The sequence below is a fragment of the Burkholderia sp. AU44665 genome, assembly GCF_030504405.1.
GTDB lineage: Bacteria > Pseudomonadota > Gammaproteobacteria > Burkholderiales > Burkholderiaceae > Burkholderia > Burkholderia semiarida.
The window spans coordinates 1-56,413 of sequence record NZ_JAUJRI010000021.1; the positions used below are offsets into that span (position 1 = coordinate 1).

The window sequence follows — 56,413 nt, forward strand, 5'->3', positions numbered from 1 at the left end:
ATCAACTCCGGGTCCAGATTCAAGCCCTTGCCCGGTTCAATCGTCACTTCTTCCTTGCGTTTGCGTGGCATAAAGTGGCTCCTTGGTCGCCAGTTTATGCCTCACACACAAAGATTCGGATAGGCTCGGCACATGCACGCGGCCCGTACGCGGCGACACGGGATGCGCCGCGGGCTCGACCGGCGACACCGGCGCGGACGTCGCCGCCTTCGCCGCGTCGATCAACGTCTCCTTCTTGCCGTCCCACCCGCGATGCGGATTGAAGGCAGTCAGCGACATATTCCGAGGGAGAACATCGTTCCTCGAACAGGCTGTACACGCGAAGAACAGGAAAACAGAAACCAATTGCATGAAGCCAATACGGTTGGCAGCAGTCGGACGTAATTGATTTCGCACGATTTCGAATACCCACGCAAGAAAAGCGAACCCATTATCGCCCCGCTCATTATGGTGCCCACGCGCGCGACCAGCGGGTCCATCCGGTTTTTTCCGGGTGATATCATTGGCCCCCGGCAGTCGCACCCGACCGAGAAATACCGCGGCCTCGGCTTGGCTCGCCGACCGAACGCGACGCGATCCATTCGGGCCATTGCCCTACAATTCCTGACTGTGCGTACCGCCCCGAACTGGTAGCATGCGCACCGCTTCGCACGAAACGATGCGTTCGCGGAACACATGATCGTTCCCCTTTAAATGCCCGCGCGTGCCCCGCCGCACGGGAAGCCAGATTGAGCCCCATTTCCCCGCAACACCCCGGCCTCGCCCCGCGCGACCCGTTGCAGTAACGTTGGAGTGGCGCACCTCGCGCCTGCAAGCATGAAGAAATCGAAGCAGCCCATCCATTCCCCACGCGACAAGGACCGCACGGCGCTCGTACGCGCCGGCGCGTGGCTGCTGATGGCCGGCCTGCTGTATCTGCTGTGGCCGTCCGCCGAAACCGCCTACCTCGCGATGGAGTCGGTGATCCGCTGACGCGCACGTCCCCGGACGCACTACGCTATACTGCCGCGATGGAAACCCGACCCGCCTCGCCGATCGTGCATTGCTGGTGGCGCGCCTGACCCAGGCGGCCCGTTTCCTTTTGCATGTCCCAAACGTGATGCCGCCAGCGATGGCGGCATTCGCGTTTCTGCGCCGACATCATGGCTGGCGGCCTCGACAACCCGGAGCCAACGACGACCATGACTCACCCCGCCCGCCCGACCATTCTCACCGGCGACCGCACGACCGGCCCGCTGCATCTCGGCCACTACATCGGCTCGCTACGCGCACGCGTGCAGATGCAGCACGAAGCGCGGCAATTCCTGCTGCTCGCCGACACGCAGGCGCTGACCGACAACATGGGCCGCCGCCAGCGCGTCACCGAGAACGTGATCGAGGTCGCGCTCGACTACCTCGCCGTCGGCATCGATCCGGCGATCTCGACGATCGTCGTGCAATCGCAGGTGCCCGAACTCGCCGAGCTGTCGCAATACCTGCTCAATCTCGTCACGGTCGCGCGCCTCGAACGCAATCCGACCATCAAGGAAGAAATCCGCCTGCGCGGGTTCGAGCGCGACATCCCGGCCGGCTTCCTCACCTATCCGGTGAGCCAGGCGGCCGACATCACCGCGTTCAAGGCGACCCACGTGCCGGTCGGCGACGATCAACTGCCGATGATCGAGCAAACCAACGAACTCGTGCGCCGCTTCAACGCGACCGTCGAGCAGCCGGTGCTGGTCGAATGCGAGGCCGTGCTGTCGTCGGTCACGCGGCTGCCGGGCATCGACGGCAAGGCGAAGATGAGCAAGTCGCTCGGCAACGCGATCACGCTCGGCTCGACGCCGGACGAGATCGCGCAAGCCGTGAAGGACATGTACACGGACCCCAACCACCTGCGCGTGAGCGACCCGGGCCAGGTCGAGGGTAACGTCGTGTTCACGTTCCTCGATGCGTTCGAGCCCGACGTCGCGAAGGTCGACGAACTGAAGGCCCACTATCGCCGCGGCGGCCTCGGCGATAGCGTGGTCAAGCGCGTGCTCAACGAGCGGCTGCAGGCGCTGATCGAGCCGATCCGCGCGCGCCGCCGCGAATTCGAGGCCGACAAGGCCGAAGTGATGGCGATCCTGAAACGCGGCACGCTGCATGCACGGGAAGTGGCAGGCGCGACGCTCGCGGAGGTGAAGGGTGCGATGGGGTTGACGTATTTCGACTGATACGTTCCGGCGGCATGCGTTGACCGTCGGCATGCCGAGTAAAGCGATATCGCTCGGGACGTGGGACTCCGACGCAGTCGAAAACTAGCGGCCGCGGGGCCTCACCACCGTCACGGCCGCTCGCGCCCCACCCCCGCCGCATGACACACGGCCTCGATCCGGTTGCCGGCCGGATCGACCAGGAAAGCCGCGTAGTAGTCGCCGTGGTACTGCGGCCGCAAGCCCGGGGCGCCGTCGGACTGGCCGCCCGTCGCGAGCCCTGCGTCGAAGAACGCATGCACCTGCTCGCGGGAAGCAGCCTTGAAACACCAGTGCCGCTTGCTCGCCCCGATTTCGGCGGGGTCCAGATACACCGCCAGAAAAGTCGACTCCGGGTCATTCGCGCTGCAACGTTCGCCATAGCCGAGCGCGTTGGGCCGGTCATAGACCTTGGTCGCGCCCAGCGCAGCCATGACGGCATCGTAGAAGGGGCGTGCCAGGTCGATGTCCGGAACACTGATCGACACGTGATCGAGAAGTTGCATGGTATGGGCTCCATTGAACGAGCCCGAGTCTACACAACCGTTCCCGGCCCGGCCGATCAACCTTACCGACGACTGCACTACCGACCGCGCCGCCTACGTGATCTGATACGTCGACGCCGGCACGAACTCCTCCGGCATCGGCCGATCGCCGAGTTCGAGCACCGACCGCTCGATCGTGCGCGTGATCGCATCGAGCGCGAGCGCATTCGGCGCGAGCCCGAACGGTTCGGCCACTTCGTTCGCGATCGCTTCGAGCGCGATCAGCGTGTACGAGATGAACACGCAGATCAGCGGCGTGAAGAACTCCGTCGAATCGACGAGCCCGAACGGCAGCAGCACGCAATACGCATACACGGTGCGATGGAGCAGCACGCTGTACGAAAACGGAATCGGCGTCGACAGGATGCGCTCGCAACCACCGATCGACTTGCCGAGCTCGTCGAGTTGCGTCTCGAACATCCAGCAGGCCGTGTCGCTGGCGGGCGCGCGGCCCAGCGCACGGACGATGCCGCCGCGCAGTTCGTCGAGGATCGCGACCGGCTTGTAGCATTTGCCGCCAAGCGCCGCCGCGCGTTCCGCCCCGAGAATGCGCTGCAGATCCGCGGTCGGATCGGTATGACGCAACTGATGCTTCAACGCATACGCGAGCGCGATCAGCAGATCGGCGAGCCGGTTGCGCTCGGCGTCGCTCACGCCGTCGGGCAGGTAGCGATGCAGTTGCGACGTTACCGCGCGTGCGGCGATCAGCAGGTTGCCCCACAGATGCCGCGCTTCCTTGAAGCGCTCGAAGCTCGCGTTGTTGCGAAACCCGAGGAAAATCGCGAGCGCGAGCCCGAACAGCGTGAACGGCGCGGTGTTGAGCGGAATCTTCTCGCCGAAGATGCGCCCGTTCGTGAAGACCGCCAGCGTGCTGACGATCGCCATGAACACGAGCTGCGGAATGATCGATTGCAGCACGGAGCCGTTCCATACGAACAGCATCCTGAGCCAGTTCTGTCGTGGTCTGACGATCATGATGTTTTCTCGACTGCCAAAGGAATGCGCAACGCAACCCGTTGCGCCCGCACCCGATGCGCAACGGCCCGCGCGTGGCGGGCCGCTTTCCGTCGGGCACCGTGCCGGGCGCCGCGCCGCGCGTGATGATACGCGAGCGCCGCGCCCCGTCACCTCGCGTGCCGCTCAGTGATAGCCGATGTCGCCCTCGCGCACCTTGCCGCGAAACACGCGATACTGCATCGCGTTGTACACGAGGATGATCGGCAGCACGATCACGGTGCCGACCAGCGCGAACAACTGGCTCGAATGGCTCGACGACGCGTCCCAGATCGTCAGCGACGGCGGCACGATGTTCGGCCAGATGCTGATCACGAGCCCCGTGTAGCCGAGGAACACGAGCGCGAGCGTCAGCAGGAACGGCGTGGCCTCGTGCGCACGCTTCACCGCATGGAAGATGCCCCACACGCACGCGACGACGAGGACCGGCACCGGCAGGAACCAGCCGAGGTTGCCGCTGCCGAACCAGCGGTGCGCGACGGCCGGCAGCCCGATCACGGTCCACAGGCTCACGACGCCCATCACCGCGAGCAGCACGCCCGTGAGCGGCTTCATCAGCAACCGCATCTTGCGCTGGAGTTCGCCGTCGACCTTCAGGATCAGCCAGCCGCAGCCGAGCGTCGCATAGGTGACGAGCACGCCGATCCCGCACAGCATGCTGAACGGCGACAGCCAGTCGAACGGCCCGCCCACGAAATGGTTGTTCTCGATCTTGATGCCCTGCAGCAGCGAACCGAGCACGATCCCCTGGCAGAACGCGGCGAGCGCCGAGCCGCCGATGAACGCGAGATCCCACATGTGCTGCGTGCGGGTGGCTTTCGCGCGCAGCTCGAACGCCGCGCCGCGGAAGATCAGCCCGACCAGCATCAGCACCAGCGGCAGGTAGTTGGCCGGCAGCAGCGTCGAATAAACGACCGGAAACGCGCCATAGAGGCCCGCGCCGCCGAGCACGAGGAACGTCTCGTTGCCGTCCCACACCGGCGCGACGGTGTCGAGCATCACCTGGCGCTCGGCCTTCGCATCGAAGAACGGAAACAGCAGCCCGATGCCGAGGTCGAAGCCGTCCAGCATCACGTAGATGAACACGCCGAGGCCGATGATCGCGGCCCAGACGACAGGAAGATCGATGTGCATGGTTACTCCGCCTCGGTGACGTTCAGCGGCGTGGACAGCGCGCTCTTGCGCAGCCCCGGATGCCGGTGCAGCTCGATGTACCCCGCCTGGGCGGCCGGCCCGCGCTTCATCAGTTTCATCATGTAGTAGATACCCGTTCCGAATACCAGGAAGTACACGACCACGAAAATCAGCAGCGATACGCCGACCTGCTGCGCGGTGAGCGGCGCGACCGAATCGATGGTGCGCAGCACGCCGTACACGGTCCACGGCTGGCGCCCGACCTCGGTCGTGATCCAGCCGGCCAGCAGCGCGACGATGCCCGACGGCCCCATGCACACGACGAGCCACTGGAACCAGCGCGTCTCGTACAGGCGCCCGCCCTTTCTCAGCAGCAGCCCGAGCAGCGCGGTCAGCAGCATCAGCATCCCCAGGCCGGCCATGATCCGGAACGTCCAGAAGATGATCGGAGAATACGGGCGATCCTGCGGCGCGAATTCCTTCAGCCCGCGGATCTCGCCGTCCCAGCTGTGCGTGAGGATCAGGCTGCCGAGGTGCGGCACCTGGATTGCATAGCGCGTGGTTTCGGCCTGCATGTCGGGCAGCCCGACGAGGTTCAGCGCGGTGCCGCCCTTCTCGGTTTCCCACAGCCCCTCGATCGCCGCGATCTTCGCCGGCTGGTATTCGCGCGTGTTCAGCCCGTGCGCGTCGCCGACGAAGATCTGGATCGGCGCGAGCACCAGCAGCATCCACAGCGCCATCGAGAAGCTGCGCTTCACCGGCTCGTCGCGGCGGCCCTTCAGCAGGTGCCACGCGCCGCACGCGGCGACGATGAAGCCCGCGACGATGAACGCCGCGATCGTCATGTGCGCGAGACGGTACGGAAACGACGGGTTGAAGATCACCTTGAACCAGTCGACCGGCACGACGAGGCCGTTTTCGATCTTGTAGCCTTGCGGCGTCTGCATGAAGCTGTTCGACGCGAGAATCCAGAACGTCGAGATCAGCGTGCCGACCGCGACCATCAGCGTCGCGAAGAAGTGCGCGCGCGGGCTGACGCGCTGCCAGCCGAACAGCATCACGCCGAGGAAGCCGGCTTCGAGGAAGAACGCCGTCAGCACTTCGTACGTGAGCAGCGGCCCCGTGATGTTGCCCGCGACGCGCGAGAACCCGGACCAGTTGGTGCCGAACTCGTACGCCATCACGACGCCGGAGACCACGCCCATCCCGAAGCCGATCGCGAAGATCTTCGACCAGAACTGAAACATGGATTTGTAGGCGGCGTCGCCGGTGACGAGATAGCGCCATTCCAGCACTGCCAGAAAGCTCGCCATGCCGATGCTGATCGCGGGGAACACGATGTGGAACGACACCGTGAATGCGAATTGCAATCGGGCGAGATGGAACGCATCGAAGATTTCCATGACCGTAATTTGCTCGTGGTTTGTGAGGACGTACGCTCGAAGCAGGAAATCGCGCGACGGCTTGGCGGCGACACATGCGAACGCAACCGGCCGCTCGCACGGCATCGAAGCGTGAATGACGATATCGCGTTTGCAACGATACTCGCAATCATTCGGACGTGCGCTGAAACTGTGATGCCCGCTCCGCCAAAGATGTGTGCACGGAAAACACTTTCCGTGCCGGCGGGACGCTCAGCTGTACTGCTTTCCCCGTTGCGGCGCTGTACCTGCGGTGCGCTGTTCGCTCCACTTAACATGTGATGCAACGCCAGCCCGCGGCGGTCGCGTGCCCTTCGGCGCCCCGCCCGGCGGCATCGATTCCCGTCGTTCGGCGCAAGCGCCGAGCCCGGCCGGCCCGCCGGCCGCCCCGCCTGGAGAAACCTGCATGGAGTCCTGCATCCGCCGCGACGATCCGACCGGCAGTACCGCGTGTCGGGTGACGCGCCATCGTGCCGGCGACTCGCGCGACACCGTCGATCGCGTCGTCGACGAGACGCCGGTTGCACTCGTGTTCAACGGCATCTCGCACACGGTCATGATGGCGACGCCGATCGACCTCGACGCGTTCGGCCTCGGCTTCGCGCTGAGCGAAGGCATCGTCGAGCGCGCGTCGGACGTCTTCGATATCGAAAGCGAATGCCGGCCCGGCAGCGCCGAAGTGCGGCTGACCGTGTCGCAGCAGGCGTTCATGGCGCTGAAGGCGCACCGCCGCGCGCTGGCCGGCCGCACGGGCTGCGGCGTGTGCGGCATCGAAAGCATCGCGCAACTCGACCTGCAGCCGCCGCGCATCGCCGCCGCCGGCGCGGCCGCGGGCATCGGCGCCGACGCGATCGCACGCGCGGCCCGTGCATTGCCGGCCCGGCAGACGCTGATGCGCGAGACGGGCGGCATCCACGCGGCCGCGTGGTGCGACCGCGACGGCGCCGTGCTCGACGTGTTCGAGGACGTCGGCCGCCACAGCGCGCTCGACAAGCTGATCGGGCAGCTCGCGCGCCGCCGCGCCGACTGGAGCGCGGGCTTCGTGTTCCTGTCGAGCCGCGCGAGCTACGAACTGGTGCGCAAGGCCGCGCGGGTCGGCATCCCGATGGTCGCGACGATCTCGGCGCCGACGTCGCTCGCGATCGACGTCGCCCGCGAAGCCGGCGTGCGGCTGCTCGGCTTTTGCCGCAACGACGGCTTCGTCGAATACGTGTCGCCCGCTGTCGCGCCCTTCCACTCACCGGCGCCCGCACCGGCGCACCCGGCCCATTCGTCATGAAACACCTGCTCGATTTCGATACCGCGCAGCAGCAATTCGCCGGCGCGTTCGCGCCGCTCGACAGCACCCGGTCCGTGCCGATCGCGCAGGCAGCCGGCCACGTGCTGGCCGCGCCGCTGACCGCGGTGCTCGACCAGCCGCCGGCCGACCAGAGCGCGATGGACGGCTATGCCGTGCGGCACGTCGACCTCGCGCACGGCGAGCCGCTACGCGTCGCACAGTGCTGCTATGCCGGCGACACGCCCGCGCCGCTCGCGCCACGCACGGCCGCACGCCTCTTCACCGGCAGCCTGATTCCGCCCGGCGCCGACACCGTCGTGATGCAGGAGCATGCGCGCGAACAAGCGGGCGGCGTCACGTTCGACGCGCCCCAACGCAGCGGGTCGCACATCCGCCGCCGCGGCGAGGAAGTGCGCGCCGGCGATCGGCTCGTGCCGGCCGGCGTGCGGATGGGCGCGATGCACGTTGGCGTCGCCGCCGCGCAAGGGTTCGCGCGCATCGACGTGCGTGCGGCGCTGCGCGTCGGGATCCTGACGACCGGCGACGAGTTGATCGCGTGCGGCCAGCCGCGCGCGCCGCAGCAAATCTACAACAGCAATGCGCCGATGCTCGCCGCGCTGGTCACGGGAACCGGCGCCGACGTCGCGATGAGCCTGCACGCAGCCGATACGGCGGCGGCCGTCGATCGGGCGTTGCGCGACCTGCATGCGCAGTGCGACCTCGTGATCTGCGTCGGCGGCGCGTCGGTCGGTGACAAGGATCTGCTGCGCCCCGCGCTGGCCGCGCTCGGCGCGTCGTTCCTCGTCGCCGGTGTGCGCATGAAACCCGGCAAGCCGGTCGCGCTCGCGCGGCTCGATGCGCGGCCCGTGGTGCTGCTGCCCGGCAATCCGGGCGCCGCGATGACGGCGTTCGCGCTGTTCGTCGCGCCGCTGATTCGCCGCCTGCAAGGGCGCGACATGTGCCTGCCGGCCGTGCCGTCCCTGCCGATCGACACCGGTTTCGAGCCGGATGCGCAGCGCGAGCGCTTCGTGCGCGTGTGCTGTACGGTGGGCGCCGACGGCGCGCCGGTGCTCGATACGTTGCGCCAGCAAGGCGCCGGCACGCTGCAGTCGCTGGTGCTGGCGAGCGGGCTCGCGCGGCTGCCGGCCGGGTGCACCATCGCGCGCGGCGAGGCGGTACCGTATTACGAATTCGCGCGCTGGCTCGCATGAGCACGACGGCGAATACCCGCCCGATGCGGCGCCTTCGCCCGATTCGCTGTGCGTGCAGCACCTCCCGCGCGGCGAACTGTATTCCTGCCATTCGGGCGCGATTGTGTCTCTGCCGGCGAAACGCCGCGGACTATGCTCACCATGAGGCTCGTCACGACCTGTGCGCCGACACGTCGGCACCCGCACGGCCGGGCGGCGACGCCCCTCCGCTTACTTCATGCAGGCCGACGACCCGATCGTGAATGCCATCGTTTCCGCCGCGCCGGCCGCCGCCGCTTTATCCGGCGGCGCGTCACCCGGCGCTTCTCCCCGCCCGTTCGACACGCTCGGCCGCCCGCTGCGCGACCTGCGCCTGTCCGTCATCGACCAGTGCAATTTCCGCTGCGGCTACTGTATGCCGCGCGAGAGCTTCGGCGCCGACTACGCGTTCATGCCGTCGTCCGAGCGCTTGTCGTTCGCGCAACTGGAAAAGATCGCGCGCGCCTTCACGTCGCTCGGCGTCGAGAAGATCCGCATCACGGGCGGCGAGCCGCTGCTGCGCCGCCACCTCGAAGCGCTGATCGAACGGCTCGCCGCGCTGACCACCGTCGACGGCAAGCCCGTCGAAATCGCGCTGACGACCAACGGCTCGCTGCTCGCCGCGAAGGCACGCACGTTGCGCGACGCGGGGCTGACGCGCGTGACCGTGAGCCTCGATGCGCTCGACGACACGGTGTTTCGCCGAATGAGCGACGCCGACGTGCCCGTCGCACGCGTGTTGGCCGGCATCGAGGCCGCGCAGGCGGCCGGGCTCGCGCCGGTCAAGGTCAACGCGGTGATCGAGCGCGGCGTGAACGACGACCAGATCCTGCCGCTCGTGCGGCACTTCCGGCATACGGGCGTGGCCGTGCGTTTCATCGAATACATGGACGTCGGCGGCGCCAGCTTCTGGTCCGGCGACAAGGTGGTGCCGGCCGCGCGGATGCGCGAACTGATCGACGAGCACTATCCGCTCGTGCTCGTCGGCGAACCGGGGCACGACGCCACCGCGATCCGTTGCGCGCACATCGACGGCGCCGGCGAAGTCGGCTTCATCGCGAGCGTGTCGCATCCGTTTTGCGGCACCTGCTCGCGCGCCCGCGTGTCGGCTGACGGGCAGCTCTATACGTGCCTGTTCGCGACGCAGGGCACCGACTTGCGGCCGTGGCTCGACGGCGCGGTGTCGATCGACGCCCTCGCGGCCGCCGTGCGCGCACGCTGGACGCGGCGCGACGACCGCTATTCCGAGCGCCGGGCCCTACGGCCGGCCCGCGCGCCGGGCAAGACCTATCCGACCGTGCGCATGTCGCTCGTCGGCGGCTGACGGGCCGCCGCCCGATACAGGATGCGCCGCCCACTGGAGAACCTGTCATGACCACCTTCACCGAATCCCGCGCCGGGCTGCCGGACGATCAACTGCGTGCCGGCAGCTCCGTGCCGCCCGTCGACGCGACCGACCGGCACCCCGACGCGGCGCCCGCAATTGCCGCCGGCTTCGAGGTGCGCGTGCAGCATGCGCCGATCGACGCGGGCGCGGAACTCGCGCCGATCGTTCGCAATCCGAATGTCGGTGCGGTCGTGAATTTTATCGGGGTCGTGCGCAAGGAAGGCGACGTCGACGACGTCGTCGCGCTGGAAGTCGAGCACTACCCGACGATGACCGAACAGGCGCTGTGGAGCATCGTCGAGGAGGCCACTGCACGCTGGCGGCTCGAAACGGTCAGGATCGTGCACCGCGTCGGCCGCATTCCGCTCGGCCAGCCGGTCGTGCTGGTCGTGGTGGCCGCCGCGCATCGCGCGTCCGCGTTCGATGCGTGCGAATTCCTGATGGATTTCCTGAAGACCCATGCGCCGTTCTGGAAGAAGGAAATCCGGCACGACGGCGAATCCGGCTGGGTCGAGGCGAAGGCGCACGACGACCAGGCGATGCGGCGCTGGGGCTGACTGCGTTCGCTTCGTGTTTCCGATTCCGCCGCTCCTGCTCGAGACATCCCGATGAAACTGAAGATCAAATACTTCGCAAGCATTCGCGAACAACTGGCAATCGACGAAGAAACCGTCGAGATCGATGCCTGCGAACTCACCGTCGACGCGCTGCGCGGCACGCTGGCCGCGCGCGACGCGCGCAGCGCGGACGCGCTGCGGATGGACCGCCCCGTTCGGGCGGCCGTGAACCTCGAAATGGTGACCGGGGAATTCGTCGTGCGGGAGGATAGCGAGGTTGCGTTCTTTCCGCCGGTGACGGGGGGATGACGGGACGCGCGGGGCTATGCGCTTCGATGCAGCCGCTTCGCCTCGATCGACGCCCCGACCACGACCGCGGTCGTCGGCGCCCGCCGGGAACAACAAAACCGGCACAAGGCCGGCTGTGTCATCGAAGCGCGGCGTACCACGCGCGTCCGTTCACCGCATGCATGCCGCGGCCAGCTTCCCGACCGTGATCACCGCCTGCTCGATCTCCGGCGACCACGGGCTGCTGTAGTTCAACCGGATGAAGTTCCGGTAGTTGTCCGTGATCGAGAACATGTAGCCGGGGCCGATCGTGATCCCCTGCTCCAGCGCGAGCTGATACAGCCGCATCGCATCGACCTGCGCGGGCAGTTCGACCCACAGCACGTACCCGCCCGCCGGGCTCGAAATGCGCGTGCCCTCCGGAAAGAACCGTGACACCATCGCCCGCATCAGGTTCGCCTGCTGCGCATACGCCTTCCGGATCCGCCGCAGGTGATGCTCATAGCCGTCGCGTTCGAGAAACTCCGCGATCGCGAGCTGCGGCAACGACGGCGTCGCCAGCGTATTCAGGAACTTCAGCTTCTCGACCTGATCTCGATAGCGACCCGGCAGTGCCCAGCCGATCCGGTACGCGGCCGTCAGGCTCTTCGAGAACGACGAACAGTGCAGCACGATCCCGGTCCGGTCGTAGGATTTCAGCGAACTCGGATGCGTATCGCCGAAATACAGTTCGTTGTACACGCCGTTCTCGATGATCGGCAGGTCGGCCTTCGTTGCGAACTCGACCAGTTCGCGCTTGCGCTCGTCCGGCATCTGAAAGCCGAGCGGGTTCTGGAAATTCGGCATCACCATGCACGCGGCGATCGGCTGCGACTTCGCGATCGCGGCCAGCGCCGCGATGTCGATCCCGTATTCCGGATGCGTCGCAACCTCGATCGCCTTCATCCCCATCCGCTCGATCGCGTGCAGCATCGCGTAGAACGTCGGCGACTCCACCGCGATCGTGTCGCCCGGCTTCGCCACCGCCTGCAGGCACAGGTTGATTGCCTCCGTCGCGCCGACCGTCACGATGATCTCGTTCGGGTCCACCGACATCCCGTTTTCCAGGTAGCGGCGTGCGATCTGCCGGATCAGCCGCGGATGGCCCGGCGGCAGCCCGTCGGTCACGCCCCACAGCGACTTGTCGCGGCCGGCCGCATACGCGTAGCGGTTCAGCTTCTCGAACGGGAACAGGCTCGGGTCCGGATACGGCGAACCCAGCGGCACCGCGTCGTCCGTGCCGATCGAGCGCAGCGTCGACAGCACCAGCCGGCTCACGTCGACCGACGACGAGATCGCGATCGGCTTCGACGGCCGCAGCTCGCGCACCGGCGCATGGCCGTCGTCGCGCCGCAGGTTCACGAAATAGCCGGACTGCGGCCGGCTTTCGAGCAGCCCGCGGCTTTCCAGCAACAGATATGCGTGCAGCACGGTCGTGATGCTGATCCGATGCTGCTGGCTCGCCTGCCGCACCGACGGAATCCGGTCGCCGTGCCGGTACACGCCCTGGCGGATCAGGCGCTCGATATCGTCCGCGAGTTTTTCATAGAGTTTCATCGTGCCTCTCCTGCCGGCACGCGCCATCGCACCGCTCCGCCGTGTGCGTCCCATACGCACGTGTTGCAGATGCTTCGCCCGCCGACCGGGCCGCCGTGATTCCTGATCTTTCCCTCCGGTTTTGCCTTTTCCATCGCACTGGCTCTCTCTTGAAGATGCGCCGGCAGGGTTCCGATACGGCTGGATCTGCAGCACTGTGCACTTGATGATCGAATCTTAAGAGAAGAACAGTTGGCGGCGAGTACACACATCGAGCGCGCGAACAAGAGTACAGTTCGGCGCGAATCGCGCATCGCGGGGAAACTGTACGTCTTATGAAATGGCCGGACGGCCGGTTGGCCGGCACCGTGCGGCCGGATCGGCCCGGGATGCCCGCCCGCGCATCACCGGCAGGGCGCGCGCCGGGGCGCCGTTGCCGATCGGCGGGCGCCATTCGGTGGTGTTTTCGGAAGTCGCGCGTGCGGTCGACCTGCTCGTCAGCGTGTCCGTGTCCACGTTCGCGCTCGACGACGATGCGCCCCGTACGGCGGCCGGTGCCCGCGCGACGAATCCGGTCCGCCAGCGCGATATCGGGACGCAACACTGGCGCTGCCTGAACCGGTTGTCTGATTTACCGCTGGGTGTGATGGCGCGACAGCGCAGGCAGGTGCTGTCGCTCGTATTCGTCGAATCGGTTGCGCACGGCAAGATCTCGTTCGACGAGCGCGGCGACCTGGTCAAGCCGCCGTACACGCTGTTCCGTGTCGAACAAGGGCAGTGGCGCAGCATTCGCACGGTCGGCGGCGCGTCGAACTGATCGACGCCGAGCGGCAGGCGGCAGGCGGCGTCATCGCGCCGTCTGCTGCCGCTGCACCTCCTGCGCTTTCATCTGCAGATACGCGCCGCGCTCCACTTCATGCAGTTGCTGCGGATACTGCTCGGTCGCGTCGAACCAGCGCGCGAGGCGCTGGTCGAGCGGCTTGTCGAGCGTCGCGAGGTAGGTGTCGATCGCGAGGTAGTAGCGCATCGTGTTGCGCTCCAGCAGCCCGCGCACGCCGCCGATGTACTGCGGCTGCGCGGCCGACGCGCCGCTGGCGGGCGTGAACCCGACCTTGTCGCTGCCGACCGTCGCGAGGTAGGTCTTCATCGCCATCCGGCCGACCGTGCCGAAACCATACGAATACGTGAGGTGCAGGAACGTGCGCGACGTGCCGACCGGCACGGCTTCGAGCGCAATCCGGTAATCCTTCGTGCCCATCGGGCCGCTGTCGGCGGTCAGGTCGACCTGGAAATAATCGGGCGTCGCGGCCGCCACGCGATAGCGGAACTGCACGCGATAGGTATCCGACAGCTTTTGCTCGATCTTGCGGCCGAGGTTCACGTCGAGCACCGGGCCGTTGCCGCCGCTCGACGCACGACAGTACTTCGTGTTCAGGTGCAGGATCAGGACCGCGCACCAGTTCGCGGGGCCTTGCGCGGGATCGTTGAGCTGGCCGTTCACCACCGCGAACGGATAATCGACGACCGCATAGATGTCGCCCTTCAGCGAAGACGACGCTTCCGACGATTCGAGCACCACCGGCCGGTGAAACGCGTTGTCCTTCAGTTGCGCGCCGAGGCTGCGATAGCGCTCGAGCAGCGCGGCCGCGCCGTTCGCGCCCTCCGCGCCGAACGACAGCGCGCTCCAGCCCACGCACACGGTCACGACGAGCGCGCGCCAGGCGCGGCGCGCCAGCCGCATACCGCGCGAAACTCCGGATGTCTCCATGTTGGTACTCCCTGGCGCACGACGGTCGCGCGCATGTGTCACAGAATACGCCTGCCCGCTATGCGGTGCGGCATGCGGCGCGTTCGTCATCGGCCGCGCTTCACCGGCAGCGGCAAGCGCGCGGCGGTGATCCGGATCGGCGTCGCCAGCCATGCGCGATCGTCCCGGCGATCGCCGAACATCTTGCGCGCCGACACCGTACCGGCCGCCGCGATCTGCTCGACGATGAAATCGACGTACCCTGGCTCGATGCCATCGCGATCTCCGGAATCGAAAATTCGTCTGACCTGCGTCGATGCCGTGCCGTTCCACTCATTTGTCGATGCCGAACGCGCTCGACATCTGCCGTGCCCGCTTCACGTCGTCGCCATGCAGATAGATCGACGTCGTCGAGATCGACGCGTGCCGCAGGTTGTCGCGCACCGTCGTCAGCTCCGCGCCGCGCGCCAGCGCGTGCGTCGCATGCGTATGCCGCATCCAGTGCGGGCTCGCCTGGCGCAGCTTGTGCGCGAGCGCCGGGTTGTCGGCTTCGACGGCATCCGCCGTCTGCGCGAAGAAGCGCTGCATCACCTTCCACAGCCGCACGCTCGTGATCGCGGCCGCGTCGTCTTCGGCGAGGCTCGGAATCAGCGGCGTATCGGGCCGCCAGCGCGCCGGCGTGACCGGCAACCGGCGCGCGACCAGATAGCGATCGAGCGCCGTGCGCGCGAGCGGCGGCAGCGCGACGCGGGCGGCCTTGCTGCCCTTGCCGACGACCTTCAGCCACGCGTCGCCGTGCGCGTCCGTCTCGATGTCGCCGAGCGTCGCGCCGACCAGTTCGCTCGCGCGCAGCCCGGTCGCATAGCCGAAATCGAGAATGAAGCGCAGCCGTTGCGCGGCGGCCGGCGTCCAGCCCGACCGCGGCGCACCGTCGGCCGTGCGCTTGCCGAATTCGAGCCCGTCGGCGATCGTGCGGACCAGCAGCCACTCGCCTTCGGTGAATGCGTGCGACGTATCGAGTGCGGTCACGCCGCGCGTGTCGCGCACCTTCACGCCCGCGAACGGATTCGCGAGCAGGTAGCGCTGCTCGATCAGCCAGCGGAACAGCGCGCCGAGCACCGACAGCGTGTACGCCGCCGACCGCGCGGACAACGCACCCGAGAACGGCCGCCAGTCGGGCGCGCCGCGCGGCCGCACGGGCCCGACCCAGCGTTCGTGCGGCGTCGGGCGGCGGATGAACGCGCGATAGGCGAGCGCGTCCTCGGTCGTCAGCGACGACAGCGCGCGGCCGCGCTCGACGATCGCCCACAGGATCAGCCGCTCGGCCTCCTTGCGGTATGCGCGCCGCGTCGCGGCCGATTCGTGCAGCGACAGCCACGCGTGCACGGCCGCGTAATCGTTGTCCGCGTCGAGCGTGCAGGTCGCGCGCGGCGCGCGGAACGTGCCGGCCGAGCCGTCGACTTCGTGCGGCAGCTTCAGGTGTTCCCACGGCACGATGCTGCCGCGCGGCGTCGCGGCGATCAGCGCGCGCGCCCGTTCGGTCAGGTCCGGATGCGCGGCGAAGAACGCCTCGATGCGCCGCGCGCCGGCCATGCCGAGGCCCGCGATCGTGCGCCACCACTGGCGCCGGCGCGGAATCCGCACCGTCAGGTCGGCGAGCGTCGCGATGCCGTGCGCACGCAACGCAACGACCGCGCGTGCCGGCAGCCACAGGCCGACGTCGTCGCCCATCTGCGGCACCGGCGCGCGCGCATGACGCAGCAGACCGATCGCGTCGGTGGCCGCTTTCGCCTCCCGCAAACGCTCACCGTCCGCATGGCCGAGCCGTTCCGCGAGATCGGGGCGGCCAACCTGCCGCGCGACGCGCACGAGGCGGCGGCGAATCGCGCCGATCACGCCGCGCGCGGAGCGCCCGTCGCCGAGCCGGTCGGGTAGATAGCGCTCGACGGCCTGGCGCACGGCCATGCCCGCGTACCACGCGCGCAGCGCGGCCAGTTCGTCGGCATCGGGAAAGCCTGCGGGCGCAGGCGTGGAACCGGGGGAAAGCTGTGAAATGAGGCGCGGTTTCATGGGCGCCAGTTTGACAGAAGCGCGGGCGGCCGGGTACGTCGCGCGCGAACCTCCAGAACGCAACGATGCGCGTGCGCGACCCCGAACCCTCCTCCGGGCATCACGCGAGCGCATCGGACCGTTCGAACCGACCTCAACCCGTGACGACAGGCGTGCGGCGCACTTCGGACAGGTAGATGAGAATCAGCGACACCCACACGATTCCGTACAAAAACATGAAGCAGGTCGTGCGCACGCGCAGCAGGTCGAGCAACATGCCGAACAGGATCGGCAGCAGGAAACCGCCGAGCCCGCCCGCGAGCCCGACGATGCCGGTGACGACGCCCATATTGTCCGCGAAATCGTCGGCGACGTACTTGAACGTCGAGGCCATCCCGAGCGCGAACACCGCACCGAGCACGAAGGTCAGCGCGACGAAGCCGGCCACCGGCATCGCGACGTTCAGCGTCGCGGTGCCGTCGATCGTGTGGATCACGAAATCGGTCGCCGGATACGACAGCAGGAACAGCGCGATCCACGCGACCCACAGCCCCCACCACGTGACCGCATGCGCGCCGAAGCGATCGGACAGCGCGCCGCCGAGCGCGCGCAGCACGGAGCCCGGCAGCGAAAAGCCGGCCGCAAACGCGGACGCCATCACCAGCGACATCCCGTATTCGCTCTTCAGGTACTGCGGGATCCACAGCGACAGCGCGGTGAAGCCGCCGAACGTGATCGAATAGTACTGGCAGAGCCGCCACACGCGCGGGTCGCGCAGCACCTTGAACGAATCGAGCATCGATCCGCCGCGCTTGCCCGCGCCCGGATCGGGCGCCGACGCGAACCAGAAGATCAGCGCCGTGACGAGCAGCGCGACCGCGTAGATGCGCGGCACGACGCGCCAGCCGTACGCGTCGAGCAGCACCGGCGTGACGAACAGGTTGACCGCCGCGCCGCACGTCCCCGCGCCGAACACGCCCATCGCAAGCCCGCGCCGCTGCGGCGGGAAAAAGCGCGCGACATACGGCGTGCCGACCGCGAACGACGCACCGACGCAGCCGAGGAACAGCCCGATCAGCAGGAACTGCCACAGCTGCGTCGCGTAGCTGACGACATAGACGGGCACCGCGCACACGACGAGCAGCACCGTCATCACGATGCGACCGCCGAAGCGGTCAGTCCAGGTGCCGAGCGGCAAACGCATCAGCGCGCCGGTCAGCACCGGCGTCGACGTGAGCATCCCGAACTCGGTGCTGTTCAGGCCGAGATCGGCGCGCAGTTGCACGCCGAGCACGCCGAACATCATCCACACGACGAAACACACCATGAACGCGAGCGTGCTCGCGGCCAGCACCGACCACGCGCGCAGCGGGACGGCCGGCGCGCTCACGACCGGCCCGGCGTTACCTTGTTGAGTTGCCATACGTCAACCTCGTTTTCATTGGACCAGCGGCCCGTTCGCACCGTCGAAGGTCACGCCTTCGACCCGTGCGCCGCCCGCGAGAATCGCCACGTACTGCCGCATCGCCTGCTGCCGTACGCGCGCGGCCAGGTGCGCGGCGATCTGATCGGCTGCTTCGTCGAACGGCACCGCATCGCCCGGCACGCGGCGCTCGATGCGCACGATGTGGAAGCCGAAGCGCGTGTTGACGAGTTTCGGCAGCACGCCGATGCTGTCGGTGTCGAACAGCGCGGCCTCGAATTCCGGCACCGTGTCGCCGCGCAGCAGTTGCCCGAGGCTACCGCCGACTTCGGCCGACGGACAGTTCGACGATGCGCGCGCGACCGTCTCGAACGTATCGGGCGCGGCCACGATGCCGGCGAGCGCCCGTTCCGCGCGCTGCCGCAGCGGCGCGAGCGGCACGCGGTCCGTCATCGCGAACAGCACGTGGCTCGCATAGACGATGTCGTTGCGGCGAAAGCGCGCCGGATGCCGCGCGTAATAGCGCTCGCACGCCTCGCGGTCGGGGTCGGGCACGTGTGTGAGTTCGCGTTCGAGCAATGCGTCGACCGCCGCGTCGTCGAGCGCCGCGCTTTCGTCGAGCAGCGCGAGCGACACCGCGCGCTGCCGCAGCAATTCGCGCACCGCGAGCGCGCGCCGCGCCGCATCGAGCGGATCGGGCGCATCGCCGTGATGCGCGGCTTCGGCCGCGATCGCGTCGTTGCCGATCGCTACGCCGTTGACCGTGAGCGGCGCCGTGACGACTTCGGAGAGAACGTCGTTCATGCAGCCTCCTCAGCGCTTGCGCACGAGCTGGTACGGGCGGATCAGGTACGCGACCGACGCGATCCCGCTCCAGACGTGCACCATCCGCGTGAACGGCGATACGAGGAAGATCGTGAAGCCGAGCAGGATGTGCAGCCGGTACGTGAGCGGCACGCCGACGAGCAGGCTCGCGATGTCCGGACGGAACGTGACGACGCCCTTCACGTAATCGGTGAGCTGTTCGAACATCACGCCGTCCATGTGGCGCGTCGACAGCACGACGGTGCCGAGCCCGAGCGCGAGCTGCACCCACAGCATCAACACGATCAGGATGTCCGACCGGCGGCTGTTGCAGCGGATGCGCGCATCACCGAGGCGCCGCCGGATCAGGATCGTGAGCCCGACGATCGCCGCGACGCCGGCCGCGCCGCCCGCCACCATCGCGACCAACTGGTGTGCGGATGCCGACAGAAACGGCGACACGAGCCAGTGCGGCGCAAGGAAGCCGCCGAAGTGCCCGAGCACGACGACCAGCACGCCCCAGTGGAACAGGTTGCTGCCGAGCCGCAGCATGCCGTGGCGCAGCAGTTGCGACGAATCGCTTTTCCACGTGTATTGCTCGCGGTCGAAGCGGATCAGGCTGCCGACCAGCAATACGGCGAGACAGATGTACGGGTAGATCCCGAACAGGAACTGATGCAAGTAAGCGTTCATGTCATTCCCCAATTGGGCCCGCGCTCACGCGCCGCGGGCCGGCCGCTTGTCGTGGAACCGCACGGTCTGCTCGGTCGACGCCGGCGTTGCCGCGCCGACGAAGCGCACGGCCTCGTCCGCATACGACGCGTCGAGCGTGCGGTAGTCGTCGGCACTCGGCCGCTCGGCGGCAACGTCGTCGTCGGCAGCGTCGGGCGCGTCGGCCGGCGCGAGCCCGGCCATCGGCAGCAGCGCGCCGACGACGAAGCTGTAATGGCTGCCGCGCTGCGCGAGCTGGCCGGCCAGCGCGCTCAGGATCTCGCCGGTTTCGGCGAGCAGCTTGCGGGCATCGGGCGCCGGCAGCCGCGACAGGTATTCGAGAAACACGGGCAGGTAGTCGGGCAGCTCGCCCGGGTTCAGGAACAGCCCGTGCCGCTCGTACATCTGCAGCAGGTCGACCATCGCCTGCCCGCGGTCGCGCGATTCGCCGTGCACGTGCTCGAACAGGTACAGCGACGTCGCGCGGCCACGGTCGAACAGCCCGACGTAGTTCTCCTGCAGCGTCAGCAGATCGCGCTCGCGCACGTACGCAAAAAACCGGTAGAGGCCCGCGCGCACCGCTTTCGGCAAACGCGTGCGCTCGCGCAGGTGCGCGTCGATCGAATCGAGCGCGGCGACCAGCGATTCGTCGGGATAGTCGAGCAGCGCCGCGAGCGCCGCATAGGTCGGATCGGGTGCGGTGCTCGTCATCGGGCAGCCTCGTGAATCGGAATCGTCTTGTTGCCCTTCCTCGGGCTGAACAGGCTCGTCTCGGAACGGCCGTCCGAGCAGCCGTTGCCGAACGAGAAGCCGCACGACGCGCGCAGGTCGTACGCGTTGTCCGCATATTCGCGGTGGGTGGTCGGGATCACGAAGCGATCCTCGTAGTTCGCGATCGCCAGATAGCGATACATCTCCTCGACCTGCGTGAGCGACAGCCCGACCTGGTCGAGCACGCCGCGTGCATCGATGCCGTCCACGTGGCGGGCGCGCATGAACGCGCGCATCGCCAGCAGCCGTTCGAGCGCGCGCTTCACGGGCACCTCGTCACCGGCCGTCAGCAGATTGGCCAGATAGCGCAGCGGGATGCGCAGCGATTCGACGTCCGGCAGGTAGCCGTTCATCCCCAGGTCGCCGCTATTGGCGGCCGCGTTGATCGGCGACAGCGGCGGCACGTACCACACCATCGGCAGCGTCCGGTATTCCGGATGCAGCGGGAACGCGATCTTCCAGTCGATCGCCATCTTGTAGGTCGGCGAACGCCGCGCGGCGTCGATCCACGCGGCCGGCACGCCGTCGCGCTCGGCCTGCGCGATCACGGCCGGATCGTCCGGATCGACGAACAGCGACAGTTGCGCTTCGTACAGATCCTTCTCGTTCGCGGCACTGGCCGCCTCGCCGATCCGGTCGGCGTCGTACAGCAGCACGCCGAGGTAGCGGATGCGGCCCACGCAGGTTTCCGAGCACACGGTCGGCTGGCCGGCCTCGATGCGCGGATAGCAGAAGATGCACTTCTCGGCCTTACCGCTCTGCCAGTTGTAGTAGATCTTCTTGTACGGGCAACCCGACACGCACATGCGCCAGCCGCGGCACTTGTCCTGGTCGATCAGCACGATGCCGTCTTCCTCGCGCTTGTAGATCGAGCCCGACGGGCACGACGCGACGCACGCCGGGTTCAGGCAGTGCTCGCACAGGCGCGGCAGGTACATCATGAAGGTGTTCTCGAACTGCCCGTAGATGTCCTTCTGCACGTTCTCGAAGTTGATGTCCTTCGCGCGCTTCTCGAACTCGCCGCCGAGGATTTCCTCCCAGTTCGGCCCCCACTCGATCTTCTCGAGCCGCTGGCCGCTGATCACCGAACGCGGCCGCGCGACCGGCATCGCGCGCGTGTTGCCGGCTTCCTGCAGGTGCGCGTAATCGAACGTGAACGGCTCGTAGTAATCGTCTATCTCGGGCAGGTGCGGGTTCGCGAAGATCTGCGCGAGCAGCCGCCACTTGCCGCCGAGGCGCGGCTCGATCCTGCCGTCCGCGCGCCGCTGCCAGCCGCCGCGCCAGCGATCCTGGTTCTCCCAGTCCTTCGGATAGCCGATGCCCGGCTTCGTCTCGACGTTGTTGAACCACGCGTATTCCATTCCTTCGCGGCTCGTCCACACGTTCTTGCAGGTCACCGAGCAGGTATGGCAGCCGATGCACTTGTCGAGGTTCAGCACCATCGCGATCTGTGCGCGGATTTTCATGACGTTTCTCCGATGCGAACGGCCTGCGTTGTCGGGTCGCTCGCGGCGTCTTCCCCGTCGAGCCAGTCGATCCTGTTCATCCTGCGCACGATCAGGAACTCGTCGCGATTCGAGCCGACCGTGCCGTAGTAGTTGAAGCCGTACGACAGTTGCGCATAGCCGCCGATCATGTGAGTCGGCTTCAGCGCGATGCGCGTGACCGAGTTGTGAATGCCGCCGCGCGTGCCGGTGATCTCGGATCCCGGCGTGTTCACGATCTTCTCCTGCGCGTGGTACATCATCACCATCCCGGACGGAATCCGCTGGCTCACGACGGCCCGCGCGCACAACGCGCCGTTCGAGTTGTAGCACTCGATCCAGTCGTTGTCGGCCGCGCCGATCGCCTTCGCGTCGTCCTCCGACATCCATACGATCGGGCCGCCGCGCGACAGCGTCAGCATCAGCAGGTTGTCGGTGTACGTGCTGTGGATCCCCCACTTCTGATGCGGCGTCAGGAAGTTCAGCACGCGCTCCGGGTTGCCGTTCGAACGCTTGCCGACCATGTGCGCGTAGCTGCCGGTGTCGATCGGCGGCTTGTATGCGCACAGCGATTCGCCGAACGCGCGCATCCACGGGTGATCCTGGTACAACTGCTGACGGCCCGTCAGCGTACGCCACGGCACCAGCTCGTGCACGTTCACGTAGCCCGCGTTGTACGACACGTGCTCGGATTCAATGCCGCTCCACGTCGGCGACGAGATGATCTTGCGCGGCTGCGCCTGGATGTCGCGAAAGCGGATCTTCTCGTCCGCGCGCGCGGCGGCCAGGTGCGTGTGGTCGATACCGGTGATGCCGGACAGCGCGCGCCATGCCTTCACCGCCACTTCCCCGTTGGTCTCCGGCGCGAGCGCGAGAATCACCTCGGCCGCGTCGAGCGCGGTGTCGATGCGCGGGCGGCCTTGTGCGGCGCCTTGAGCGACCGTGTAGTTGAGCTCGCCGAGCAGCTTCACTTCATCCCGCGTATCCCAGCCGATGCCCTTGCCCGCGTTGCCGAGCTTGTCCATCAGGGGCCCGAGCGACGTGAAGCGCGCATACGTGTTCGGGTAGTCGCGCTCGACCGCGATCACGTTCGGCATCGTGCGGCCCGGCACCGGTTCGCATTCGCCGCGCTTCCAGTCCTGCACGTCGAACGGCTGCGCGAGCTCGCCCGGCGTGTCGTGCGCGATCGGCGCGAGCACGACGTCGCGCTCGACGCCGAGATGCCCGTCGCACAGCTCGGAGAAGCGCTTCGCGATCCCCTTGAAGATCTCCCAGTCGCTCTTCGATTCCCATGCGGGATCGACCGCCGCCGACAGCGGATGAATGAACGGATGCATGTCGGACGTGTTCATGTCGTCCTTCTCGTACCACGTCGCGGTCGGCAGCACGATGTCCGAATACATGCAGGTCGTCGACATCCGGAAGTCGAGCGTGACGAGCAGGTCGAGCTTGCCGCGCGGCGCGTCGTCGCGCCAATTCACTTCCTCGGGGCGCGCGCCGCCCGTCGCGCCGAGGTCCTCCCCTTGCACACCGTTGGTGGTGCCGAGCAGATGCTTCAGGAAATACTCGTGGCCCTTGCCCGACGAGCCGAGCAGGTTCGAGCGCCACACGAACAGGTTGCGCGGGAAGTTGCCGGGCGCGTCCGGGTCCTCGCACGCCATCCGCAGCGTGCCGGCCTTCAACCGTTGCGCGATGTCCGCACCGGCCCGCGACGGGTCGTCCAGGCTCGCGCCGACCTTCAGCGGATTCGCCGCGAGCTGCGGCGCGGACGGCAGCCAGCCCATCCGTTCCGCACGCACGTTGTAGTCGATCGGCGAGCCGTGGAACTGCGCCCTGTCCGCGAGCGGCGACAGCAGCGCGCCCGGGTCCATCGTGTCGTAGCGCCACTGGTCGGTGTGCGCGTAGAAGAACGAGGTTGCATTCATGTGCCGCGGCGGCCGGCTCCAGTCGAGCGCGAACGCGAGCGCGGTCCAGCCGGTCTGCGGGCGCAGTTTCTCCTGGCCGACGTAATGCGACCAGCCGCCGCCCGGCTTGCCGATGCAGCCGCACATGATCAGCATGTTGATGATCGCGCGGTACGACATGTCCATGTGGAACCAGTGGTTGATCCCCGCGCCGATGATCACCATCGACTTGCCCTGCGTCTTGTGCGCGTTCTCCGCGAACTGCCGCGCGACCGAGATCACGTCCGCGCGCTTCACGCCGGTGATTGCCTCCTGCCATGCGGGCGTGTACGGCAGGTCGTCGTCGTAGCTCGCGGCCACGTCGCGCCCGCCCAGCCCCTGGTCGAGCCCGTAGTTCGCGACGAACAGGTCGTAGACGGTCGCGACCAGCATGTCGCCGTCGCGGTTCGCCACGCGCCGCACGCCGATCCGGCGCGACAGCTCGGATGCGTGCTGCGTCGAATTGAAGTGCGCATGCGGCTGGTTGCCGAAGTACGGGAACAGCACGTCGACCACGTCGTCGTGCGCGGTCGTGCACGACAGCCGCGGCGACAGCGCCGCGCCCTTCGACGTCTCGCCGCGCAGGTTCCACTTGCCCTTGTCGCTCGATCCGTCCTTGCCCTGCTGGCCCCAGCGGAAGCCGATCGAGCCGACCGGCACGACGAATTCACCGGTCGCGTCGTCGATCATCACGGTCTTCCACTCCGGATGCGCGGCTTCGTCGAGCGCGTCGTCGAAGTCGGACGCGCGCACGAGGCGCTCGGGCACGTAGCCGTCGCCGTGCGGCACGAGGCGCACGAGCGCCGGCATGTCGGTGTAGCGCTTGCAGTAGTCGATGAAGTAGTCGCTCTTGCGCGCTAAATGGAACTCCTTCAGGATCACGTGCCCCATCGCGAGCGCAAGCGCCGCGTCGGTGCCCTGCTTCGGGTGCAGCCACAGGTCGCCGAATTTCGCGCCTTCCGAGTAGTCGGGGAACACCGACACGACCTTGGTGCCGCGATAGCGCGCCTCGACGAGGAAGTGCGCGTCGGGCGTGCGCGTCTGCGGGACATTGGAGCCCCACATCATGATGAACGTCGAGTTGTACCAGTCGGCCGATTCCGGCACGTCGGTCTGCTCGCCCCAGGTCTGCGGCGACGCGGGCGGCAGGTCGCAATACCAGTCGTAGAAGCTCAGGCACACGCCGCCGATCAGCGACAGGTAGCGCGAGCCGGCGGCGTACGACACCATCGACATCGCCGGGATCGGCGAGAAGCCGACCACGCGATCGGGGCCGTGACGCTCGACCGTGTAGACGTTTGCGGCCGCAACGATCTCGTTGACCTCGTCCCAGCTCGCGCGCACGAACCCGCCGAGCCCGCGCCGGCTCTGGTACGACCGGCGTGCTTCGTCGTCCTCGACGATCGAGCGCCACGCGTCGACGGCGCCCAGCGTGCGGCGGCGTTCACGCCACAGCTTCACGAGCGCGCTGCGCACCATCGGGTGCTTGAGACGGTTCGCGCTGTACAGATACCACGAGTACGATGCGCCGCGCGAGCAGCCGCGCGGCTCGTGGTTCGGCATGTCCGGGCGCGTGCGCGGATAATCGGTCTGCTGGGTTTCCCACGTGACGATCCCACCTTTCACGTAGACCTTCCACGAGCACGAACCCGTGCAGTTCACGCCGTGGGTCGAGCGGACGATCTTGTCGTGCTGCCAGCGCATCCGGTAACCGTCTTCCCACTTGCGGTCTTCGTCTGTGACGGCGCCGTGTCCATCGGAAAAGCGTGGCCTCGTGGTGGAGAAATAACGCAATCTATCCAGGAAATGGCTCATGGGGATCTCGTTTTTCCGGTCTTTTTGCAGACCCTGATTATTTAAGGAGGTGAAATGCCGGTTGTAAAGGACAATCGGATTTCGATCATTTCGCCCTGCTCACCGTGGTCGAACCCATTGTCAGACGGATCCAAATATCACAAGTTGATACAAATCACGGAATCGTTCATCTGCCCGCAACAATGAGGGCAAAGGGAGAGCGCTCGAATCGCGCCGCCTGCTATGCTGCGCGCAACAACCGCGGCCGAACGTGCGCGACCGGCTGTTTCTGCCCGGCCAGGTCATTGCGGGGGTGCCCGTCAAGCCGGACCAGCACGACAGCGTGATCTTCGGCACGACGGACGCGGCCGGCCGCACGGCGAGGATTCGCCTGCCGAAATGGCATCCGCAAAAGAAGTGGGTGTTCAACGCGGTCGTCGGCGACGGCGACCTCGGCGAGTCGTTCCATCTGATCGACCCGGGCGGCCAAAAGGTGCACGCCGGCGTCCCGTATCTGCTAGACGTGGAGAACGGATATCTGCCGTGCGGCCATTCGGATGCGAACGGCGACACCGACTACGCGCAGTCGCGCACGCCGAGCAACGTCGATCTTCCGACAGGATTCCAGACGATCGGCTGAACGACGTCGGCTATCGGCTCGCCGATGCGGGCGTCGCGGTCGAGCGCGGGCTCGCGATGATCGACACGCATCTCGCGCAATCGCCGGACGTGGCGTATGCGCTCGACAGCAAGGGCTGGGCGCTGTATCGCCTCGGCCGCAACGACGACGCGCTCGCATGGTTCGACCGCGCGATCGCAATCCTCGCGAAGGACGACGACGCGCGCGAAGCCCTGGCGATCGGGCTCGAGCGCAAGGGCGAAGTGCTGTGGAAGCTGGGCCACCGGGATGAAGCGCGCAACGCGTTCGCGCAGGCGGAGAAAATTCAGCCGGCGAACGCCGCGCTGGCGGAAACGTTGAAGCGGTTGAACGTGCAGGCGCGCTCGGCCGGTGCGACGGCGCCCGGTACGAGCCGCACGTGACGACACGCGCGGCAAGCCGTGATCGTCGGGAAACCCCACATCACGGCTGGCGCGGATCGTCGCGGGACAGCATGTCGACGTGTGCGGATGCGTTCGCCATCGCGCGCGACGCGACGCATCACTCCTCGCCTTTCGGCCCCGGGTTCAACATCACGACGAAGCCGGCCACGCCGACGATCAACGCGATGGCGCCGCCGCGCAGCATCGTCGCGGCATCGAACAACAGGCCCGTCACGACGGCCATCATTCCGGCCAGCGACATGAACACGGCGATCGCCGCGACGACGATGCGGTACTGGCGGCGTATCATCGCGCGCACCGCGTCATGCCGCGGCCGAGGCCGCCTTCACGTCGGCGTCGTCGCCGCGAATCAGCAGCACCGGGCACTTCGAGCCGCGCACGAAGCGCTCGGCGACGCTGCCGAGCAGCACGCGCCGGATGCCGCGCCGCCCGTGCGTGCCGACCACCGCGAGATCGATGCCACGCTCCTTCACGTAGCGCTGCAGCCGCTCCGCGATGTCCTCGCCGATGCTCTCGGTCTCGACCAGTTCGGCTTCGCCCTTCGCGCCGGCCAGCGCGATGATCTGTTCGGCTTCGCGCAGCACCTTGCGCCCGTCGTCGCGGATTTCCTCGACGAGCGCGTGCGGATCGATACGGCCCGCATACGTGAACAGCACCGACTTGTCGACCACATACACGACGCTGACGTGCGCGTCGCCCGCCAGCGCCACCTTCACGGCCTCGGCAAGCGCCTGTTTCGACGAAGCGCTGCCGTCGACGGCCACCATGATCTTCTCGTACATGCGAACCTCGCTGGGGTGAGTTGCCGCGCGCGCTGTCGCGTGCGGCCATGTCGTCATCATCGGCCGACAGCGGGTTCCGGTCTTGACGACGATCAAGCCGGCAAACGTCCGGCCTGCGACCGGACGACGCGGGCGCCCGGACAAGCGGCGAAGCGGAACCGGAAGTGCGAACCACGTCGTCGATCAGGCCGCCGATCCGCATGTCGGTCCGAGCGTCCGGGCGGATTCCGCCGGCTTCCGTGCTCGCGTTGCCGCTCTCGATCCCGACACGACCGAACAGCCATCGCGCCGAAGGCGCTATCATCAACCATGCGACTTTCGTCCGGCCCTTTTTTGCCGGCCCCACTTTCAACTCGCTCAACCGACATGACAACGACTATCGAACGCGTGGACGGCGCCGCCCAGCATCTCGTCGCCGCCCGCCATGCCGGCTCGCCCGGCCCGCTGTTGCCCGATGCACTGCGTCCCGACGACATCGAGACCGCGCTCGCGATCCAGCAGCGCGTGGCCGATTTGCTCGGCGAACCCGTCGGCGGATGGAAATGCGCGCTGCCGCCGCCCGATCGCGTGATCCTCGCGCCGATCTTCGCGTCGACGATCCGCGAAGCCGATGCACCGTACCGCGTCGTCGGCGGACCGATCGTGCGGATCGAACCGGAAATCGCATTCGTGCTCGATCGCGACCTGCCCGCGCGCGAGCACCCGTACGACGAAGACGACGTGCGCGCGGCGATCCGCGAGGTGCGCATCGTGCTCGAGGTGCTCGGCTGCCGCTACGCGGAGCCCGCGCGCGCGTCGAAGTTCGAGCTGCTGGCCGACGGGCAATTCAACCAGGGGCTGTGCGTCGGCCCGGTCGTGCCCGATGGGTTGAACGTGCCGCTCGCGACGCTGGCGTTGTCGTTCGAAGGCGCGCTGAACCGCACGATCGACGGCAGCCATCCGGACGGCGATCCGCTCAAGCCGCTGGTGTGGCTCGTCAATTTCCTCGCGTCGCGCGGCGACGCGGTGCGCGCCGGCCAGATCGTGACGACCGGCTCGTACGCGGGCGCGATCGACGTGCCGCTCGGCGATGTGCTGACGGTCCGCTTCGGCGAGCTCGGCAGCCTGTCGGTGACGTTGACCGCGTGACGGTTCGGTCGCTTTCACGCCGTCCGCCATGTCGCTGACACCGCTTCCCGCCCTGCTCGACGCGACGCTGCGCACCGTCGCGCGCCGTTACCGGCTGCCGCCGCTCGACCGCGCGTCGGCGCTGACCGACGCGACGAACCCGGCCACCGCGCTGGCGATCGTGATCGAGGAAGCGCGCAGCATGCGGGCGGACGGCCACGCGCCCGGCGCGGACTTGCGGCAGCGCTTCATCGACGCGCTTGGGCGGATGATCCGCGATGCGATGGATCCGTCGTCCGGCGATCCGTCGTTTCAGGCATCGGTGCTGCGCCACGATGCGCCGAACGTGCGTGAATACGCGTCGTTGTCCGCGCACGCGGAGCAGGACCGGCGCGCGCTGCACTCGGCCGTCAATGCGATCGCGCACCCGGCCAAGCTCGAGCGCAGCGCCCACGCATGGCAGCGCGACGGCCTCGCGCGCCTGCACGCGGCCGCGGCCGCGGCGTCGTGGGCCGAACTGCACGCGGCGCTCGCGCACCTGCTCGCGCGGCCCGAGACGGCGACCGACACGGCATTCGAGCAGGACATCGTCAGGCTCAAGGACAGCCCCGCGCTCGAACGCATGCTGCGGCTCGATGCGCTCGCCGCGCACGAGGACGTTCGTCGCTACCGCGCGTTGTGGGTCCGGCAGGGGCCGCTCGTCGGCAGCACGGTGGCCGTCGCGCAAGGCGCCGCGTCCCAGCGGCGCGGCGCGGCCGTCGAAGCGCTGGCGGCACAGGCGCTCGACGCATTGGCGTGCCGGCTCGACGCGGTGGACGAGCAGCGTACCTACCGCGTGGTCACGTCGATGCGCGTGCCGTCGTCGATCCCGGGCCGGCACGACCGCGCGAAAACCGAATGGGATGCGATCCTGCTCGAACGTGCGCGCGGCGGCGACCCGGCGCCTGCGTGGAACGTGCGCTTCCTCGTCGAAGCAAAGGCCTCCGCGGATGCCGCGACGACCGATCTGCCGCGGCTGCTGCGCGGCCTGAACCTGCTCGCGCAGGCGGATCCCGACACGGTCTATGCATTCGAGACGCATCAGGGCACGGTGCGCGTGCATGGCGCATCGCTGCACGCATTGACGACCGACGAAGCGGCGCTGCCGCGCGAAGTGCTGTATTGCTGCGACGCGTCCGCGGACGCGACGCCGCGCCTGCTCGGCGCCGCGAGCCGGATGCAGTTGCTGTCCGCGCAGGCGAGCCTCGAATACGCGAGCGCGCTCGCGCGGCGGCCGGACGCCGATCCGGACGGCCTCGGCGTCATCTGGCATGCCCTGCTGACGCTGCCGCAATGGCAAGCCGTGCTGCATCAGTACCCGTCGTTGCGGCAAGTGCGCGAGCTGATGGTGGCCATCGACGATTTGCGCGCCACGCTCGACGAAATGGACGACGGAGGCATCGCCAGCAGCGTGTGCGCGTGAGGCGCGGGCACGGCCGCGACGCTCGCGCGCGCCCGGCTCGGTTGGCGCCCCGCCGGCCGTCACGCGCCGTGAGGTACGATACGCGCCGGGGCAGCGCGCCCCCTGAGAGACCCGGCCGTCGCGGCCCCTAACCAGCACAAGAAAAATGCGAAAAACACCGACGCTGCACCGCAACCTGTTCGCCGCGCTGGCGGCCAGCCTGCTCTGGATGCCGGCCGCCCATGCCAGCGGCGACGACGGCTGCTACGTGCCGACCACGCTCCGGCAGGCTTCATACTCGTGCGGCAACGTGCCGATGCTGACGCCCGCCAACGACACACGCATCAACGCAATGCTGATGATGGCCGACAGCGCCAAGGTCGCGCAGGTGTTCCCGGACCCGAAGACCATCCCGGCGAAAGAGCGGATCAACCAGATCGTCGTGCCGTTCCCGATGGATTTCTCCGGATGGATCTACATCGGCCAGAAGGAGCCCGACAAGACCGGTAGCGCGGCGGACGCCGATGCGTCGTCGAACCGGTACGCGGACGGCGAAGGCAGCATCTGCCGCAGCATGAGCGCCGGCGCGGACGCGTTCAACGAAGCACTCGGCGGCGCCGGCGGCCTGCCCGCCGACGAAGCCGCCCGCCTGCGCGCGGCACGCGCCGACATCGCGCAGAAAACCTGTGGCGCGGGCGCCGCAAGCGCCGCGTGGATGAAGCCGCCGGTCAAGTCGCCGCTCGGCCAGCAGTTCGCCGCGTACCTCGACGGCACGAACGCGTTCTATCGCGCCGACTTCCTCACCGCGACCCGCGCGTTCGCGAACGCATCGCACAGCGCGGACCCGTGGCTGAAGGAAACCGGCCTCTACATGGCCGGGCGCGCGCAGTTGAACGCCGCGCAAGCCAACGTATTCGACCACGACAGCCCGACGCCGACGCGCGCGCGCGTGACGAAGGTGTCGCTCGACGCGGCGAACACCGTGTTCCGCACCTACCTGAAGGTGTATCCGAAGGGGCGCTATGCGGTGTCCGCGGCCGGGCTGTTGCGACGGGTCGCGTGGCTCGGCGGCAACGTCACGCAGCAGGCCGACCTGTACGGCCATGCGCTCGCGCGCTGGTCGCCGGCGACGTCGAACGTGCCGCTGATGCAACTGGCGAACGAACTCGACAGCAAGCTGCTGTTCGGCCCGGAATTCGACGCCGGCCAGATCCAGTCGCCGACCGTGCTCGCCACCGTCGACCTGCTGCGCATGCGCGCGTCGGACAGCAGCGATGCGAGCCGCAAGCCGATGACGCTCGACGAACTGCAGGCGCAGAAGCCGCGCTTCGCGAACGCGCCCGCGCTGTACGACTACCTGCTCGCGACCTGGTACGTGCAGATCGGGCACAAGCCGGACGCCGCCCTCGATCTGCTGCCGCGGACGCCCGCCGCGCCGCTCGACTACTTCGGCCTCAGCCAGCAGGCGCTGCGCGGGTTCGCGCTGGAGGACAGTGGCCAGAACGACACGGCCCGCCAGCTGTGGCGCGACCTGATCCCGCTCGCGAAATTCCGCTTCCAGCGCGAAATGCTGGAACTCGCGCTCGCGATCAACCTGGAACAGGCCGGGCTCGTCAACGACGCGTTCGCCGACGATTCGCTCGTGCAGAACGCCGCGATCCGTGCGGTGCTGCTGCAGCGCGCGGCCAATGCCGACCTGTTGCGCGCGCAGGCGCAGAATCAGGCGACGAGCGGCGCGCTGCGCGACACCGCGCTGTATACACTGCTGTACAAGGAACTCACGCGTTCGCACTACGCGGACTTCCTCGCCGATACCGCGCTGGTGTCGGGCACGCCCGCCGATCCGTTGAAGCCCTTCATCGCCGCCGGCGCGAAAAACGAGGACGGCTACACGTGCCCCTCGGCGCGCGACGTCGCCGCGACGCTGCAGCAGAATCCGGCCGATCCGAAAGGACTGAACTGCCTCGCCGATTTCGTGCGCCTGCATCCGCCGGCGTCGGGCCTCGAAATCGATCCGGTGCCCGCGTGGGTCCGCAACGGATCGAGCGCGGCCGCCACGCGCGTGCCGCCGACGCTCGGCGCGGCGCCGTCGCAGTTCGCCGGCAAGCCGTACGAGCGGATGTCGAGCTACGTGACGGTGATGGCCGATACGCAGGCGAACCCGAACGATCGCGCGTACGCGTTCTACCGTGCGATCAGGTGCTATGCACCGGCCGGCGCCAACGAATGCGGCGGCAAGGAGGTGTCGAAGAGCACGCGCAAGCGCTGGTTCGACACGCTGAAGACAGCCTATCCGGGCAGCCCGTGGGCGCAGAAGCTCCGCTACTACTGGTAGGCCGCATGAAGCGCATCGCGTGCGTCGCGCTGCTGCTGGCCGCGCGCGTCGCGCTGGCCGGCACCGTCGACGCCGCGCGGTACGACGCGTTCTGGCTGTGGGCCGGCGTGAAGCCGCAGGCGGTCGTGCGCGACGCGCGCATCGTCTACGTGCTGCAAGGACAGATCGAGGCGTCGCCGCGGGACGAGTCGCAGGTGCGCGTGATCGCGCAGGGCGTCGCGCTGCCGCCCGCGCCCGACGCGCGCGTGTGGCTCGTCTATCGTGCGCATACGCTGCGCTGGACGCCGCGCGTCACGCAGATCATGCTCGCGCAGCTCGCGCGCTGGCGTGCGTCGGGCCGCACGATCGCCGGCATCCAGATCGATTTCGATGCGGGCACGCGCCACCTGCAGGATTACCTGGCGTTCCTGCGCACGCTGCGCGAGACCTTGCCCGCCGATTGCCGGCTCAGCATCACGGGGCTGCTCGACTGGAGCAGCCGCATCGATACCGACCAGGTCAACGCGCTCAAGGGCATCGTCGACGAGGTGGTCGTGCAGACCTACCAGGGCCGCCGCACGATCCCCGACTACGCGGCGTATCTGCCGCGCGTCGCGCGGCTGCAACTGCCGTTTCGCATCGGCGTGATCCAGGGCGGCGACTGGGACGCGCCGCCGTATCTCGCGACGAACCCGTGGTTCCGCGGCTACGTCGTGTTCCTGCGCAACGGTTAGTGTGGCGGACGTTCGACGGGCGTCGGATCGCCGGTTTTCAATCGCGGCGCCGCCCGCCGCGGCGGGCCGGCGCCGCCACCGTCATGCCCGCACGAACGCCAGCAGATCGGCGTTGAGCACGTCCGCATTGACCGTCAGCATGCCGTGCGAATAGCCCGGGTACGTCTTCAGCGTGCCGTTCTTCAGCAGCTTGATCGACTTCAGCGCGGCATCCGCGATCGGCACGATCTGATCGTCCTCGCCGTGCAGCACGAGCGTCGGGACGGAGATCGACTTCAGGTCGTCGGTCTGGTCCGTTTCCGAAAACGCCTTGATGCCGTCGTAATGCGCCTTCGCGCCGCCTTCCATCCCCTGCCGCCACCAGTTGCGGATCACGCCCTGGTGCACGGTCGCGCCTTCGCGATTGAACCCGTAGAACGGACCGCTCGCCACGTCGAGGAAGAACTGCGCGCGATTGTCGGCGAGCGCTTTCCGGAAGCCGTCGAACACCTCCAGCGGCAGGCCTTCGGGGTTCGATTCGGTTTTCAGCATCAGCGGCGGCACCGCGCTGACCAGCACGGCCTTCGCGACGCGGCCGGCCGGCTCGCCGTGCTTCGCGACGTAGCGCGCCACTTCGCCGCCGCCCGTCGAATGGCCGACATGCACCGCATTGCGCAGGTCGAGCGCCTCGACGACCGCGAACGCGTCCGCCGCGTAATGGTCCATGTCGTGGCCGTCCCAGACCTGCGCCGAGCGGCCGTGCCCGCGCCGGTCGTGCGCGATCACGCGATAGCCGTGCTGGACGAAGAACAGCAGTTGCGCATCCCAGTCGTCGCTGGAAAGCGGCCAGCCGTGGTGGAACATGATGGGCTGCGCGTCTTTCGGACCCCAATCCTTGTAGAAAATCTCGACGTTGTCCTTCGTGGTGACGTACGGCATCGCGGTACTCCTGTGAGGTGGATGAACGTGGCGAACGGGCCGCCGCCATTATCGGCTTTATTGTGAAACCACGACGCCATCGTGCAATGCGATGGCCGATCCTCCACCGGCAGGAAACGGACGAGGCGGCGGGCGTCAGCCGTCCGTCGACACCGTCAGCGCCTCCCACGCGCGGATTTCGTCGTCCAGCGCCGCCAGCTTGCTCCGCACGAGCCGCAGCGCGTCGCTGCCGAGCAGCAGATGCGCGGGCGGATGGTCCGCCGCGATGACGGCGAGCATCGCCCGCGCGGCCTTCGCGGGGTCGCCCGGCTGCTTGCCGCTCTTTTCCTCGCGCGCACGGCGGATCGGGTCGAACAGCGCGTCGTAGTCGGCGATCGAGCGCGGCGTGCGCGCCATCGAGCGGCCGGCCCAGTCGGTGCGGAACGAACCGGGCGCGACGGCCGTCACCGCGATGCCGAACGGCTCGAGTTCCTTGCCGAGGGTCTCGGAAATGCCCTCCAGCGCGAACTTGCTGCCGCAGTAGTACGCGATGCCCGGCATCGTGATGTGCCCGCCCATCGACGTGATGTTCAGGATGCGTCCGCGCCGGCGTTCGCGCATGAACGGCACGACGGCCTTCATCATCGCGACCGCGCCGAACACGTTCACGTCGAACTGGCGGCGCATCTCGTCGAGCGGCGACTCCTCCATGATCCCTTCGTGCCCGTAACCCGCGTTGTTCACCAGCACGTCGACGGGCCCGACGTTCGCCTCGATGTCCGCGACGACGCCGTCGATCCGCTCGAAATCGGTCACGTCGAGCACGCGTGCGACGGCCGCCTGCGCGGACAGCGCCTCGAAGTCGCGCGCCGCCTGCGCGCTGCGCACCGTGCCGACCACTGTGTGGCCGGCGGCCAGCGCTTCCTGGGCCAGCGCGCGGCCGAAACCGCTGCTGACGCCGGTAATGAGCATGATGTTGCCGGATGCCATGTGAGCCTCTCCCGAATGTCGATTCAAGCGTGCATACTAGTCTGACGAACGACGCCGAATAAGCCCGATTCCGCTGATTTTCTTGCACAAAACTATGAGCACCGTGCCCGTCTCCGCCCGATCTCCAGCGCTGTCGCCGCGCGACCGGAAGCGCCTGGTGGCGCTGCTGCGCGCGCTGGCGCCGAACGAGGGCTACAACCTGACCGCGCTGCCGAGCGTGCGCATCCTGCGCTCGAACCGCGCGCTGTCGCGCACGCCGGTGCTGTACGACCCGGGCATCGTGATCGTGTGCCAGGGGTCGAAGCGCGGCTACTTCGGCGGCGAGTGCTATCTGTACGACGAACACCATTATCTGGCCGTCTCCGTGCCGGTCCCGTTCAGCATGGAAACCGACGCGACGCCCGATCGGCCGCTGCTCGCGCTGTACCTGCACCTCGATTTCACGCTGGCCGCCGAACTCGCCGCGCAGATCGACCGCGTGGGCGTCGCGGAAACGGTGCAGGCGCCGAAGAGCATGATGTCGACGCCGATGGACGAAGCGATGCACGCGTCGGTGCTGCGTTTCGTCGACGCGATGCAGCGGCCGCTCGACGCCGCCGTGCTCGGCCCGGCGCTGCTGCGCGAGCTGTATTTCCGCGTGCTGACCGGCGCGCAGGGCCACGCGATGCGCAGCGCGCTGGCGATGCGCGGGCAATACGGCCGGATCGGGCGATCGTTGCGCATGATCCACGCCGATTACGCGCGGCCGCTCGACGTGTCGCAACTGGCCGACGAAGCCGGCATGAGCGTGCCGAGCTTTCACAGTCACTTCAAGGCGATCACGCAGGTGTCGCCGATGCAGTACCTGAAATCGACGCGGCTGCATCAGGCGCGGCTGTTGATGGTGCGCCAGGACCTGACGGCGGAGGCGGCCGGCTATGCGGTCGGCTATACGAGCCCGTCGCAGTTCAGCCGGGAATTCAAGCGCCTGTTCGGCTTGACGCCGGCGAAGGAAGCGCAGCGCATGCGCGCGAGCTTCGCGATTCCGGAAGCGTTCGACGATGCGGTGTTCGTGTCGTCGCATTGACGTCGTTGACGTGTGCCGAACCCCGGCCGCGACGCGCGCGTTCATCGCGCCGCATCGAGCGCGGCAGGCCAGCGACTTCAGGATGAACGCGGTCACGCCCCGGATGCCCTGCGGCGCCAGCGCGAGACTTCGGCTCTCGGGCCGGCGGCTGGCCGTCGCGGTCGCGGACAATACCGAGGCAGCGATGGCGGAATTCGGCGACCAGTCGCCCGACCACGCGACGCTGACGACCCATCCGGTCATCGCGCTGCTCGCGGTCGAGTCCATCAAGGCCGACGTGAGCGGTCGCGTCTTGCTCGACGCGATGAGTCCGGCAGAATACCGGAAAGTGCTGAAGCATCCCGACATGCAGGCGATGCTCGCACCGCTCGACAAACAGGGCCGACCCACACGAGATACCGATGACCCAGTACACCTTCCGCCTGCTGAACGTCTTCGCCGAATCGACGTTCGGCGGCAACCCGCTGTGCGTGTTCGACGATGCGCGCGGCATGGACGACGCGACCATGCAGGCGCTGGCCGTGCAGTTCAATCTGTCGGAGACGACCTTCGTGCTGCCGTCCGAGCGCGCGCATGCACGCGTGCGCATCTTCACGCCCGGCTACGAGATGGCTTTCGCGGGCCATCCGACGCTCGGCACCGCGCACGTCGTGCGGGACCTGCTCGAGGCAGGCGATGCGCTGTCGCTCGAATTCAAGGCCGGCGTCGTCGACGTCGCCGCGCGCGGCGACGTGTGGACCTTCATCGCGCCGCACGCCGGCATGCCGAACACGGCGCCGTGCGCGTTGCCGAATGCGCAGGTCGCGGCGCTGCTCGGAATCGCGGAAAGCGACCTGCTCGCGCCGCCGCTGTGGGTCGACACCGGTGCCGACCAGTTGCTGGTCGCGCTCAAGGACCCGGCCGCCGTGCGGCGCGCGCAGCCCGATAGCGCGCACCTCGACGTCTGGCCGCGAAGCAGCCTCGGCCGCAAGACCGCCTATGTGTTCGCGTTCGATGCCGCGCGCCCGGGGACGGTCGTGTCCCGCTACTTCTTCGTGAAGCAAGGCGGCGGCGTGTCGGAAGACCCAGGCACCGGATCGGCCTGCGCGAATCTGGGCGGCTGGCTGCTCGCCGCCGGACACGATCTGCCGGCCGCGTTTCGGGTCGAGCAAGGCGAAGCCGTCGGCCGGCCCTGCCTGCTGCGCTTGTCGGTCGATGCCGCGGGCGAAATCGGCGTCGGCGGGCGCGTGATCGAAATCGGGCGCGGCGTGATCAACGTGTGACCGACGCACGCCCGCCGATGCCGACGCCGACGCTCATCGCGCGCCTACCCGCCACACCGTCACTTCGTGCAGCGTCTCGCCCGGCTTGAGCGCCGTCGACGGGAAGGCCGGATGATTCGGCGAATCGGGAAAATGCTCGGCCTCCAGCGCGAACGCATCGGTTTGCCGGTAGGCCGTTCCGCCCTTGCCCGCGACACTGCCGTTCAACCCGTTGGCCGTATAGAACTGCAGCCCCGGCTGCGTCGTGTACAGCTCGAGGAACCGCCCGGACGCCGGGTCGTAAGCACGCGCGGCAAACGCCGGCGCCGTCTGGCCGCCCTGGTCGAGCACCCAGTTCTGGTCGTAGCCATGCGCGATCGCAAGCTGCGGATACGCATCGCGCAAATGCGCGCCGATCGGCGTCAACTGGCGCAGATCCATCGGCGTGCCCGCGACGCTCGCCAGTTGCCCGGTCGGAATCGACGTGCCGTCGGTCGGCGTGAAACGCGATGCGGCGATCTCGATCAGTTGCCGCTCGACGCTACCGGCTGCCTGCCCCGCCAGATTGAAGTAGCTGTGGTTGGTCAGGTTGACGACCGTGTCCCGATCGGTCGTCGCGCGGTAGTCGATGCGGATCTCGTCGTCGCGGGTCAGCGTGTAGGTGACGTCCGTCGTCAGCGTGCCGGGGAAGCCGTTCTCGCCGTCGGGGCTCACGTAGCGCAGCGTGACGCTCGAACCGGCCGCGTCGCTGTGCGTACCGGTGACCTTCCACACCTTCGCGTCGAAACTGTCCGGGCCGCCGTGCAGCGTGTTCGGCCCGTCGTTGACCGGCAGCGTCCACGTCTTGCCGCCGAGCGTGAAACGCCCGCCCGCGATGCGGTTCGCATACCGGCCGATCAGCGCGCCGAAATGGATGTTGCCGTTGTGCGCTTCGTAGTCGCGCAGCGAATCGAAGCCGAGCACGATGTCGGCAACGTGGCCGGTGCGGTCGGGCACGTCGAGCGCGGTCACGATGCCGCCGTACGTGATGACTTTCAGCGTCACGCCGTGCCGGTTCGCGAGCGTGTACTGGCTCACCGCCTGCCCGCTCGCGGTCGTCCCGTAATCGGCGCGGCTGATCGACACGTCGGGCGCCGCCGATGCGGCGGCTGCATGCAGCGCGAACGTTGCGAACACACCTATCGCGAGCATCGGTTGTCGCGGCCAGCGTCGTTTCATGAAAATCTCCAAAGTGGTGCGGCCCGTGCAGGCGCGCAAGTTGCATGCCCGCACGGCGCCACGTTTGCCATGCTGCGCGCATCGTCCGCCCGAGCAATCGCCGCCATGAACGCCGTCTCCACCGATATCGCGCGCACGCTGCGCGCCGCCCGCGATGCCTGCTTCGGCGCGGCGGCCGTGTGGCCGCTCGTCGAGCGCGCATACGGCGAGCTGCGGCGCTTCGATCACACGCTCGCGCATCTGGCGGAATTGTTCGCGCACCTCGCGCCGTATCGTACGGAACCGCCGTGGCCGGTCATCGAGCTCGCGGCATGGGCCCATGACGTCGTCTACGCGACGACGCTGCAGGACGACGCAGACAACGAAGCGCGCAGCGCTCGTGCGGGTCGCGAACACGCACTGTACCGCGTCATGGTTGCACGCGCACGCATCGCATCCGTCCATGGGCCGCGATCTCGTCCTAGCCACGCAGTCGCACCGGCTGCCCGAAACGTACGCCGCCGATCCGCCGTGGCAGCGCGCGGGGCAGATTTTTCTCGACGCCGATCTCGCGATCCTCGCGGCCGCGCCCGACCGGCTCCGCGAACACGACCGTGCGATCGCGCGCGAATGGGCACAGGATCCCGATGCGCCGTCGGCCAGCTTCCGCGTCGGCCGCAAGCGGGCGCTCGTCCATTTGCGCGAGCAGGCGCCGCTGTTTCGCTCGGCGGAATTCGCGCCGCTCGAACCGCGCACGCGACGCAATCTCGACATGCTGATCGACCTCTACGGGTAAGCGCCGCGCAGGCTCGCCACGAACGTGCTCGCCCGGCTCGCGGCGCGGACCGGCGCACCCCGCCTTCGCATCGCGACGATCGCGATCACGTATGGTCCGCGCGCCACCGGCGTGGCGTGACACCGGTCAACCGCGTGAAGGTTCGCGAGAAATGGCTTTGATCGGCGAAGCCGCACGCGGCGGCGATCAGGCTCAACGGCACGTCCGGGTTGCGCATCCACTCCTTCGCCCGTTCGACGCGCTGCACGATGAGCCAGCGATGTGGCGGCAGCCCGGTCGTCCGATGAAACGCCTTGACGAAATGACTGCGAGACAGCCCGCACGCGCTCGCCACGTCGGCCAGCCCGATGTTGCCGTCGAGATGCGCGAGCAGCAGGTCTTTCGCGCGGCGCGCCTGCGACGGCGTGAGCTTGCCGTCCGACTTTTCCCGCCGTTCGCCGATGCCGCCGTATCGGCACGCGACGTGCGCCTGGAACGCCAGCCCTACGTGATCGATGAAGATCTGCGATGCCTCGCCAGGCCGGGCCAGCGCGGGCAGCAGCGCGCGTCCGAGCGCATGGATGACCGAATCGTGGGTGCTCAGATGCGGCGGCAGATAAAGCTGCGGCCGCCGCCGGTCGCCGAGGTCGTCGACCGTTTCCTCGAGCATGGGGCGCGGCAGGTGGAAATGCAGGCAATCGAACGCGCCCTTCAGGTCGGCCACCCAGCGACGGTCGAGATCGTAGATCGACACGGTTCCCGCGTCGTACGGAACGAACGGCGCGGGGCGGCCATCGAGCCACAGATCCTGTTCGCCGAACGCATGCAACTGCAAGACGATCAGATCCGTATTCTCCAGTTCATAGGGCGCGGTCAGCCCCATGTTCCGGCGCAAGGTCTTGAGTCGGACGATACCGATTTGCCCCTTCGGCAACGCCTGCGTGACGATGGTCTGCCTGACGTCGGCCGGGATGAAATCGGAGGACGCGGTGTCCGGCTGAGCGGTGGTCATGGGACGATGCGAAGACACGAATGACAGGAGTGGTCACTCTAGCAAATCACGGTGACGCACGCCGCTCGCGCCGCGGCGGCACTGGTATGATGCGCCAGCCACCCCCTACCGGAATTTGCGATGAAGCTGTCATTCGAAGCGCTCGAAGCCCTGGACGCGATCGACCGCACCGGAACCTTTGCCGAAGCCGCGGAACTGCTGCATCGCGTGCCGTCCGCGCTGACCTACCTCGTGCAGAAACTTGAAAGCGATCTCGGCGTGGCGCTGTTCGACCGCAGCGGCCGGCGCGCGAAGCTCACGCATGCGGGACGCATCGTCGTCGAGGAAGGCCGCCGCCTGCTGCGCGCGGCCGAGCAACTCGAGCTGAAGGCGCTGCGTGCGCAACAGGGCTGGGAAACGGAAGTGCGCGTCTGTATCGACGAAATTCTGCCGTTCGGCGCGCTGTGGCCGTACGTCCACCGCTTCTACGCGCTCGGAATGGACACGCGGCTGCGGCTGTCGACCGAAGTGCTCGGCGGCGCGTGGGATGCGCTGATTTCGCGGCGGGCCGATCTCGTCGTCGGCGCGGCGGGCGAACCGCCGGAATTGCCGGGCATCGTCGCGCGGCCGATCGGCTCGCTCAGGCACGTGTTCGCGGTCGCGCCGTCCCATCCGCTCGCGGCGTTGCCCGAACCGCTCGCGATGGCGTCGGTCGTCCAGTATCGCGGCGCGGTGATCAGCGATACGTCGCGCGAATTGCAGCCGCAGTCCGTCGCGATCGATGCGGGCCAGCCTTACCTCGCGGTACCGACGCTGGCCGCGAAACTGGAAGCGCAATGCGAAGGGCTCGCGGTCGGCACGCTGCCGGAATGCATCGCGGCGCGCGCGATCGCCGACGGCAAGCTCGTCGCGCGCCAGGTGACGGGCATGCGCGACACCACGCACTGCTATCTCGCGTGGCGCGGCGACGAGGCGGGCCGCGCGCTGCACTGGTGGGTCGAGCAACTCGACCAGCCGGATCTCGTCGAGCGTTTCACGACACCCGACTGACGCGCCCGTTCACCGCCCGTCGGCACGCCGGGGCCGCACGCGCTGCCGCCCGGCCGCCCGGCCGCCCGCCGATGACTGACGGCCCGGCGTCGCACGCGTCACGCAGCGCCCCGGCACGGCGCCACGCGCCGCGACGGCAAGCGCACGTCCATCCCGTCCCGCCGGCAACCCTCGCGATTCGCGCCGCGCGTCAGCCGAGCGAATCATGCAGCCGCTTCATTTCCTTCTCGAGCCATCCGATCAGGCTGAACCCCGCGTGCGCCTGCTCGACCGGCGGAATCATCATCCTTTCCTCGGTCGCGACATGTTCGGTGAGCGACTCGCACATCAGCCTGCCGAGCGCCGGCTTCCTGCCGATCAGCGCCGCCAGATCCTCGCTGCGAAGCTGATGCACGGTCATCGCGGTCACCGCGTGGACGGTCGCATGAAGCCGCGTGCCGGCGAGCACGACCGACTGCCCGATCGCATCGCCGGGCGCCATCCGACGGACTTCGACGTCGCCCGCGGCACCCGGCACGAACACCGCCGCGACGCCCGATTCGACGATCGTCAGCACGCGCGACTCGGCATTCGACGCATAGATCACGTCGCCCTTGCCGAACGAACGCGCCACCAGCGCATCGGCCAGCACGGCCAGATCGTCGTCGTCGACGCATGCGAACAATTCGACCGCCCGCAACAGCAGCAGCCGGCGCGATACCGGATGCGCTTGCGATGTCGATGGCGACGCACACGCCGGCGCGGCGCCCGCGAGCGGCCGCCACGCCACGCCCGCCGCGGCCAGGTGCCGATGCGCGAGATCGTAGAGCGCGTTGCGCACGGTGGTTTTCTTCTGCAGTGCGTCGACGTAACAGATGAGTTCGTACTGGATCGCGTTCGCGCGGAACGCCTTCACGACGGCGATCGGCGCGGGGCGCGCGAGCACGTCGAGCGAACTCGCCGCGGCGCGCTCCAGTGCGCCGACGGCGACGGCCGGCCGCACTGCGGGATCGAGGTCGAGCGCGAGCGTGACGCCGTGCAGGCCGGCCGGCTCGCTGAGGTTCACGATCGTGGCGCGCGCCGCCGCGCTGTTCGGCACGACGACCAGGTTGCCGAGGCTGTCGATCAGCTTCGTCGCGCGCCAGTTGCTCTCGACGATCCGCCCTTCGAGCTCGCCGATCGACACCGTATCGTCGAGCCGGAACGGTTGCGTGGTATTCAGCACGAGCCCGGAGAACACGTCGTTCAGCGTGTTCTGGAGCGCGAGACCGAGTATCACCGCGACGGCGCCGGAGGTCGCGACGAGGCCGCTCAACGGCAGGCCGAGCACGTAGCCCAGCGCGGCCACCGCGGCCGCGCCGAACACGATGCCTGCGGCGATGTCGTGAAAGAGCCGCTGGCTGTGCCATGCACGCGGCAGCAGCAGATGATTGAGCAGCAGGCTGAACACGATCGCGCACTGGAGCCACCATGCGATGCAGATCGCCTGGACCGCGATCCGGTCGAGCCCGCCGATCGATGCGGGCACCGCGAGCGGGCTCACGCCGGTCGCGAACAGCACGGCGCTCAGCGCGGCGAACGCCGCACAGCGCCGGATCGCGCGCGTCACGGGGCGCGCGCGCCCGAACAGCCGCCACGCGGCGAGATCGGCCAGCACGATCGGCGCGCCGTAGATCGCCGTATCGGAGAAATTCAACATGTCGGATCGCCATCGCGGCGCGCGAAAGGGTCAAGGCGGCAAGACGAACGTCGCCGCGGGAACGGAATCATCGGACGCATCGCGTGCCGGCCGTCGTCGCGCCGGTCGCGGCTAGTCGCGCCGGCGCGCGACGCCCGGCAACGGCAACACGTAGCGGCCGGCGCCGGCGATCGCGATCGTGCCGAACAGGATCAGCAGCATCCATGCGAACTGCGCATCGCGCAGCGGCCAGTCCGGGTGCACGAACACCAGCGCGACGAGCGTGACGATCATCACCGGCAGCGCCGCGAGCCTCGGGTACAGGCCGACGATCATGAAGATCGGGCACACGACCTCCGCGAAGATCGCGAACACGATCGACAGCGTGCGGCCGAGATGGAACGGATCCTCGATGGCGGCGGCTTCGGCCGTGTAATGCAGGATCTTCGGCAGGCCGTGAACCACGAGCAGCAGCACGCTGGCCGATACACGCAGGAACAGCAGGCCGAGATCGGTCGCGTGGCTGGAAAGGTCGGAGTGGGCAGGATTCATGCGGCGTTTCGTCGATTGAGCGGGATGCACGGCGGCGTGCGCCGGGTGGCATGCCGGCGCCCGCCGTCCAGGCAATCTACGCGTGCCGCCTGCCGCTGTCCTGTATCCGGGCTGAATCGTTCTGAAACAGACGAGCGGCGCGCGAACCCGGCGTCACGACTCGCGCGACGGCAACTCGGCCTCGGCCGCATCGAATCCGAGCGCGTGCACTTCCGACCACGCATCATGCGCCGCCTGCGTCGACTCCGCCGTATGCGCGAGCGCAGCCGCATACGCGGCCAGCAATCGCACGCGCGCATCGTCGGACACCAGGGCGGCATCCGCGTCGCGCATCGCATCGAGCGCGACGCGCGCGCGCTCCCGACATTCGTCGACGAGCGACAGATCGAACAGGCAAGGCACCGCGACGGCCGCGAGCGCGATGCCGAGCGCCGCGTCGCCGCGCGCCGAAAATGCCCAGTCGAGCGCAGCACGCAGATTGCCGAGTTCGCACCGGACCGCGTCGAGCCGGGTCGTGCCGCCCGGCTCGCCGCCTGGCTGCTCGCCGCCGTGGGTCGCGCTCCGGAACAGCGCGAGAAAGTAGGCCGCATGCGCGCGGGCGGCAGCCTCGCCCTCGCCGTGACTGTCGAGCTGCTGTTGCGCGTAGGCCCGCGTGGTCGTCAGCAGCCGGTAGCGCGGCGTGCCGTGCGCGGTCTCGAGGATCAGCAGCGACTTCGACACGAGGCCGGCGATCGTATCGAGCAGGTCGGCGCCGGCCAGCCCGTTGGCGCCGACGACCTCGCGCACGGCCTCGATCGCGAAGCTGTCGCGGAACACGCCGAGCCATCGCAGCAGCAGGCGCTCGGACTCCCCGAGCAACCGGTAGCTCCAGTCGTACATCGCCTGCAGCGTCTGATGGCGCGGCAACGCGGTGCGAAATCCGCCGGTCAGCAGCCGGAAGTGATCGTCGAGATGGGCGGCCAGCACGTCGATGCCGAGCACGGCGGCGCGTGCCGCGGCCAGCTCGATCGCGAGCGGCAGGCCGTCGAGGCGGCGGCAGACCGACGCCATCAACGACAGGCTGCGCGCGTCGAGCGGAAAGCGCGGATCGGCCGCGCGTGCGCGCGCCGCGAACAACTGCACCGCGCTCGCGCCCATCGCCTCGTGATCGCCGGCGCCTTCGCCCGGTATGTCGAGCGGCGGCACCGGGCACACGCGCTCGCCGTGGATGCGCAGCGATTCCCGGCTCGTCGCGAGCACGCACAGCCCGTCGTCCGCATCGGTGAGCGCGCTCGCGATCCGCGCGGCGGCGTCGAGCAGGTGCTCGCAGTTGTCGAGCACGAGCAGCATCCGGCGCCGCGCGACGCTGGCGAGCACCGCTTCGAGCGTCAGCGAGCCGGTCGGCTGCGTGATGCCGAACGCGCCGGCGAGCGCGTCCGGCACGAAGCGCGGACACGCGACGGTGGCGAGCGAAACGAATACGGTGCCTTCCGGAAAGCGCGCGTCGGCGCGCGCCGCCGCTTCGATCGCGACCCGCGTCTTGCCGATGCCGCCCGCGCCGACGAGCGTCACGATGCGCGCCGTGCGCAGCGCGGCCAGCACGTCGGCGACCGTCTGTTCGCGGCCGAACAACGCGCCCGGCGCGGCGGACGGCCGCCACGTGGCCGGGCGCACGGGCGCGGCGCCCGCGTCCTGCCCGGAAACCAGCCGATAGCCGCGACCGGGTACCGTCACGATCAGGTTCCGGTCGCCGGCCAGCGCCTTGCGCAGCGATGCGATGTGCACCTGCAGGTTGTTTTCCTCCACCACGGTGTGCGGCCACACGCGCTGCATGATTTCATCTTTCGATACCAGCGCACCGTTCGCCCGAATCAACAGTTCGAGAATTTCGAATGCGCGGCTGCCGATGCGCAGCAGCTTGCCGTTCGAACGAATTTCACGTCTGTCGAGAAAAACGTGAAGTGTTCCAATCCGGATCATGGGAATTTCTTGAGGGTGACATTCAACGGCGCCCGGCTGAAATCGGGTGCCGGTTCGCCATCAATGCTACGGTATTTGCATGATCGAATGATTCAAATTATCAGAATGGACGGCTCGAATTTTTTGAAATGACGAAAATGCCGCGGCGGGGCCCGGCGCCCGACACGTCCGCATGCACCGGCATGCGGCAGGACGATGCACGTTTCATGTGCAAATCATGGATGCGTCCATGAACGCGATTTCGATATATCAGACGAAATTGCCGAGCGCGGAAATGCCGCGCATTTCCCTTTTCGATTCGCCCGGCCGATTCCCGATTCATTTTCCGCTCGATCCGTTGCACCGGCCGAATATCCGCGGGATTATCGGCATCGCCTCGAATCGATTCGCCGCGCGGCGCCGCGGCGCGCGCTCAGGACCGCGCGAACGCCAGCAGCTCGTCGTTCAGCCGCGTCGCGTGCGTCAGGTAAAGCGCATGCGGACCGCCTTCGTAGACGCTCAGCGTCGCATGCGGGACCAGCTTCGCCGTCGCGGCGCCGGTCAGCGCGAGCGGAACCGTCTGGTCGTCGTCGCCGTGAATCACGCGCGTCGGCACGTCGAATCGTTGCAGGTCGGCCCGAAAATCGGTCTCGGAAAACGCGCGAACGCAATCAAGCGTGCCCTTCAGCCCGGCCTGCCACGCCATGAACGACGTCCAGTCGAGCGCGGCGCGCGAAACCGTCGAACCGTCGCGGTTCGACCCGGTAAAGAGGGGCCAGAAGCCGTCGAGAAAGGCGGCGCGATCGGCCGCGATGCCCGCGCGAATGCCGTCGAAGAGCGCGACGTCCACGCCTTCCGGATGATCGTCGCGGCGCGCGATGAGCGGCGTCACCGAACCGATCAGCACCGCCTTCGACACGCGCTTCGTGCCATGCCGGCCGATGTAGCGGGCCACCTCGCCGCCGCCCATCGAAAAGCCGACGAGCGTCACGTCATGCAGGTCGAGCGTGTCGAGCAGCGTCGCGAGATCGTCGGCCAGCGTGTCGTAGTCGTAACCGCCCCACGGCTGGCCGGAGCGGCCGAAGCCGCGCCGGTCGTATGCGACGCAGCGCAGGCCGTGCGACGCGAGATGGTGCATCTGCACGTCCCACATGTCGGCATTCAGCGGCCAGCCGTGAATGAACACGACCGGGCGGCCGCTGCCCCAGTCCTTGTAGTGAATCGACACGCCGTCGCGGGTGGTGAACGTGCTCATGAGGGTTCCTTTCGAATAGGGAAGCCGCGCCCGCGGATGTGGGCGCGGCCGAAGCGTGCGGCGCGGCGCGTCATGCCCGGGACTGCCGGGCGGCGAACTGCTCGAGCGCCGCCGCGAGAATCATCTCGCGGCAGTTCGCGGGGCGTCTCTCGCCGCGCCATTGGGGTTTGTAGATCACGTCGCCCACCCGGATCGGTTGCCCGGTGAGCGCGCAGCGCGCCAGCCTGCGCGCCTTCGCGCAGATCCAGCGTTGCTCGTCGTAGCGACAGCGCGTCGGATCGCTCCATGACACCAGCATCGACGAATCGGTCTGCCGCTCGACGGCGACGATCGCGCTGCGGCGGCGCACGTCGCCGCTCGATGGCGTCGGCGCGTCGTCCCGATGCGGGCGACAGGAGCCGTCCGCGGTCCGCTCGCGCGGCATCATCCGGAGGCTCGCGGCGGGCGACGGCCTGAGCGACGTGATCATGTGCTCCCAACGATTGAAGGCGTCCATGGCGGCTTATCCAGGCAAGTGACGGGCGGTGCGGGCGTGGGGGCCCGCTCGCGTCGCGGCAAACACACGGCGGGTGACCCGATGCTGACGATAGTCGCCGTGCGCTGAAGAGTCCCGGTCACGCGCTTAATTTTTCTGCAGTGCGGCAATGCCGCTCGCGGCGCCGCGGCGTTCAAGAAAATTCAGCCGGATTTCAGTACGGCGCGCACCGCGCCGGGATACGCTCCTGACGGCATCCGATCGTCCGCGCGCACCAACCGACGCGACGGCGCACGCCGGACGGCCGCCGGGCGGGATGGCCGCGGCCGGCCGCCACCGATCCACCATCCCGCGGCCTCGCCGCCGCACACCTCAGGAGTCCAGATGCATCCCGAACAGACCGACGCCGTTTCGTCGGCTCGCCGCCGCGACATGCTGCTCGCCGGCGCGACCGCCGTCGCGGCCGCCGCGCTGCCCGCGATGGCGGCCGCGGCCGGCACGCCCTCCCGCCACCCCTCTTCCGCGCATTCAGGAGCGCACACGATGAACACGATCACCACGAAGGACGGCACGCAGATCTACTTCAAGGACTGGGGCAGCGGCCGCCCGGTCGTGTTCTCGCACGGCTGGCCGCTGTGCGCGGACGCGTGGGACGCGCAGATGCTGTTCCTCGTGCAGCACGGCTATCGCGTGATCGCGCACGACCGCCGCGGCCACGGCCGTTCGAGCCAGCCGTCGAACGGCAACGACATGAACACGTACGCCGACGATCTCGCCGCGCTGCTCGACGCGCTCGACGTGCGCGAAGCGACGCTCGTCGGCCACTCCACCGGCGGCGGCGAAGTCGCGCGCTACATCGGCCGGCATGGCACGAAACGCGTGTCGAAGGCGGTGCTGATCGGCGCGGTGCCGCCGCAGATGGTGAAATCGGCGACCAATCCGGGCGGCCTGCCGATGGAGGTATTCGACGGCATCCGCAAGAACGTCGCGGAAAACCGTTCGCAGTTCTACAAGGATCTGGCCGTGCCGTTCTTCGGTTTCAATCGCCCGAACGCGAAGGTGTCGCAGGGCACGATCGACGCATTCTGGTCGCAGGGGATGATGGGCGGCATCCATGGCCAGTACCTGTGCGTGAAGGAGTTTTCCGAAGTCGACTACACGGACGACCTGAAGAAGATCGACGTGCCGACGCTCGTGCTGCACGGCGACGACGACCAGATCGTGCCGATCGACGATTCGGCCCGGCTGTCGTCGAAGATCGTGAAGCACGCGGTGCTGAAGGTGATCGAAGGCGGCTCGCACGGCATGTGCGTGGTGAGCGCCGATCGCATCAACGCCGAGTTGCTCGCGTTCCTGCAGGCGTAAGCCTGCCGTCCGTCGCGGCGGCGCGCATGCCGCCGCGACGGACGCCGCAGGTGCCGTTCAGGACTTTTCAGGACATTTCAGCCCATGCGGCGCCGCATTCACGGCGCCCGCACCGGGCGCAACAGGATGCCGAGCAGTGCGCCGGCGAGCGCGAACGCCATCGCCACGCGAAAGTTGTCGGCCAGCGCGAGCGTCGTGGCCTGCACGCGCACCGCACGATCGACGAGCGCATAGGCCGCCTCGTTGCCCGTCGCGAACGTGGCGCCGTGCGCCACCAGCGACGCCGCGCCGGCCCGCAGCCGTTCGAGCGTTTCCGGATCCGACAGCGACACATGCAGACCGACGAGATTCGAATGGGTAGCCTCCCTGATCCGCTGAATCACCGCGATCGACGTCGTGCCGAGCTGCCCGCTCAGCAGGCGCGTCGTCTGCACGACCGCGCCGAACGTCAGCGCATGCTCGGCCGTCACGTGCCTGCCGAAGAAGACGATGACCGACGTGAGCGCCATCGTCTGGCCGAGCGCCTGCAGCAATTGCGACGGAATGAAGTCGGGTTCGGCCCACACCGGCGTGAGCCGCGAGCCGAGCGCAAACGCGATCGCCACCACCGCGAAGCCGGCGACGATCAGCCGGCGCGGGTCGACACGCTGCAGCAACAGCGCGACGCACGGCGCGAACAGCAACTGCGGAATCGCGATCCAGCGCAGCGTATCGCCGATCTGCAGCGGGCGCAGCCCGTACGTACTCGCGAGGAACAGCGACGGGATGAAGCTCGTGTTGAGCACGGTGAAGCGCACGAGGCCGACGAGCACGATCAGCAGCGCGACGTTCGGCCGCGCGAGGTAGCCGAGATCGATGCCGGCGCGCGGCGACGCGAGCTCGTGGATCAGGAACGCGGCGACCATCAGGATGCCGACGGCCAGCAGCACGACGATCAGCGGCGACTGCAGCCAGAACAGCCGCTCGCCCTGGTCGAGCGCGATGCACAGGCAGGCGAACCCGCCCGCGCCGAGCAGCATGCCGCGCGCGTCGATGCCGGACGCGAAGCGCTTGACCGGCTCGTCGGCGAGCGACAGCATCAGGCAGGCGATGAACGGCAGGGTCAGCACCGCGTTCTGCCAGAACAGCCAGCGCCAGCTCAGGTGCTCGCTGTACCAGCCTTCGAGCGTGGCCGACAGGTTCAGCGACATCTCGAGATTCATCGCATACGCGGCGATGCCGAACGGAATGAGCCGCGCCGGCAGCGTGCGCACGACGAAGCCGATCGTCAGCGGCACGAACACGCCCGATGCGCACCCGGCGAGCGCCTGAAACACGATGAACGCACCGAATCGCGTGCAGAGCGGCAGCACGCTTTCGGCGCAGAGAAACACCACGGCGCCCGCGAGCAGCACGCGGCGTGTGCCGAACAGGTAGGCCGCGGCGATCGCCAGCGGCCCGACGAACATCTGCGACGCGGTAAATGCGGTGTTGATCCACGCGCCTTCGTCGACACCGATGCCGAGCGCGCCGCGCACGTCGGCCAAGCCGAGCGACGTGATGCGCGACGTCAGCGTCGCGATGACCGCACCGAGCAGCACGGCCGCGATCGCGGCGATCGACCGGAACGTCGGAACGTCGGAGGCCGCGCCCGCGGCCGGCCCTGGCGCGGCACTGCCGGTGGCGAACGTCGTGTTCATCGTCGAGCGGCTCCCGTTTGTCAAGCTGGCGCAAGCATAACGCGATGCGCCGAATCCCGTCCGTACGATGGAGTGTGCCGATCATGACCCCGCCCTCGCCCGATACCCGATCTTCCGCGGCCTCCGTGCCTTCCACGCCCGCGCCCGCGCGCTCGCGCCGGCCGGCCGTCGTCGCGATCGCCGTGCTCGCGCTGTTGCTCGTCGCGTTGCTCGTGTACGAGTTCGACGCACGCGATCGCGGCACCGACGACGCGTACGTGACCGGCCACCTGCACGTGATCTCGCCGCGCGTGGCCGGCGCGGTCGAGCGCGTGCTCGTCGACGACAACCAGTTCGTGCATGCGGGCGACGCGCTCGTGCAGATCGACCGCCGCGATTTCGACGTGCGCGTCGCGGTGCAGCGCGCACGCGTCGCCCAGGCGCATGCCGATGCGAGCCGCGCACGCGCGCTGATCGAACAGGCGGACGCGGCGCTCGTGTCGGCGCACGCCGATGCCGAAAAAGCCGAACTCGATTACGCGCGTGCCCGCGAGCTGACCCGCGAGACGCCGCGCGGCTTGTCGAAGCAGGAGTTCGATGCGGCCGATGCCGCACGCAAGTCGGCCCGCGCGCGCGTCGCGGCGGCCGATGCGCAACGGCGCAGCGCCGCCGCCGCCGCTCAGGCCGCCGATGCCGCGTCGAGCCAGAACGATGCCGAGCTGCGCGACGCGCAGTTGCAGCTCGGGTACACGACGGTCGTCGCGCCGTCGGACGGCTACGTCGGCAAGAAGACCGTCGAGACCGGCGAGCATGTCGCGCCCGGTCAGGCGCTGCTCACGCTGGTCGAGCCGCATCCGTGGATCGTCGCCAATTTCCGCGAGACGCAACTGCGGCACGTGCGCGCCGGCGACGCCGTGCAACTGCGCTTCGATGCGCTGCCGCAGCGCGTGTTCACCGGCCGCATCGACAGCCTGTCGCCCGCGACGGGCGCGCAGTTCGCGCTGCTGCCGCCCGACAACGCGACCGGCAATTTCACGAAGGTCACGCAACGGGTGCCCGTGAAGATCCTGCTCGACGGCCCGGCGGCGACGGAACCGCGCATCCGGCCCGGGCTGTCGGTCGTCGTCACGCTGCAACCCGGCGGTGAATCGCGATGAAGCGCGCATGCATCCTCGTCGCCGCGAGCGTGCTGGCCGCGTGCTCGATCTCGCCGCAGCCGCTCGCGCCCGTCCCGGTCGGACACGACGGGTTCCGCCATGCCGATCCGTCGACCGATGCGGGTGCGCCGTCGCTCGCGGCATGGCCCGCGTGGTTCGGCGATCCGCAGCTCGGCCGCCTCGTCGACGCCGCGCTCGCGCACAACCTCGATATCCGCGCGGCGGCCGCGCGCGTCGACCAGGCGCGGGCGCTGCTCGGCATCCGCGATGCCGCGCTCGCGCCGACCGTGCGCGTCGATCCGTCGTTCAGCCGCACGCGCGTATCGGGCACGGTCGACAACGCGCTGCCGAAGCGGACGATGCACAACTGGTCGGTTCCCGTCGCCGCGAGCTACGAAGTCGATCTATGGGGGCGCTTGCGCGGCGATGCCGACGTCGGCGAACAGAACGTGCTGCAGGCCGCGGCCGATCGCGATGCGATCCGCTTGAGGATCGCGACCGAAGTCGCCGTCGACTACCTGACGCTACGCTACGTCGACGACGATCTCGCGACGCTCGACAGAGCGATCGGGCTGCGCCGCACCGCGCTGGACGTGATCGCCGCACGCGTGCGGGCCGGCGCGGCGAGCGACCTCGACGGGCTGCGCGCATCGGCCGACCTCGATACCGCGCATGCCGATCTCGCGGAAAGCCGCCGGCTGCGCGACAACCTCGTCGACGCCATCGCGGTGCTGACCGGCGTGTCGCCGACTGCGTTCGACGTCGACACGCGCGCCGTGCCCGTGCGCGTGCCGGACGTGCCGGCCGGGCTGCCGTCCGCGCTGCTGGCGCGACGCCCCGACGTGTTCGCGGCCGCGCGGCGCGCCGATGCGGCGTCGCTCGAACTGGGCATCGCGCGCACCGCGTGGTTGCCCACGCTGACGCTGACCGCCGACGGCGGTTTCGCCACCCGCGACCTGCGCTCGTTTCTCGACCGCAACAGCTCGCTGTGGAGCCTCGGCGCGAACGTCGCACTGACGCTGTTCGACGGCGGCAAGCGCGACGCGGCGGTTGCCGCCGCGCGGGCCGGCACGGACATCGCCGACGCGAACTATCGCGCGACGGCGCTCGGCGCGCTGCGCGACGTGCAGGACGCGCTCAACGACATCGCCGCGCAAAAGGAACGGATCGCACGCTACGCCAGCGCCGCGCGCGCGACCGACGCGGCGGCGCGCCTGTCGCTGAGCCGTTACGCGCACGGTTACGTCAGCTACCTCGAAGTCATCGATGCCGATCGCGACGCACTGAACGCGCGGCGCCAGCTGATTCACAGCCGGCAGGCGCTCGCGATCGCGACGGTGGGCCTCGTGCGTGCGTTGGGCGGCGGGTGGACGCCGCCGGCGCGGACGGGCCGTGACGGGTCGCGCGGTTCGACGCAGGCCGACGCCGGATGAAACTACGATCCGGGGCGGTCGCGACGCCTTCGCACACGCGTCAGGCCCTCGCGAGCCGATGCGCGTCCTCGCCGAGAAACCGGTGCACGAAGGTCACGGCCATCGCGCCTTCGCCGACCGCCGACGCGACGCGCTTGACCGACCCCGATCGCACGTCGCCGGCCGCGAACGATCCCGGCACGCTGGTTTCCAGATGGTACGGCCGGCGCTCGAGCGGCCACACGCGCTCGAACGCCGGACAGTCGTACAGGTCGCCGCCGGTCACGAGATAACCGTCCGGATTGCGGATGATGTCGGTATCCTTCGCCCAGTCGGTGTTCGGCGCGCCGCCGATGCACACGAACAGGCGCGTGGCCGGCAGCCGTTCGCGCGTGCCGTCCGCCGAGCGAAGCTCGATCGCGTCGAGCCAGCCGTCGCCGTGCAGGGCAACGACGCTCGACTGGTAGCGGACCTCGATGTTCGGCGTCCGCTCGATCCGGTCGATCAGGTAGCGCGACAGCGTGTCGGCGAGCGACGCACCGCGCACGAGCATCGTCACCTGACGCGCATGCCGCGAGAAATTCATCGCGGCCTGGCCGGCCGAGTTGCCGCCGCCGACGATGAACACCTGTTCGCCCGCGCACATCGGCGCTTCGCTGGAACCGGCGCCGTAGAACAGCCCGGCATTCAGGAACGCCGGCTCTTCCGGCAGGCCGAGGCTGCGATATTCGATGCCGGTCGCGCAGATGTTCGCGCGCGCGACCAGGGTCGACCCGTCGGCGAGCTCGACGCGGATCTTGCCGTCGACGAAGGTCGCATGCACGCCCTCGCGCATCGTCAGCAGCTCGACGCCGAACTTGACCGCCTGCTCGCGCGCGCGTTCCGCGAGTTCCGCGCCCGGAATGCCGTCGGGGAAGCCCATGTAGTTCTCGATCAGCGAACTCGTGCCGGCCTGCCCGCCCACCGCGCCGCGCTCGATCACGACCGCGCGCAGCCCTTCGGACGCCGCGTAGACCGCCGCCGACAACCCGGCCGGCCCGGCGCCGTAGATCGACACGTCGTATTCGACGAAGCGCGGCCGCGCGACCCAGCCGAGCCGCGCGGCGATGTCGGCCAGCGTCGGCTGGTACAGGCGCGAGCCGTCCGGAAAGATCACGACCGGCAGCCGGATGTCGCGCAGCGGCGCGATGCCGAGCTCGCGCGCGCAGTCGGCGTCGGACGTCAGCTCGCACCAGTCGTACGCGACCATGCGCCGCTGCAGGAAATCGCGGATCGCGTACGCGTCCTTGCTGTGCGGCAGGCCGACGATCCGGACCAGTTGCGACTGAATCATGCGCGGCTCCCGAAGAAATCGATGCTGGATGCGGTCCGGCCGTCGCCAGGATAAAAGGGTGAGCCGGACGCACCGCGACTGTACGCCGCGCCGACGCGCCGCACGCGCGATTTCATAACAATTAAGGCGCGGCCGCCGCGCGGCGCCGCACAATGCGGCATCCCCGTCCCCGCTTGCGGCATCGCGCCGGCCGCGTCGCAAGCGTCGTTCCCCGCGCCGGCACCGGAGCGCAAGATGGCCATCGCCTGTACGCATCTCGACGAAGCACGCGTGCTCGACACCGACAAGGACTACTGCGAGGAATGCATCAAATCGGGCAGCGGCTGGGTGCATTTGCGGATGTGCCTGATCTGCGGACACGTCGGCTGCTGCGACTCGTCGCCGAATCGCCACGCGAGCCGGCATTTCCGCGACACCGGACACCGGCTCGTCCGCTCGATCGAGCCCGGCGAGCGCTGGATCTGGTGCTACGAGGACGAAGTCGTCGCCGGCGAGGTGCCGTCGTAACGTGACGCGCGGCGCACTCGGCGCCCGTTCGTCGCCGATTCGCCCCCGGTTCCGGGCCAAGGGTTAACACGGCTGGATCACGGCTTTGCGCCGCGTCGTTTTCGGCCTAGAATTTATCGAACGATAACTTATCCTTCGATAAACAAGAGGTTCGCCATGCCTGTCTCGCGACTCGCGCATTACTCGATCCGCACGCCTGATCTCGAAGCCTCGTGCCGCTTCTACGAACGCGTGCTCGGCTTCAGACGCGGCTACCGCCCGCCGTTCGACTTTCCGGGCGCGTGGCTCTATCTCGGCGACGACGAAGCCGATTACGGCACGGTCCACCTGATCGGCATCGATCCGGCCAACCCCCACGGGCTGGCCGCGTATCTCGGCGACAAGCCCGTGCCGGCCGCGGGCACCGGCACCGTCGACCACATCGCGTTCGTCGCGACCGGCGTCGAGGCGATGTGGCGCACGCTGCGTGACGAGCGCATCGCGTGGCGCGACCGCACCGTGCCGAGCCTCGGGCTGCATCAGGTGTTCATCGAGGATCCGTCGGGCGTGACGATCGAACTGAACTACCCGGCCGCCGAAGTCGCCGGCCTCGACATACGCGGCGCCGCAGCGGCCGCCGCCACCCGTGGAGACTGACATGCGCACCACTTCGACGCATCGCAAGGCCGCCATCGTCGGCGGCTCGCTGGGCGGGCTGTTCGCCGCGAACCTGCTGCTGCGCCACGGCTGGGACGTGGACGTGTTCGAGCGCGTGCCCGACGCGCTGTCCGGCCGCGGCGCCGGCATCGTCACGCATCCGGAGCTGTTCGACGTGCTGCGCGCGGCCGGCGTGCGCATCGACGCATCGATCGGCGTGAACGTCGAATCGCGCATCACGCTGGCGCGGGACGGTACGCTCGCCGCCGAGCGGCAACAGCCGCAGACGCTGACCGCATGGAGCAAGATGTACCACGTGTTGCGCGCCGCGCTGCCCGATCAGCACCATCACGCGGGGGCCGTCGTCGCCGACGTCGCGGACGGGCCCGAGCGCGCGACGCTCACGCTGGCCGACGGGTCGGTCGTGCATGCCGACCTCGTCGTCGCGGCCGACGGCTTCCGTTCGGCGATCCGCGAACGGTTGCTGCCGGACGCGCGCCTGCAGTACGCGGGCTATGTCGCGTGGCGCGGCCTCGTCGACGAACGCGAACTGTCCGGGCGCACACATGCGGCGCTGTTCGACAAGTTCGCGTTCGGCCTGCCGCCGCACGAGCAGATCCTCGGCTACCCGGTCGCCGGCCAGCACAACAGCACGCAGCCCGGCGAGCGCCGCTACAACTTCGTGTGGTATCGCGCGACCCGCGAGGACACCGACCTGCCGAACCTGCTCACCGACGCGACGGGCAAGCTGTGGGCGGCCGGCATTCCGCCGACGCTGATCCGCCGCGACGTGCTCGCCGACATGGAAGACGCCGCGCATGCATTGCTCGCGCCGCAGTTCGCGGAAGTCGTGTCGCGCGCCGCGCAGCCGCTGTTCCAGCCGATCTACGATCTCGAGGTGCCGCGCATGGCGTTCGGCCGCATCGCGCTGCTCGGCGATGCCGCATTCGTCGCGCGGCCGCATTGCGGAATGGGCGTCACGAAGGCCGCGGGCGACGCGCTGGCGCTCGTCGGCGCGCTGGCCGCGCATGCCGATCCGCTCGACGCACTGCACGCGTACAGCGACACGCGCACCGCGTTCGGCGCCGCGATCGTCGAACACGCGCGCCATCTCGGCGCATACATGCAGGCGCAACTGAAGAACGACACCGAACGCGAGATGGCCGAGCGTTACCGCACCGCGGAAGTCGTGATGCGCGAAACGGCCGTGCCGCCGTCGCTCTGACCACCGGCGGGCGCATGCACGACGTGTCGCGCCCGCCGCATCGCGCCCCATCCGATACCGACAAGGAGACACCGTGAACCGCTCGATTCCGGCTGCCGCCGGCCCCGCACCCGATCCGGACCTGCCCGCCGCGGCCATGCATCCGCTGCTGCGCGATGCCCGCTTCCGCCATCTCGTCACGCGAAGGAGGCGATTCGCGTGGTCGCTGACCGCGGTCATGCTCGCGCT

At 68.5% G+C, this 56,413-nt stretch carries 52 protein-coding genes and 1 pseudogene (1 of these 53 cut by a window edge); 26 read left to right on the plus strand and 27 right to left on the minus strand.

Annotated elements, in window-relative coordinates:
* Nucleotides 1-36: 36 nt before the first annotated feature.
* Entirely contained in the window at nt 37-279 is a 243-nt protein-coding gene (locus QZM15_RS27830) for a hypothetical protein (protein ID WP_302107657.1), read from the minus strand.
* A 537-nt stretch (nt 280-816) separates the two neighbouring features.
* On the opposite strand from QZM15_RS27830, the gene QZM15_RS27835 reads away from it, so the two are divergent.
* Entirely contained in the window at nt 817-972 is a 156-nt protein-coding gene (locus QZM15_RS27835; RefSeq protein ID WP_179231821.1) for a hypothetical protein, read from the plus strand.
* A 209-nt stretch (nt 973-1,181) separates the two neighbouring features.
* Entirely contained in the window at nt 1,182-2,195 is a 1,014-nt protein-coding gene (trpS, locus tag QZM15_RS27840; RefSeq protein ID WP_059575188.1) for a tryptophan--tRNA ligase, read from the plus strand.
* Between the two features lie 110 nt (nt 2,196-2,305).
* On the opposite strand, the gene QZM15_RS27845 is transcribed toward trpS, so the two are convergent.
* The 4 genes from QZM15_RS27845 to QZM15_RS27860 all read right to left on the minus strand — a co-directional run bounded on the left by QZM15_RS27845 (nt 2,306) and on the right by QZM15_RS27860 (nt 6,309).
* Complete coding sequence (locus QZM15_RS27845) at nt 2,306-2,719, minus strand: VOC family protein (protein ID WP_059574939.1); 414 nt, start codon at nt 2,717-2,719, stop codon at nt 2,306-2,308.
* 93 nt (nt 2,720-2,812) lie between these two features.
* Nucleotides 2,813-3,733: a bestrophin family protein gene (locus tag QZM15_RS27850; protein ID WP_226225527.1), complete on the minus strand. Its 921-nt coding sequence runs from the start codon at nt 3,731-3,733 to the stop codon at nt 2,813-2,815.
* A 165-nt stretch (nt 3,734-3,898) separates the two neighbouring features.
* A complete protein-coding gene (gene cydB, locus QZM15_RS27855; protein ID WP_059574936.1) occupies nt 3,899-4,906 on the minus strand; it encodes a cytochrome d ubiquinol oxidase subunit II in 1,008 nt (335 codons plus the stop codon).
* Nucleotides 4,907-4,908: 2 nt separating this feature from the next.
* Nucleotides 4,909-6,309 carry a cytochrome ubiquinol oxidase subunit I gene (locus QZM15_RS27860; protein ID WP_059574934.1) on the minus strand — a complete coding sequence of 467 codons (1,401 nt, stop codon included), beginning with the start codon at nt 6,307-6,309 and terminating at the stop codon, nt 4,909-4,911.
* A 424-nt stretch (nt 6,310-6,733) separates the two neighbouring features.
* Between QZM15_RS27860 and fdhD the strand changes: the two genes are divergently transcribed.
* From fdhD to moaD, 5 genes are all read left to right on the plus strand, one after another.
* Complete coding sequence (gene fdhD, locus QZM15_RS27865; protein WP_302107658.1) at nt 6,734-7,606, plus strand: formate dehydrogenase accessory sulfurtransferase FdhD; 873 nt, start codon at nt 6,734-6,736, stop codon at nt 7,604-7,606.
* Nucleotides 7,603-8,817, plus strand: coding sequence for a gephyrin-like molybdotransferase Glp (gene glp, locus QZM15_RS27870; protein ID WP_302107659.1), 1,215 nt, complete (start codon nt 7,603-7,605; stop codon nt 8,815-8,817). The genes fdhD and glp overlap by 4 nt, the downstream gene beginning before the upstream one ends.
* A 217-nt stretch (nt 8,818-9,034) precedes the next feature.
* A complete protein-coding gene (moaA, locus tag QZM15_RS27875) occupies nt 9,035-10,159 on the plus strand; it encodes a GTP 3',8-cyclase MoaA (RefSeq protein WP_302107660.1) in 1,125 nt (374 codons plus the stop codon).
* A 47-nt stretch (nt 10,160-10,206) separates the two neighbouring features.
* A complete protein-coding gene (locus QZM15_RS27880) occupies nt 10,207-10,779 on the plus strand; it encodes a molybdenum cofactor biosynthesis protein MoaE (RefSeq protein WP_302107661.1) in 573 nt (190 codons plus the stop codon).
* 51 nt (nt 10,780-10,830) lie between these two features.
* Nucleotides 10,831-11,088, plus strand: a complete 258-nt coding sequence (gene moaD / locus QZM15_RS27885) for a molybdopterin converting factor subunit 1 (protein ID WP_226291711.1) — start codon at nt 10,831-10,833, stop codon at nt 11,086-11,088.
* Nucleotides 11,089-11,238: 150 nt separating this feature from the next.
* Here moaD and QZM15_RS27890 read toward each other — a convergent pair whose 3' ends face one another.
* Nucleotides 11,239-12,663 (minus strand): PLP-dependent aminotransferase family protein, encoded by a 1,425-nt coding sequence (locus QZM15_RS27890; protein WP_126365118.1) that lies wholly within the window; start codon nt 12,661-12,663, stop codon nt 11,239-11,241.
* Nucleotides 12,664-13,099: 436 nt separating this feature from the next.
* Between QZM15_RS27890 and QZM15_RS27895 the strand changes: the two genes are divergently transcribed.
* On the plus strand, nt 13,100-13,459 hold the full coding sequence (locus tag QZM15_RS27895; RefSeq protein WP_302107695.1) for a hypothetical protein: 360 nt from the start codon (nt 13,100-13,102) through the stop codon (nt 13,457-13,459).
* 30 nt (nt 13,460-13,489) lie between these two features.
* Here QZM15_RS27895 and QZM15_RS27900 read toward each other — a convergent pair whose 3' ends face one another.
* From QZM15_RS27900 to QZM15_RS27935, 8 genes are all read right to left on the minus strand, one after another.
* The gene (locus tag QZM15_RS27900; protein WP_302107662.1) at nt 13,490-14,410 is read right to left on the minus strand and encodes a hypothetical protein; all 921 of its coding nucleotides are present in this window, start codon (nt 14,408-14,410) and stop codon (nt 13,490-13,492) included.
* A 312-nt stretch (nt 14,411-14,722) separates the two neighbouring features.
* The gene (locus QZM15_RS27905; RefSeq protein WP_302107663.1) at nt 14,723-16,459 is read right to left on the minus strand and encodes a site-specific integrase; all 1,737 of its coding nucleotides are present in this window, start codon (nt 16,457-16,459) and stop codon (nt 14,723-14,725) included.
* 133 nt (nt 16,460-16,592) lie between these two features.
* The gene (locus tag QZM15_RS27910) at nt 16,593-17,861 is read right to left on the minus strand and encodes a nitrate/nitrite transporter (protein WP_059574912.1); all 1,269 of its coding nucleotides are present in this window, start codon (nt 17,859-17,861) and stop codon (nt 16,593-16,595) included.
* Between the two features lie 15 nt (nt 17,862-17,876).
* Nucleotides 17,877-18,665: a peptidylprolyl isomerase gene (locus tag QZM15_RS27915; protein WP_089466100.1), complete on the minus strand. Its 789-nt coding sequence runs from the start codon at nt 18,663-18,665 to the stop codon at nt 17,877-17,879.
* Nucleotides 18,666-18,674: 9 nt separating this feature from the next.
* Nucleotides 18,675-19,358, minus strand: a complete 684-nt coding sequence (narI, locus tag QZM15_RS27920; RefSeq protein WP_302107664.1) for a respiratory nitrate reductase subunit gamma — start codon at nt 19,356-19,358, stop codon at nt 18,675-18,677.
* 24 nt (nt 19,359-19,382) lie between these two features.
* Nucleotides 19,383-20,087, minus strand: coding sequence for a nitrate reductase molybdenum cofactor assembly chaperone (gene narJ / locus QZM15_RS27925; RefSeq protein ID WP_059574907.1), 705 nt, complete (start codon nt 20,085-20,087; stop codon nt 19,383-19,385).
* The gene (gene narH, locus QZM15_RS27930) at nt 20,084-21,613 is read right to left on the minus strand and encodes a nitrate reductase subunit beta (protein WP_302107665.1); all 1,530 of its coding nucleotides are present in this window, start codon (nt 21,611-21,613) and stop codon (nt 20,084-20,086) included. The genes narJ and narH overlap by 4 nt, the downstream gene beginning before the upstream one ends.
* Nucleotides 21,610-25,389, minus strand: a complete 3,780-nt coding sequence (locus tag QZM15_RS27935; RefSeq protein ID WP_302107666.1) for a nitrate reductase subunit alpha — start codon at nt 25,387-25,389, stop codon at nt 21,610-21,612. The genes narH and QZM15_RS27935 overlap by 4 nt, the downstream gene beginning before the upstream one ends.
* Nucleotides 25,390-25,639: 250 nt before the next feature.
* Here QZM15_RS27935 and QZM15_RS27940 point away from each other — a divergent pair, with 250 nt between their 5' ends.
* Both QZM15_RS27940 and QZM15_RS27945 read left to right on the plus strand, forming a co-directional pair.
* Nucleotides 25,640-26,008: a hypothetical protein gene (locus QZM15_RS27940; RefSeq protein WP_275905419.1), complete on the plus strand. Its 369-nt coding sequence runs from the start codon at nt 25,640-25,642 to the stop codon at nt 26,006-26,008.
* A 56-nt stretch (nt 26,009-26,064) separates the two neighbouring features.
* The gene (locus QZM15_RS27945) at nt 26,065-26,409 is read left to right on the plus strand and encodes a tetratricopeptide repeat protein (protein WP_059574898.1); all 345 of its coding nucleotides are present in this window, start codon (nt 26,065-26,067) and stop codon (nt 26,407-26,409) included.
* Between the two features lie 118 nt (nt 26,410-26,527).
* On the opposite strand, the gene QZM15_RS27950 is transcribed toward QZM15_RS27945, so the two are convergent.
* Both QZM15_RS27950 and QZM15_RS27955 read right to left on the minus strand, forming a co-directional pair.
* Entirely contained in the window at nt 26,528-26,719 is a 192-nt protein-coding gene (locus QZM15_RS27950) for a DUF2964 family protein (protein ID WP_059640780.1), read from the minus strand.
* A gap of 13 nt (nt 26,720-26,732) precedes the next feature.
* The gene (locus QZM15_RS27955) at nt 26,733-27,212 is read right to left on the minus strand and encodes a universal stress protein (protein WP_124659122.1); all 480 of its coding nucleotides are present in this window, start codon (nt 27,210-27,212) and stop codon (nt 26,733-26,735) included.
* Nucleotides 27,213-27,578: 366 nt separating this feature from the next.
* On the opposite strand from QZM15_RS27955, the gene QZM15_RS27960 reads away from it, so the two are divergent.
* The 4 genes from QZM15_RS27960 (at nt 27,579) to QZM15_RS27975 (ending at nt 32,808) form a co-directional block, all read left to right on the plus strand.
* Nucleotides 27,579-28,340, plus strand: a complete 762-nt coding sequence (locus tag QZM15_RS27960) for a 2-keto-4-pentenoate hydratase (protein ID WP_275905420.1) — start codon at nt 27,579-27,581, stop codon at nt 28,338-28,340.
* Between the two features lie 28 nt (nt 28,341-28,368).
* Nucleotides 28,369-29,781, plus strand: a complete 1,413-nt coding sequence (locus QZM15_RS27965; protein WP_302107667.1) for a 3-deoxy-D-arabino-heptulosonate 7-phosphate synthase — start codon at nt 28,369-28,371, stop codon at nt 29,779-29,781.
* 145 nt (nt 29,782-29,926) lie between these two features.
* Nucleotides 29,927-32,095: a hypothetical protein gene (locus tag QZM15_RS27970; RefSeq protein ID WP_302107668.1), complete on the plus strand. Its 2,169-nt coding sequence runs from the start codon at nt 29,927-29,929 to the stop codon at nt 32,093-32,095.
* Between the two features lie 5 nt (nt 32,096-32,100).
* Entirely contained in the window at nt 32,101-32,808 is a 708-nt protein-coding gene (locus QZM15_RS27975; protein WP_302107669.1) for a DUF3142 domain-containing protein, read from the plus strand.
* An 81-nt stretch (nt 32,809-32,889) separates the two neighbouring features.
* Here QZM15_RS27975 and QZM15_RS27980 read toward each other — a convergent pair whose 3' ends face one another.
* The gene (locus tag QZM15_RS27980; protein ID WP_089466092.1) at nt 32,890-33,726 is read right to left on the minus strand and encodes an alpha/beta fold hydrolase; all 837 of its coding nucleotides are present in this window, start codon (nt 33,724-33,726) and stop codon (nt 32,890-32,892) included.
* Between the two features lie 135 nt (nt 33,727-33,861).
* Entirely contained in the window at nt 33,862-34,695 is an 834-nt protein-coding gene (locus QZM15_RS27985; RefSeq protein ID WP_059574878.1) for an oxidoreductase, read from the minus strand.
* 94 nt (nt 34,696-34,789) lie between these two features.
* On the opposite strand from QZM15_RS27985, the gene QZM15_RS27990 reads away from it, so the two are divergent.
* From QZM15_RS27990 to QZM15_RS28000, 3 genes and pseudogenes are all read left to right on the plus strand, one after another.
* Complete coding sequence (locus QZM15_RS27990; protein WP_302107670.1) at nt 34,790-35,761, plus strand: AraC family transcriptional regulator; 972 nt, start codon at nt 34,790-34,792, stop codon at nt 35,759-35,761.
* A gap of 109 nt (nt 35,762-35,870) precedes the next feature.
* Nucleotides 35,871-36,137: pseudogene (locus tag QZM15_RS27995) on the plus strand (TrmB family transcriptional regulator); the annotation flags it as partial.
* Nucleotides 36,138-36,162: 25 nt separating this feature from the next.
* Nucleotides 36,163-37,023, plus strand: coding sequence for a PhzF family phenazine biosynthesis protein (locus QZM15_RS28000; protein WP_059574872.1), 861 nt, complete (start codon nt 36,163-36,165; stop codon nt 37,021-37,023).
* A 33-nt stretch (nt 37,024-37,056) separates the two neighbouring features.
* Here the strand turns inward: QZM15_RS28000 and QZM15_RS28005 are convergent, their stop codons facing one another.
* On the minus strand, nt 37,057-38,220 hold the full coding sequence (locus QZM15_RS28005; protein WP_059575186.1) for an aldose epimerase family protein: 1,164 nt from the start codon (nt 38,218-38,220) through the stop codon (nt 37,057-37,059).
* 442 nt (nt 38,221-38,662) lie between these two features.
* Between QZM15_RS28005 and QZM15_RS28010 the strand changes: the two genes are divergently transcribed.
* Nucleotides 38,663-38,995, plus strand: a complete 333-nt coding sequence (locus QZM15_RS28010; RefSeq protein ID WP_302107671.1) for a hypothetical protein — start codon at nt 38,663-38,665, stop codon at nt 38,993-38,995.
* Nucleotides 38,996-39,080: 85 nt separating this feature from the next.
* On the opposite strand, the gene QZM15_RS28015 is transcribed toward QZM15_RS28010, so the two are convergent.
* The gene (locus QZM15_RS28015; protein WP_302107672.1) at nt 39,081-39,986 is read right to left on the minus strand and encodes an AraC family transcriptional regulator; all 906 of its coding nucleotides are present in this window, start codon (nt 39,984-39,986) and stop codon (nt 39,081-39,083) included.
* Nucleotides 39,987-40,106: 120 nt separating this feature from the next.
* On the opposite strand from QZM15_RS28015, the gene QZM15_RS28020 reads away from it, so the two are divergent.
* Complete coding sequence (locus tag QZM15_RS28020) at nt 40,107-41,015, plus strand: LysR family transcriptional regulator (protein WP_059574869.1); 909 nt, start codon at nt 40,107-40,109, stop codon at nt 41,013-41,015.
* 190 nt (nt 41,016-41,205) lie between these two features.
* Here the strand turns inward: QZM15_RS28020 and QZM15_RS28025 are convergent, their stop codons facing one another.
* The 5 genes from QZM15_RS28025 to QZM15_RS28045 all read right to left on the minus strand — a co-directional run bounded on the left by QZM15_RS28025 (nt 41,206) and on the right by QZM15_RS28045 (nt 46,913).
* Nucleotides 41,206-42,693 carry a mechanosensitive ion channel family protein gene (locus tag QZM15_RS28025; protein ID WP_302107673.1) on the minus strand — a complete coding sequence of 496 codons (1,488 nt, stop codon included), beginning with the start codon at nt 42,691-42,693 and terminating at the stop codon, nt 41,206-41,208.
* A 111-nt stretch (nt 42,694-42,804) separates the two neighbouring features.
* Nucleotides 42,805-43,224: a DoxX family protein gene (locus QZM15_RS28030; RefSeq protein ID WP_059574865.1), complete on the minus strand. Its 420-nt coding sequence runs from the start codon at nt 43,222-43,224 to the stop codon at nt 42,805-42,807.
* A 153-nt stretch (nt 43,225-43,377) separates the two neighbouring features.
* A complete protein-coding gene (locus QZM15_RS28035) occupies nt 43,378-45,183 on the minus strand; it encodes a winged helix-turn-helix domain-containing protein (RefSeq protein WP_302107674.1) in 1,806 nt (601 codons plus the stop codon).
* Nucleotides 45,184-45,595: 412 nt separating this feature from the next.
* The gene (locus QZM15_RS28040) at nt 45,596-46,417 is read right to left on the minus strand and encodes an alpha/beta fold hydrolase (protein ID WP_059574862.1); all 822 of its coding nucleotides are present in this window, start codon (nt 46,415-46,417) and stop codon (nt 45,596-45,598) included.
* 70 nt (nt 46,418-46,487) lie between these two features.
* Nucleotides 46,488-46,913 (minus strand): DUF3331 domain-containing protein, encoded by a 426-nt coding sequence (locus tag QZM15_RS28045; protein ID WP_059574860.1) that lies wholly within the window; start codon nt 46,911-46,913, stop codon nt 46,488-46,490.
* Between the two features lie 363 nt (nt 46,914-47,276).
* Here QZM15_RS28045 and QZM15_RS28050 point away from each other — a divergent pair, with 363 nt between their 5' ends.
* Entirely contained in the window at nt 47,277-48,257 is a 981-nt protein-coding gene (locus tag QZM15_RS28050) for an alpha/beta fold hydrolase (RefSeq protein ID WP_059574858.1), read from the plus strand.
* Nucleotides 48,258-48,355: 98 nt separating this feature from the next.
* Here QZM15_RS28050 and QZM15_RS28055 read toward each other — a convergent pair whose 3' ends face one another.
* On the minus strand, nt 48,356-49,936 hold the full coding sequence (locus QZM15_RS28055) for an MFS transporter (RefSeq protein ID WP_302107675.1): 1,581 nt from the start codon (nt 49,934-49,936) through the stop codon (nt 48,356-48,358).
* An 83-nt stretch (nt 49,937-50,019) separates the two neighbouring features.
* On the opposite strand from QZM15_RS28055, the gene QZM15_RS28060 reads away from it, so the two are divergent.
* Together QZM15_RS28060 and QZM15_RS28065 are read left to right on the plus strand one after the other, a co-directional pair.
* Nucleotides 50,020-51,072: an HlyD family secretion protein gene (locus QZM15_RS28060; RefSeq protein WP_302107676.1), complete on the plus strand. Its 1,053-nt coding sequence runs from the start codon at nt 50,020-50,022 to the stop codon at nt 51,070-51,072.
* Nucleotides 51,069-52,505: an efflux transporter outer membrane subunit gene (locus tag QZM15_RS28065; RefSeq protein ID WP_226093975.1), complete on the plus strand. Its 1,437-nt coding sequence runs from the start codon at nt 51,069-51,071 to the stop codon at nt 52,503-52,505. Before QZM15_RS28060 ends, QZM15_RS28065 begins: the two co-directional genes overlap by 4 nt.
* Before the next feature lie 40 nt (nt 52,506-52,545).
* Here QZM15_RS28065 and QZM15_RS28070 read toward each other — a convergent pair whose 3' ends face one another.
* Nucleotides 52,546-53,817, minus strand: coding sequence for an NAD(P)/FAD-dependent oxidoreductase (locus QZM15_RS28070; protein ID WP_059574852.1), 1,272 nt, complete (start codon nt 53,815-53,817; stop codon nt 52,546-52,548).
* Between the two features lie 234 nt (nt 53,818-54,051).
* On the opposite strand from QZM15_RS28070, the gene QZM15_RS28075 reads away from it, so the two are divergent.
* The 4 genes from QZM15_RS28075 to QZM15_RS28090 all read left to right on the plus strand — a co-directional run.
* The gene (locus QZM15_RS28075; protein WP_059574850.1) at nt 54,052-54,324 is read left to right on the plus strand and encodes a UBP-type zinc finger domain-containing protein; all 273 of its coding nucleotides are present in this window, start codon (nt 54,052-54,054) and stop codon (nt 54,322-54,324) included.
* 156 nt (nt 54,325-54,480) lie between these two features.
* Nucleotides 54,481-54,960: a VOC family protein gene (locus QZM15_RS28080; RefSeq protein ID WP_099318384.1), complete on the plus strand. Its 480-nt coding sequence runs from the start codon at nt 54,481-54,483 to the stop codon at nt 54,958-54,960.
* Nucleotide 54,961: 1 nt separating this feature from the next.
* Nucleotides 54,962-56,185 (plus strand): FAD binding domain-containing protein, encoded by a 1,224-nt coding sequence (locus QZM15_RS28085; RefSeq protein WP_099318383.1) that lies wholly within the window; start codon nt 54,962-54,964, stop codon nt 56,183-56,185.
* Nucleotides 56,186-56,258: 73 nt separating this feature from the next.
* Nucleotides 56,259-56,413, plus strand: the beginning of a protein-coding gene (locus QZM15_RS28090) for a DUF485 domain-containing protein (protein WP_089466084.1). 205 nt of this gene lie beyond the right edge of the window; only the first 155 of its 360 coding nucleotides appear in the window; it begins with the start codon at nt 56,259-56,261; its stop codon lies off the right edge, out of view.

Bases quoted from the DNA above. Each gene is read 5' to 3' on its own strand.
- QZM15_RS27860 (WP_059574934.1), bottom strand. From the start codon at position 6,309: ATGGAAATCTTCGATGCGTTCCATCTCGCCCGATTGCAATTCGCATTC.
- QZM15_RS28025 (WP_302107673.1), bottom strand. From the start codon at position 42,693: ATGTTGAATTTCTCCGATACGGCGATCTACGGCGCGCCGATCGTGCTG.
- narH (WP_302107665.1), bottom strand. From the start codon at position 21,613: ATGAAAATCCGCGCACAGATCGCGATGGTGCTGAACCTCGACAAGTGC.
- QZM15_RS28035 (WP_302107674.1), bottom strand. From the start codon at position 45,183: ATGATCCGGATTGGAACACTTCACGTTTTTCTCGACAGACGTGAAATT.
- QZM15_RS27845 (WP_059574939.1), bottom strand. From the start codon at position 2,719: ATGCAACTTCTCGATCACGTGTCGATCAGTGTTCCGGACATCGACCTG.
- narI (WP_302107664.1), bottom strand. From the start codon at position 19,358: ATGAACGCTTACTTGCATCAGTTCCTGTTCGGGATCTACCCGTACATC.
- QZM15_RS27950 (WP_059640780.1), bottom strand. From the start codon at position 26,719: ATGATACGCCGCCAGTACCGCATCGTCGTCGCGGCGATCGCCGTGTTC.
- moaA (WP_302107660.1), top strand. From the start codon at position 9,035: ATGCAGGCCGACGACCCGATCGTGAATGCCATCGTTTCCGCCGCGCCG.
- QZM15_RS28070 (WP_059574852.1), bottom strand. From the start codon at position 53,817: ATGATTCAGTCGCAACTGGTCCGGATCGTCGGCCTGCCGCACAGCAAG.
- QZM15_RS28015 (WP_302107672.1), bottom strand. From the start codon at position 39,986: ATGACCACCGCTCAGCCGGACACCGCGTCCTCCGATTTCATCCCGGCC.
- QZM15_RS27955 (WP_124659122.1), bottom strand. From the start codon at position 27,212: ATGTACGAGAAGATCATGGTGGCCGTCGACGGCAGCGCTTCGTCGAAA.
- QZM15_RS27990 (WP_302107670.1), top strand. From the start codon at position 34,790: ATGAGCACCGTGCCCGTCTCCGCCCGATCTCCAGCGCTGTCGCCGCGC.
- narJ (WP_059574907.1), bottom strand. From the start codon at position 20,087: ATGACGAGCACCGCACCCGATCCGACCTATGCGGCGCTCGCGGCGCTG.
- QZM15_RS28085 (WP_099318383.1), top strand. From the start codon at position 54,962: ATGCGCACCACTTCGACGCATCGCAAGGCCGCCATCGTCGGCGGCTCG.
- QZM15_RS28010 (WP_302107671.1), top strand. From the start codon at position 38,663: ATGGGCCGCGATCTCGTCCTAGCCACGCAGTCGCACCGGCTGCCCGAA.
- QZM15_RS27915 (WP_089466100.1), bottom strand. From the start codon at position 18,665: ATGAACGACGTTCTCTCCGAAGTCGTCACGGCGCCGCTCACGGTCAAC.
- QZM15_RS27880 (WP_302107661.1), top strand. From the start codon at position 10,207: ATGACCACCTTCACCGAATCCCGCGCCGGGCTGCCGGACGATCAACTG.
- QZM15_RS27850 (WP_226225527.1), bottom strand. From the start codon at position 3,733: ATGATCGTCAGACCACGACAGAACTGGCTCAGGATGCTGTTCGTATGG.
- QZM15_RS27890 (WP_126365118.1), bottom strand. From the start codon at position 12,663: ATGAAACTCTATGAAAAACTCGCGGACGATATCGAGCGCCTGATCCGC.
- QZM15_RS28075 (WP_059574850.1), top strand. From the start codon at position 54,052: ATGGCCATCGCCTGTACGCATCTCGACGAAGCACGCGTGCTCGACACC.
- QZM15_RS27985 (WP_059574878.1), bottom strand. From the start codon at position 34,695: ATGGCATCCGGCAACATCATGCTCATTACCGGCGTCAGCAGCGGTTTC.
- QZM15_RS28030 (WP_059574865.1), bottom strand. From the start codon at position 43,224: ATGAATCCTGCCCACTCCGACCTTTCCAGCCACGCGACCGATCTCGGC.
- QZM15_RS27970 (WP_302107668.1), top strand. From the start codon at position 29,927: ATGCGAAAAACACCGACGCTGCACCGCAACCTGTTCGCCGCGCTGGCG.
- QZM15_RS28040 (WP_059574862.1), bottom strand. From the start codon at position 46,417: ATGAGCACGTTCACCACCCGCGACGGCGTGTCGATTCACTACAAGGAC.
- QZM15_RS27945 (WP_059574898.1), top strand. From the start codon at position 26,065: ATGATCGACACGCATCTCGCGCAATCGCCGGACGTGGCGTATGCGCTC.
- QZM15_RS28065 (WP_226093975.1), top strand. From the start codon at position 51,069: ATGAAGCGCGCATGCATCCTCGTCGCCGCGAGCGTGCTGGCCGCGTGC.
- QZM15_RS28045 (WP_059574860.1), bottom strand. From the start codon at position 46,913: ATGGACGCCTTCAATCGTTGGGAGCACATGATCACGTCGCTCAGGCCG.
- QZM15_RS27965 (WP_302107667.1), top strand. From the start codon at position 28,369: ATGTCGCTGACACCGCTTCCCGCCCTGCTCGACGCGACGCTGCGCACC.
- QZM15_RS27835 (WP_179231821.1), top strand. From the start codon at position 817: ATGAAGAAATCGAAGCAGCCCATCCATTCCCCACGCGACAAGGACCGC.
- QZM15_RS28020 (WP_059574869.1), top strand. From the start codon at position 40,107: ATGAAGCTGTCATTCGAAGCGCTCGAAGCCCTGGACGCGATCGACCGC.
- QZM15_RS27960 (WP_275905420.1), top strand. From the start codon at position 27,579: ATGACAACGACTATCGAACGCGTGGACGGCGCCGCCCAGCATCTCGTC.
- cydB (WP_059574936.1), bottom strand. From the start codon at position 4,906: ATGCACATCGATCTTCCTGTCGTCTGGGCCGCGATCATCGGCCTCGGC.
- QZM15_RS27900 (WP_302107662.1), bottom strand. From the start codon at position 14,410: ATGGAGACATCCGGAGTTTCGCGCGGTATGCGGCTGGCGCGCCGCGCC.
- QZM15_RS27905 (WP_302107663.1), bottom strand. From the start codon at position 16,459: ATGAAACCGCGCCTCATTTCACAGCTTTCCCCCGGTTCCACGCCTGCG.
- trpS (WP_059575188.1), top strand. From the start codon at position 1,182: ATGACTCACCCCGCCCGCCCGACCATTCTCACCGGCGACCGCACGACC.
- moaD (WP_226291711.1), top strand. From the start codon at position 10,831: ATGAAACTGAAGATCAAATACTTCGCAAGCATTCGCGAACAACTGGCA.
- fdhD (WP_302107658.1), top strand. From the start codon at position 6,734: ATGGAGTCCTGCATCCGCCGCGACGATCCGACCGGCAGTACCGCGTGT.
- QZM15_RS28005 (WP_059575186.1), bottom strand. From the start codon at position 38,220: ATGAAACGACGCTGGCCGCGACAACCGATGCTCGCGATAGGTGTGTTC.
- QZM15_RS28055 (WP_302107675.1), bottom strand. From the start codon at position 49,936: ATGAACACGACGTTCGCCACCGGCAGTGCCGCGCCAGGGCCGGCCGCG.
- QZM15_RS28080 (WP_099318384.1), top strand. From the start codon at position 54,481: ATGCCTGTCTCGCGACTCGCGCATTACTCGATCCGCACGCCTGATCTC.
- QZM15_RS28060 (WP_302107676.1), top strand. From the start codon at position 50,020: ATGACCCCGCCCTCGCCCGATACCCGATCTTCCGCGGCCTCCGTGCCT.
- QZM15_RS27975 (WP_302107669.1), top strand. From the start codon at position 32,101: ATGAAGCGCATCGCGTGCGTCGCGCTGCTGCTGGCCGCGCGCGTCGCG.
- QZM15_RS27830 (WP_302107657.1), bottom strand. From the start codon at position 279: ATGTCGCTGACTGCCTTCAATCCGCATCGCGGGTGGGACGGCAAGAAG.
- QZM15_RS28000 (WP_059574872.1), top strand. From the start codon at position 36,163: ATGACCCAGTACACCTTCCGCCTGCTGAACGTCTTCGCCGAATCGACG.
- QZM15_RS27935 (WP_302107666.1), bottom strand. From the start codon at position 25,389: ATGAGCCATTTCCTGGATAGATTGCGTTATTTCTCCACCACGAGGCCA.
- QZM15_RS28050 (WP_059574858.1), top strand. From the start codon at position 47,277: ATGCATCCCGAACAGACCGACGCCGTTTCGTCGGCTCGCCGCCGCGAC.
- glp (WP_302107659.1), top strand. From the start codon at position 7,603: ATGAAACACCTGCTCGATTTCGATACCGCGCAGCAGCAATTCGCCGGC.
- QZM15_RS27980 (WP_089466092.1), bottom strand. From the start codon at position 33,726: ATGCCGTACGTCACCACGAAGGACAACGTCGAGATTTTCTACAAGGAT.
- QZM15_RS27910 (WP_059574912.1), bottom strand. From the start codon at position 17,861: ATGGCAACTCAACAAGGTAACGCCGGGCCGGTCGTGAGCGCGCCGGCC.